Annotated in this window: 59 protein-coding genes (2 of these 59 running past the window's edge); 24 read left to right on the top strand and 35 right to left on the bottom strand. The window is 49.7% G+C overall.

The window, feature by feature from the left end:
- The 4 genes from BM202_RS03615 to BM202_RS03600 all read right to left on the bottom strand — a co-directional run.
- A protein-coding gene (locus BM202_RS03615) for a DUF5686 and carboxypeptidase-like regulatory domain-containing protein (protein ID WP_093823076.1) crosses the window boundary here: on the bottom strand, nt 1-1905 show its 5' portion. Its footprint begins 663 nt before the window's first position; the window shows 1905 of its 2568 coding nt (coding positions 1-1905); its start codon is at nt 1903-1905; its stop codon lies off the left edge, out of view.
- Entirely contained in the window at nt 1902-2279 is a 378-nt protein-coding gene (locus BM202_RS03610; protein WP_093823075.1) for a GtrA family protein, read from the bottom strand. Before BM202_RS03610 ends, BM202_RS03615 begins: the two co-directional genes overlap by 4 nt.
- A 5-nt stretch (nt 2280-2284) precedes the next feature.
- Nucleotides 2285-2746 carry a phosphatidylglycerophosphatase A family protein gene (locus tag BM202_RS03605; RefSeq protein WP_093823074.1) on the bottom strand — a complete coding sequence of 154 codons (462 nt, stop codon included), beginning with the start codon at nt 2744-2746 and terminating at the stop codon, nt 2285-2287.
- A gap of 86 nt (nt 2747-2832) precedes the next feature.
- Nucleotides 2833-3453 (bottom strand): TetR/AcrR family transcriptional regulator, encoded by a 621-nt coding sequence (locus tag BM202_RS03600; RefSeq protein ID WP_093823073.1) that lies wholly within the window; start codon nt 3451-3453, stop codon nt 2833-2835.
- 274 nt (nt 3454-3727) lie between these two features.
- Here BM202_RS03600 and BM202_RS03595 point away from each other — a divergent pair, with 274 nt between their 5' ends.
- Nucleotides 3728-4606 carry a PfkB family carbohydrate kinase gene (locus tag BM202_RS03595; RefSeq protein WP_093823072.1) on the top strand — a complete coding sequence of 293 codons (879 nt, stop codon included), beginning with the start codon at nt 3728-3730 and terminating at the stop codon, nt 4604-4606.
- A 298-nt stretch (nt 4607-4904) separates the two neighbouring features.
- On the opposite strand, the gene BM202_RS03590 is transcribed toward BM202_RS03595, so the two are convergent.
- From BM202_RS03590 to hemN, 7 genes are all read right to left on the bottom strand, one after another.
- On the bottom strand, nt 4905-5912 hold the full coding sequence (locus BM202_RS03590) for a GRP family sugar transporter (RefSeq protein WP_093823071.1): 1008 nt from the start codon (nt 5910-5912) through the stop codon (nt 4905-4907).
- Between the two features lie 49 nt (nt 5913-5961).
- Nucleotides 5962-6273 carry a hypothetical protein gene (locus tag BM202_RS03585; RefSeq protein WP_093823070.1) on the bottom strand — a complete coding sequence of 104 codons (312 nt, stop codon included), beginning with the start codon at nt 6271-6273 and terminating at the stop codon, nt 5962-5964.
- Between the two features lie 268 nt (nt 6274-6541).
- On the bottom strand, nt 6542-6766 hold the full coding sequence (locus tag BM202_RS37085; RefSeq protein ID WP_177236494.1) for a hypothetical protein: 225 nt from the start codon (nt 6764-6766) through the stop codon (nt 6542-6544).
- Nucleotides 6767-7064: 298 nt separating this feature from the next.
- Complete coding sequence (locus BM202_RS03575; protein WP_093823068.1) at nt 7065-7304, bottom strand: hypothetical protein; 240 nt, start codon at nt 7302-7304, stop codon at nt 7065-7067.
- Nucleotides 7305-7680: 376 nt separating this feature from the next.
- A complete protein-coding gene (gene adhP, locus BM202_RS03565; protein WP_093823067.1) occupies nt 7681-8709 on the bottom strand; it encodes an alcohol dehydrogenase AdhP in 1029 nt (342 codons plus the stop codon).
- Between the two features lie 237 nt (nt 8710-8946).
- A complete protein-coding gene (locus tag BM202_RS03560; protein ID WP_093823066.1) occupies nt 8947-9768 on the bottom strand; it encodes a universal stress protein in 822 nt (273 codons plus the stop codon).
- 70 nt (nt 9769-9838) lie between these two features.
- Nucleotides 9839-11203, bottom strand: coding sequence for an oxygen-independent coproporphyrinogen III oxidase (hemN, locus tag BM202_RS03555; RefSeq protein ID WP_093823629.1), 1365 nt, complete (start codon nt 11201-11203; stop codon nt 9839-9841).
- Between the two features lie 154 nt (nt 11204-11357).
- On the opposite strand from hemN, the gene BM202_RS03550 reads away from it, so the two are divergent.
- On the top strand, nt 11358-13814 hold the full coding sequence (locus BM202_RS03550; RefSeq protein WP_093823065.1) for a heavy metal translocating P-type ATPase: 2457 nt from the start codon (nt 11358-11360) through the stop codon (nt 13812-13814).
- A 342-nt stretch (nt 13815-14156) separates the two neighbouring features.
- Here BM202_RS03550 and BM202_RS03545 read toward each other — a convergent pair whose 3' ends face one another.
- From BM202_RS03545 to BM202_RS03535, 3 genes are all read right to left on the bottom strand, one after another.
- Entirely contained in the window at nt 14157-14915 is a 759-nt protein-coding gene (locus tag BM202_RS03545) for an SDR family NAD(P)-dependent oxidoreductase (RefSeq protein ID WP_093823064.1), read from the bottom strand.
- Nucleotides 14916-15027: 112 nt separating this feature from the next.
- Nucleotides 15028-15651 (bottom strand): NADPH-dependent F420 reductase, encoded by a 624-nt coding sequence (locus BM202_RS03540; protein WP_093823063.1) that lies wholly within the window; start codon nt 15649-15651, stop codon nt 15028-15030.
- A gap of 61 nt (nt 15652-15712) precedes the next feature.
- Nucleotides 15713-16465 (bottom strand): glucose 1-dehydrogenase, encoded by a 753-nt coding sequence (locus BM202_RS03535; protein ID WP_093823062.1) that lies wholly within the window; start codon nt 16463-16465, stop codon nt 15713-15715.
- Nucleotides 16466-16569: 104 nt separating this feature from the next.
- Between BM202_RS03535 and BM202_RS03530 the strand changes: the two genes are divergently transcribed.
- Entirely contained in the window at nt 16570-16950 is a 381-nt protein-coding gene (locus BM202_RS03530; RefSeq protein ID WP_093823061.1) for a winged helix-turn-helix transcriptional regulator, read from the top strand.
- Between the two features lie 244 nt (nt 16951-17194).
- Here the strand turns inward: BM202_RS03530 and BM202_RS03525 are convergent, their stop codons facing one another.
- On the bottom strand, nt 17195-17944 hold the full coding sequence (locus tag BM202_RS03525) for an acyl-CoA desaturase (protein ID WP_093823060.1): 750 nt from the start codon (nt 17942-17944) through the stop codon (nt 17195-17197).
- Between the two features lie 222 nt (nt 17945-18166).
- Here BM202_RS03525 and ccoS point away from each other — a divergent pair, with 222 nt between their 5' ends.
- The 7 genes from ccoS to BM202_RS03495 all read left to right on the top strand — a co-directional run bounded on the left by ccoS (nt 18167) and on the right by BM202_RS03495 (nt 24557).
- Nucleotides 18167-18388, top strand: coding sequence for a cbb3-type cytochrome oxidase assembly protein CcoS (gene ccoS / locus BM202_RS38090; protein ID WP_245776505.1), 222 nt, complete (start codon nt 18167-18169; stop codon nt 18386-18388).
- Nucleotides 18385-20595: a cytochrome-c oxidase, cbb3-type subunit I gene (gene ccoN, locus BM202_RS03515; RefSeq protein ID WP_093823059.1), complete on the top strand. Its 2211-nt coding sequence runs from the start codon at nt 18385-18387 to the stop codon at nt 20593-20595. Before ccoS ends, ccoN begins: the two co-directional genes overlap by 4 nt.
- A 102-nt stretch (nt 20596-20697) precedes the next feature.
- A complete protein-coding gene (locus BM202_RS37080; RefSeq protein ID WP_177236493.1) occupies nt 20698-20868 on the top strand; it encodes a hypothetical protein in 171 nt (56 codons plus the stop codon).
- A gap of 15 nt (nt 20869-20883) precedes the next feature.
- Nucleotides 20884-21723, top strand: a complete 840-nt coding sequence (locus BM202_RS03510; protein WP_093823058.1) for a cbb3-type cytochrome c oxidase N-terminal domain-containing protein — start codon at nt 20884-20886, stop codon at nt 21721-21723.
- 161 nt (nt 21724-21884) lie between these two features.
- A complete protein-coding gene (ccoG, locus tag BM202_RS03505) occupies nt 21885-23369 on the top strand; it encodes a cytochrome c oxidase accessory protein CcoG (protein WP_093823057.1) in 1485 nt (494 codons plus the stop codon).
- Between the two features lie 64 nt (nt 23370-23433).
- Nucleotides 23434-23856: a FixH family protein gene (locus BM202_RS03500; RefSeq protein ID WP_093823056.1), complete on the top strand. Its 423-nt coding sequence runs from the start codon at nt 23434-23436 to the stop codon at nt 23854-23856.
- Nucleotides 23853-24557 carry a sulfite exporter TauE/SafE family protein gene (locus BM202_RS03495; protein WP_093823055.1) on the top strand — a complete coding sequence of 235 codons (705 nt, stop codon included), beginning with the start codon at nt 23853-23855 and terminating at the stop codon, nt 24555-24557. Before BM202_RS03500 ends, BM202_RS03495 begins: the two co-directional genes overlap by 4 nt.
- A gap of 55 nt (nt 24558-24612) precedes the next feature.
- On the opposite strand, the gene BM202_RS03490 is transcribed toward BM202_RS03495, so the two are convergent.
- Complete coding sequence (locus BM202_RS03490) at nt 24613-24924, bottom strand: thioredoxin family protein (protein WP_093823054.1); 312 nt, start codon at nt 24922-24924, stop codon at nt 24613-24615.
- 195 nt (nt 24925-25119) lie between these two features.
- On the opposite strand from BM202_RS03490, the gene BM202_RS03485 reads away from it, so the two are divergent.
- The 3 genes from BM202_RS03485 (at nt 25120) to BM202_RS03475 (ending at nt 28257) form a co-directional block, all read left to right on the top strand.
- Nucleotides 25120-26724, top strand: coding sequence for a sensor histidine kinase (locus BM202_RS03485; RefSeq protein ID WP_093823053.1), 1605 nt, complete (start codon nt 25120-25122; stop codon nt 26722-26724).
- On the top strand, nt 26702-27745 hold the full coding sequence (locus BM202_RS03480; RefSeq protein ID WP_093823052.1) for a response regulator: 1044 nt from the start codon (nt 26702-26704) through the stop codon (nt 27743-27745). Before BM202_RS03485 ends, BM202_RS03480 begins: the two co-directional genes overlap by 23 nt.
- Nucleotides 27746-27852: 107 nt before the next feature.
- Nucleotides 27853-28257 (top strand): hypothetical protein, encoded by a 405-nt coding sequence (locus BM202_RS03475; RefSeq protein ID WP_093823051.1) that lies wholly within the window; start codon nt 27853-27855, stop codon nt 28255-28257.
- A 93-nt stretch (nt 28258-28350) separates the two neighbouring features.
- On the opposite strand, the gene BM202_RS03470 is transcribed toward BM202_RS03475, so the two are convergent.
- Nucleotides 28351-28746 carry a hypothetical protein gene (locus BM202_RS03470; RefSeq protein WP_177236492.1) on the bottom strand — a complete coding sequence of 132 codons (396 nt, stop codon included), beginning with the start codon at nt 28744-28746 and terminating at the stop codon, nt 28351-28353.
- A 43-nt stretch (nt 28747-28789) separates the two neighbouring features.
- Nucleotides 28790-29329, bottom strand: a complete 540-nt coding sequence (locus BM202_RS37075; protein WP_177236491.1) for a hypothetical protein — start codon at nt 29327-29329, stop codon at nt 28790-28792.
- A 189-nt stretch (nt 29330-29518) separates the two neighbouring features.
- Between BM202_RS37075 and BM202_RS38085 the strand changes: the two genes are divergently transcribed.
- Nucleotides 29519-29887, top strand: a complete 369-nt coding sequence (locus tag BM202_RS38085) for a universal stress protein (RefSeq protein WP_245776504.1) — start codon at nt 29519-29521, stop codon at nt 29885-29887.
- On the opposite strand, the gene BM202_RS38080 is transcribed toward BM202_RS38085, so the two are convergent.
- Nucleotides 29888-30028: a hypothetical protein gene (locus tag BM202_RS38080; protein ID WP_245776503.1), complete on the bottom strand. Its 141-nt coding sequence runs from the start codon at nt 30026-30028 to the stop codon at nt 29888-29890.
- Nucleotides 30029-30040: 12 nt separating this feature from the next.
- Between BM202_RS38080 and BM202_RS38075 the strand changes: the two genes are divergently transcribed.
- Nucleotides 30041-30346 (top strand): universal stress protein, encoded by a 306-nt coding sequence (locus BM202_RS38075; protein ID WP_245776502.1) that lies wholly within the window; start codon nt 30041-30043, stop codon nt 30344-30346.
- A gap of 47 nt (nt 30347-30393) precedes the next feature.
- Here the strand turns inward: BM202_RS38075 and BM202_RS03460 are convergent, their stop codons facing one another.
- From BM202_RS03460 to BM202_RS37070, 6 genes are all read right to left on the bottom strand, one after another.
- Nucleotides 30394-30729: a LytR/AlgR family response regulator transcription factor gene (locus BM202_RS03460; protein ID WP_093823050.1), complete on the bottom strand. Its 336-nt coding sequence runs from the start codon at nt 30727-30729 to the stop codon at nt 30394-30396.
- A gap of 186 nt (nt 30730-30915) precedes the next feature.
- Complete coding sequence (locus BM202_RS03455; RefSeq protein WP_093823049.1) at nt 30916-32019, bottom strand: phosphopantetheine-binding protein; 1104 nt, start codon at nt 32017-32019, stop codon at nt 30916-30918.
- The gene (locus BM202_RS03450; protein WP_093823048.1) at nt 32016-32426 is read right to left on the bottom strand and encodes a hypothetical protein; all 411 of its coding nucleotides are present in this window, start codon (nt 32424-32426) and stop codon (nt 32016-32018) included. The genes BM202_RS03455 and BM202_RS03450 overlap by 4 nt, the downstream gene beginning before the upstream one ends.
- The gene (locus BM202_RS03445; RefSeq protein ID WP_093823047.1) at nt 32426-32803 is read right to left on the bottom strand and encodes a photoactive yellow protein; all 378 of its coding nucleotides are present in this window, start codon (nt 32801-32803) and stop codon (nt 32426-32428) included. The genes BM202_RS03450 and BM202_RS03445 overlap by 1 nt, the downstream gene beginning before the upstream one ends.
- Before the next feature lie 49 nt (nt 32804-32852).
- Nucleotides 32853-35960 carry a PAS domain-containing protein gene (locus BM202_RS03440; RefSeq protein WP_093823046.1) on the bottom strand — a complete coding sequence of 1036 codons (3108 nt, stop codon included), beginning with the start codon at nt 35958-35960 and terminating at the stop codon, nt 32853-32855.
- 516 nt (nt 35961-36476) lie between these two features.
- Entirely contained in the window at nt 36477-36794 is a 318-nt protein-coding gene (locus BM202_RS37070) for a hypothetical protein (protein ID WP_177236490.1), read from the bottom strand.
- A gap of 54 nt (nt 36795-36848) precedes the next feature.
- Between BM202_RS37070 and BM202_RS37065 the strand changes: the two genes are divergently transcribed.
- Nucleotides 36849-37022: a BON domain-containing protein gene (locus BM202_RS37065; protein WP_177236489.1), complete on the top strand. Its 174-nt coding sequence runs from the start codon at nt 36849-36851 to the stop codon at nt 37020-37022.
- A gap of 161 nt (nt 37023-37183) precedes the next feature.
- Here the strand turns inward: BM202_RS37065 and BM202_RS03430 are convergent, their stop codons facing one another.
- Nucleotides 37184-37663: a pyridoxamine 5'-phosphate oxidase family protein gene (locus BM202_RS03430; RefSeq protein WP_093823044.1), complete on the bottom strand. Its 480-nt coding sequence runs from the start codon at nt 37661-37663 to the stop codon at nt 37184-37186.
- Between the two features lie 642 nt (nt 37664-38305).
- Here BM202_RS03430 and BM202_RS03425 point away from each other — a divergent pair.
- Nucleotides 38306-41875, top strand: a complete 3570-nt coding sequence (locus BM202_RS03425; RefSeq protein ID WP_143100626.1) for a patatin-like phospholipase family protein — start codon at nt 38306-38308, stop codon at nt 41873-41875.
- Nucleotides 41876-41890: 15 nt separating this feature from the next.
- On the opposite strand, the gene BM202_RS38675 is transcribed toward BM202_RS03425, so the two are convergent.
- From BM202_RS38675 to BM202_RS03415, 3 genes are all read right to left on the bottom strand, one after another.
- The gene (locus BM202_RS38675) at nt 41891-42022 is read right to left on the bottom strand and encodes a hypothetical protein (protein WP_262507655.1); all 132 of its coding nucleotides are present in this window, start codon (nt 42020-42022) and stop codon (nt 41891-41893) included.
- 45 nt (nt 42023-42067) lie between these two features.
- Nucleotides 42068-42205: a hypothetical protein gene (locus BM202_RS38070; RefSeq protein ID WP_245776501.1), complete on the bottom strand. Its 138-nt coding sequence runs from the start codon at nt 42203-42205 to the stop codon at nt 42068-42070.
- A 333-nt stretch (nt 42206-42538) separates the two neighbouring features.
- The gene (locus BM202_RS03415) at nt 42539-43963 is read right to left on the bottom strand and encodes a LamG domain-containing protein (RefSeq protein WP_093823043.1); all 1425 of its coding nucleotides are present in this window, start codon (nt 43961-43963) and stop codon (nt 42539-42541) included.
- 113 nt (nt 43964-44076) lie between these two features.
- Between BM202_RS03415 and BM202_RS03410 the strand changes: the two genes are divergently transcribed.
- Entirely contained in the window at nt 44077-44283 is a 207-nt protein-coding gene (locus BM202_RS03410; RefSeq protein ID WP_093823042.1) for a hypothetical protein, read from the top strand.
- A 201-nt stretch (nt 44284-44484) separates the two neighbouring features.
- Here the strand turns inward: BM202_RS03410 and BM202_RS03405 are convergent, their stop codons facing one another.
- Complete coding sequence (locus BM202_RS03405) at nt 44485-45390, bottom strand: helix-turn-helix domain-containing protein (protein WP_093823041.1); 906 nt, start codon at nt 45388-45390, stop codon at nt 44485-44487.
- 15 nt (nt 45391-45405) lie between these two features.
- Nucleotides 45406-46146 carry an SDR family oxidoreductase gene (locus tag BM202_RS03400; protein ID WP_093823040.1) on the bottom strand — a complete coding sequence of 247 codons (741 nt, stop codon included), beginning with the start codon at nt 46144-46146 and terminating at the stop codon, nt 45406-45408.
- 259 nt (nt 46147-46405) lie between these two features.
- Between BM202_RS03400 and BM202_RS03395 the strand changes: the two genes are divergently transcribed.
- The 5 genes from BM202_RS03395 (at nt 46406) to BM202_RS03375 (ending at nt 49965) form a co-directional block, all read left to right on the top strand.
- Complete coding sequence (locus BM202_RS03395; protein WP_093823039.1) at nt 46406-47392, top strand: FAD:protein FMN transferase; 987 nt, start codon at nt 46406-46408, stop codon at nt 47390-47392.
- Between the two features lie 36 nt (nt 47393-47428).
- Nucleotides 47429-48304 carry a helix-turn-helix domain-containing protein gene (locus BM202_RS03390; RefSeq protein WP_093823038.1) on the top strand — a complete coding sequence of 292 codons (876 nt, stop codon included), beginning with the start codon at nt 47429-47431 and terminating at the stop codon, nt 48302-48304.
- A 71-nt stretch (nt 48305-48375) separates the two neighbouring features.
- Nucleotides 48376-48804 carry a luciferase domain-containing protein gene (locus tag BM202_RS03385; RefSeq protein WP_093823037.1) on the top strand — a complete coding sequence of 143 codons (429 nt, stop codon included), beginning with the start codon at nt 48376-48378 and terminating at the stop codon, nt 48802-48804.
- Nucleotides 48801-49424 carry an NAD(P)-dependent oxidoreductase gene (locus BM202_RS03380; protein ID WP_093823036.1) on the top strand — a complete coding sequence of 208 codons (624 nt, stop codon included), beginning with the start codon at nt 48801-48803 and terminating at the stop codon, nt 49422-49424. Before BM202_RS03385 ends, BM202_RS03380 begins: the two co-directional genes overlap by 4 nt.
- 4 nt (nt 49425-49428) lie before the next feature.
- Entirely contained in the window at nt 49429-49965 is a 537-nt protein-coding gene (locus tag BM202_RS03375) for a hypothetical protein (protein WP_093823035.1), read from the top strand.
- A gap of 42 nt (nt 49966-50007) precedes the next feature.
- Here the strand turns inward: BM202_RS03375 and BM202_RS03370 are convergent, their stop codons facing one another.
- The 4 genes from BM202_RS03370 to BM202_RS03355 form a co-directional block, all read right to left on the bottom strand.
- Entirely contained in the window at nt 50008-52203 is a 2196-nt protein-coding gene (locus BM202_RS03370; protein WP_093823034.1) for a PepSY domain-containing protein, read from the bottom strand.
- 56 nt (nt 52204-52259) lie between these two features.
- Nucleotides 52260-52763 carry a DUF2271 domain-containing protein gene (locus tag BM202_RS03365; protein ID WP_093823033.1) on the bottom strand — a complete coding sequence of 168 codons (504 nt, stop codon included), beginning with the start codon at nt 52761-52763 and terminating at the stop codon, nt 52260-52262.
- Between the two features lie 4 nt (nt 52764-52767).
- A complete protein-coding gene (locus tag BM202_RS03360; protein WP_093823032.1) occupies nt 52768-54303 on the bottom strand; it encodes an ankyrin repeat domain-containing protein in 1536 nt (511 codons plus the stop codon).
- A gap of 214 nt (nt 54304-54517) precedes the next feature.
- Nucleotides 54518-56947, bottom strand: coding sequence for a TonB-dependent receptor (locus tag BM202_RS03355; protein ID WP_093823031.1), 2430 nt, complete (start codon nt 56945-56947; stop codon nt 54518-54520).
- A 95-nt stretch (nt 56948-57042) separates the two neighbouring features.
- Between BM202_RS03355 and BM202_RS03350 the strand changes: the two genes are divergently transcribed.
- On the top strand, nt 57043-57194 hold the 5' portion of the coding sequence (locus BM202_RS03350; protein ID WP_093823030.1) for a helix-turn-helix transcriptional regulator. Its footprint extends 835 nt past the window's final position; the window shows 152 of its 987 coding nt (coding positions 1-152); its start codon is at nt 57043-57045; its stop codon lies off the right edge, out of view.

The raw sequence follows: 57194 nt of genomic DNA, 5'->3' as shown, positions 1-57194 counted from the left end.
CGCCCAGCGCGTTTCCACCGAAAACTCAGACGTTATCACCGTAGGCGATGGAGTATTTTCATCGTCGGTGGCTCGCTTAAACTGCAAGGCTCCCGCGGGCGCCTGCTGCCAGTTCTTAAAGCCAAAGCTGTAGGAGAAGTGATTTTCAAACTCATGAACGTAGTCAATGCGCCAGGTGTCATTATAAAGCCACTTGTCGTTGACTCCCCGTTTGAAGGATAGCAAAAAGTTATCTTCCTGCACAAACTGAAGCTCCTGCCCCGGAATTTTCGTGTCGCGCTGGAAGCTCGCCCGAACATAATTTTGCGGAAACTGGTAAATTGACTTGTTGTTGATTGAGTACGTTCCACTCAGAAAATACTTCCAGCGCTCGTCCTTAAAGCCATAAGCTGCATACGTTTCGGCGTAGTAGCGTTTGCTTAATTCAGGTGTGGTACGTCCCCCCAGCCGTAATCGAAACCCCTCGACCGGATTGAAGCTGTAGAACGTATTGGCCGGCCCTACCTCAAAGGCACCGAATGATTTGTAACCAGCCAGTAAGAATGTCAGCGTACTCATCGTGCGCCGGAACGAGGGCATTCGTTTCAAACTGTCAATATTCGCGTATACTTTCGATTCGGCGGCCGAGAGTGTATCATGGCGGCTTTCTCTCCAGAACTGGTCGGGCTTGGCGTCGGCATCGGCCGCTACGACCTGTTGCTGACCATCATAAAATTCATCGGAGTGGGCTTCGTTTGTTTTATAGTTTCGATAGGAGAGGGTTCGCTGACCGAAGATGCCGCCCCCCTTGCCTTTGCTGATCCCGAAGTCGGCCAGTAAATCACTTTTGCTGAGATAATACCGTCCGTCCGTATTCTGCTCAAACTGCTGGTGAATCTGTAAATCGCGTACCCAGTTCAGGTTGATCTTTGGGTTTATCGATAGATTAATTCGCTGCACCGCATAATTGCTGTCCATCGTTACATACATCTTGCCTTCAAACAGCATGTCGGTAGCGTTGCGGGGCACGAAGTTCAATCCGATCAGTTTGGCTTTGCCAACTGTAAGGGTATCCGCCAGATAAAACTGGTAAAATGTGGGCGCGCTGCTGGCAATAGGACTCAGGAACTGGTTGGTCATCAGGAAAATCGAATTCGAATAAATATCGACTTTCGAATACATCCGATTTAAGTAGAGACTGAGTCCGTTATTATCGAAATACTGACCGAAATCAACCCGTTTTTTGCCTTTAACAATGACCTTTTCCTTCTGTGGACTTTTGCGATAATACGTATCGGAAACTTTTTCTTCCAGATAAACCGGCAATAGAGATTTGCCCGGCAACGTGAGGGTATCCCGATTATCGAGCAGGAATTTATATTTCTGGAAGATTTTCCGCTCCGATACTTTTGTCGACAGGCTGCTTAAAGAAAACTGTAATTTGTCGTATTCCTCATACGACGCGAAGTCATAATGGCCAATCTGGTTCTGCTCCCGGTGGCTGATCACATTTCGAATCAGTTCGACCGCCGGGTTGTTTTTATTCCGGTAGCGCTCCCGTTTGCCGCTACGAATAACGACTTCATTCAGGAGTTGAGAGTCTGGTTCCAGCCTCATAATCACTTGCTGGCTTGTGCCGGGGGTGATCGCTTTGGTAACGGATTTATAGCCAATAAATGAAACGGCTACTTTCGTAAAATTTCCAGTAGCTGTTAACGTATAAGCACCTCGTTCGTTACTGGTGGTACCAATGGTAGTGCCCACAAAAACGATATTGGCAAACGACAGGGGCTGGTTTGTAGCCCCGTCGATAATGATTCCAGTAACAGTAGTCACCTGTGCGCGGGTTAAACCAGAACACAAAAACAGTAACCCGCTCAAAAGCAGGACTGTTCGGTAAGACGCGCAACGGAGTAAATAGTTCATGACATGGTGAAGACGAAGTCTTTCTGTAAAAAATAATTGTAGCTGATACCGACCAGAATACCTACGACTGTTTTGGCTACTAGGTATTGGACGCCTAAAAAATGAGTAGTAACAAAAAGTCCGGTAGCATTTGCACCGGCATTTCCGAGCCAGACAAGCACAAATCGACTGAATTGTGAGGCAACGGGCTGACGGCTTTCAGCAAATGTCCATTTTTTTGATACGATAAAACTGACAAGTCCGCCAACAACAGCCCCGGTTACACTGGCCGATAAATACCAGTAATGCCACAGCTGAACACAAAGAACAGTGGTTAAAAAGTCAATGCCGCTAGCTAGAAGAGAAGTGGCCTGAACCTTAAAGAATGTTCGCATACGTTTTATAAAAGTCTCAATATCAAAGCCCCCTGCAAAAGCAGGTTCGCGTACAGGCCAGCCAGCAGATCATCTAGCATAACCCCCCAGCCCCCCGGCAGTTTCTCTAGTTTTCGAATGCCAAAAGGTTTGCCAATGTCGAACAGACGAAATAATACGAGCCCCGCCAGCAGGCTTTTTTCGGTAATCGGAATAAACAGCAGACTAAGGCACATACCGGCTACTTCGTCAATAACGACCCGGTAGCTGTCTTTTCCCCACTGCGCTTCGACCGCATTCGCTGACCAGATCCCAACAATTGTAATCACCAGGGTGATCAGCATCGGCGCAAAAAAAAGATAGCCAACAGGTCGGGCTGTGCTAAGATGAGCTACGTACCAGACAGCGCAACAGGCAACGGAGGCTACTGTTCCGCCCCCTTTGCGGATGTAGCCAATACCCAAACCGGTAGCTATTAATTTATGCATCGATTAACGTATGTATCTAAAACAAGACCTGGTCCGCTATCATCCGACTAAAGACCATTGCCACACAAAGTGAAAAAAGAACAGTCTTACGACGCAGTTTCTGGTATGAATAAAAAATTAATAATCATCTGAGTAATAAGCTGTTTGTGATCTTCTGCATACGTATCGAACGCTTCTTCATCCATTTGCCAGGTACTCATTGTAATGGCTTTGCCCAGAAAAATAAACTGGGTGTTCGACAGCAGCAGGCTCAATACATGCTGCATTTTAACGGGGCGCACGACACCCTTGTCGATAGCTTCCTTAAGCTGCAACTCAAAAAGTAAGGCCGTCTGGGTCTTAGCCGACTGTATAATGTTTATTAATTGGTCTGGGTTTCGGTGTAATTCATTCAGAACAAAAATACATAGGCTCGGGTTGCGCTTAAACGTCTGAAAATCATGGTCTATCAATTCAATTATTTTCTCTTTCAGGCTAATGGGCTTATTGAGCACCGTGATCATTCCCTGAAAGAAAAGATGAAGCATTTCCTCGAAGACCGACGCGAACAGTTTTTCCTTACTGCGGAAATAGTAATTCATCAAGGCGCAGTTCAGGCCAGCTTCCCTGGAAATATCCCGGGTGGTAGCGCCTTCAAAGCCCTTTTGTAGAAATATTTTCCTGGCGGCTTCCTTAATTTTCTCTTCAGTCGAACTAACAGATAGCATCTTTACTGCGGTTTGATGCAGTAAAGATACCGCCGGTTATTTATATTTGTCAAATGTTTTAATCAAATGTTTAAACTATATGATTAAAGCATTTGATTATATTGTATTATTAAGAACATTAGCCAAATGTTAATGTTAAAATAATCGACATACCTCACAGATGGTTTAGAAATAGAAGCGAAATGCTTTTTCAGTAGTGAAGGCATCAACTTTTTACCCCTTAAACGTAGTTATCACAGGAAGTATAGATATCACAGGAAGATAGACACAAAATATGACCGACATCTGCACGATTGGCCACATCTCACTGGATAAAGTTGTTACCCCTCAATCGGTGACATACATGCCGGGCGGAACCTCGTTTTACTTTTCCAAAACGCTTTTGCAAGCTGATATTGAGTATAAATTGGTAACCGCTCTTGCGCTGCAGGATCACCATATAGTTGATGATCTGCGTTCGGAAGGCATCGACGTTTATACCTTACCGAGCGCGCATACTGTTTATTTCCAGAACAGTTATAACGACGATCAGGATTATCGGGAACAACAGGTATTAAGAAAGGCATCTCCTTTCAGCGTTTCGCAGATGCCTGACCTAACCGCTAAAGTGTACCATTTAGGACCACTATTAGCCGATGATATTCCCGTAAAGCTGATTCAGGATTTGTCGAAAAAAGGGCTGGTGTCGTTGGATATACAGGGGTATTTACGACGTGTCTGGCATAAAAAAGTAGTCTATCAGGACTGGGCGGCTAAGAAAAAAATACTGCCCAGCGTGACTATTTTGAAAGCAAATGAGTCTGAAATGGAAATTGTTACCGGTCGCAGGAATGCCAGAGAGGGAGCCCTATACCTGGCTGATCTGGGTGTGCGGGAGGTGATCATAACGCTGGGTAGCAAAGGGTCGCTCATCTATACCGAAGGCACATTTTATCAAATTCCGGCCTTTAAACCAACTGTCGTTGTCGATGCTACGGGCTGTGGTGATACGTATATGGCCGGCTATTTGTGGAAGCGGGTACAAGGTAGTCCTGTGGAGGAGGCTGGAGAATTTGGTGCAGCGCTGGCTACCTTAAAAGTAGGTTCGTCTGGTCCTTTCTCTGGGTCTTCCGAGCTGATTGCAACCTTATTGGAACAGGGTGTTTTGAGTTGACCGAGCATTTTTAACGGTCTGATTCTCTAGACCGTTCACCCAATCTGAGAGTTCAGTTAATGATTTGAATGTGGCCTGAAGCCAAAGTTAAGTAGTTACTGTATAGGCTATTATGAGCTCAATAAGTTGTGTGGAATAGCCCTTTGGTAAATGATCCCAATTGAACAGTATGCGCTTGGTTATAATTTATAATCACAACTTTTAGACAATTCTGACGCCATGTATCCCGTAGCAGCTGACGTGTTCTTTGGATGTTGTAGCTTAATGCCTTCTCAAATTAATAGAATAGAGATGTCAGTCAGGATCTGGCCAGACTAATTAATACTAGGCCAGCCAGGTAAGTGACACCCATCAGCCAGAGGTAGCGGCTGGCTTTTGGTGGAGCACCTTCAAACTCTTTCCAGTAAAATATTCCCCAAAACACCGAAATGATGGTCGCTCCCTGACTAAGGCCATACGACACCGCATCACCTGCCTGTTTGGAGCCGATCAACAGAGCGATCATTCCAATACCCCAGAGCAGCCCGCCCGATAAACCAATAAAGTGCTCACGGGGGCCTGTTTGCTGGTAACTTAACTGGCCATCCTGATCCGGGAAAGCAAACCGTCGGACCAGATACTCAATCAATGGGTTGCTTACCACCAAGCCAACGGCAAACAAGGCACCCCCCGTATAAGGAGTTAAAAAACCAATCTCTGGTTGGCTTAAGTCTTTAGCCAGTGTTGACGAAATAAGCCGGAAAAAGAAGCCTGTAACCAGCCCACCGCCCAGGGCGATCCAGATGCCTTTGTTTCCAGCAGAACCTTCATCCGTGTCAGCGTTATCCTGCTTGGTCTGATAAGCCAGCGCACTAAAACCCATAGCTCCCAGTATGGCTCCGCCACCAATGGCCAGCATGGCTACGCTACCTTTTGGCTCAGCCAGATAATTGATAACCAGCCCGATCGCCAGCGACAGGCCAGTACCTACGGGCATCGCGATAGAAATTCCAGCCATACTAATGCCCACCGTGAGCAGCATATTGCCTAAATTAAACACAATGCCAGCTGCCAGAGCCAGAAGTATATTTTTCAACTCAGCCTGTTGGATGTCGTTTATCACCGAACGGCCCTGATCACCAAAGCTGCCTAAGGTAAAGGCCAGTGCCAGCGATACCAATAAAATGCCATATACATAATCCCGGTAGAAAACGTAAAGTGGCGCTGATTGAGTGACCGATTTCTGGGCATTGGTCCAGGAACCCCAGCAAAGCATGGTGAGTAGACAAAGCCCAAAAGCCAGTGCTGGCTGCTTAATGATGAACATGGTTTTAGGGTAGTTGCACAGCAGGAAAATTTGCTACTTAACGGACGTATTAATCTTCATCGTGGTAGGGCGTACCCGTTGTTACCTTGCCGCCACTTGTCCATAAACCGCCCCCTTGTTTCCCACCATTTTTTGTATTCTCTCCACTGGGGCCATCCTCCTCCGGATTGCGGTCAGGCGCTTGATCGGGATCATAATTATCGGCATGACTACTCACATAGGGAGTTTCGCCAGGACTACTGGTCACGGGACTCTGCTCCGAGCGGGTCTGGGCTAAACTCTCGCTATTTTCCGGATCGTATTTCGACGGTTGACCAGAAGATTCAGTATCAGGACAACGCTGGATGATTGAATTGATCATGCTGGTTGTTGTTTATGCACGTGTACATAACGTATTGAACTCCTCAACAGGCTAGTCGCCAACCCAGTCGTCTTCTTTCACAATTAGTAAGCGAACGGTCCAGCCGGCTGGCAGAGCCCTGATACGGACTTGTTACACCATGGGATACTGGTTGTTCTGGTGGTATTGGCCTGTATAATAAATTTGACCTTTTCGGCCAACGTTCCTAATTCACCAGTCAGTTTCGGCAACATATTGGTACTCAGGCCAAAGATAAAGTTTTGCAAAATTAGCAGGCTAATAACGGTCGCATCACGAAGCCATGTCGAGACCCATTTATAGTAGGGGCGGTGACCAGTACCGAAGCGCCCGATAGGCTGGCACCCGTAATGGCGTTGTCTATTATCTGCTCTCGAATTGATTGAGCTGTTGTGGTGAGTTGGCAGAATACCCAAAGTAAGCTGGATGGTAAGAGCAGCAAACGAAGTAGGCGTTTTTCATAGTCAATTCTCAACGTGAATTTTTCGGACGGTTCGTTTTTCGACGGAGTTTTTCAGTCTATAAAACCGCCATTTTTCACATTCATTGACAACGAATCGGTTAATGTTTGAACTTGCCGCCAACTTTCAGTCGTAGTGCTTCACCTGCTTTCTGGTCTTGGACCCAACGGGACTCTTCAATATCAACGTGACCTGCTCGATCGGCTACTGACCAAACAGCGTATCCAAAACTATGCCCTGGGACAAACTAAGTAGGTGTCCATAAAAAAGGCGTCTTCGAGTGAAGACGCCTTTACTCATAGATGAGTTCGTTTAACTATAAGGGGGCTTGCCAATATCGACTTTCCCATCCGCATTTCGGTTCGGATGAGTTGTGGCGGTGTCGTCATCCTCATCATCCTCCGATGGCGTCGGATCGATACCACTCAGGGGCGTATCGTCGGGTGAGTCATTGCCGGGTAAGGTCGTTGCCTTGTCGGAGCGGTCGCCTAGACCGGCAGGCGAAATAGCCTGTTTAGCCCGAAGGATGTCCTCTTTATCTTCGTCTTCCATGTTAATTTGCGTTTAAAAATTTGCGTTGAGTTCCTTTCCGTTAACAACCTGTCAGGATGAAAGTTTAGGCATTCGCCAGGTAAGTAAGCAAACGAAAGCTTTTTTTAAGTATGGACTCAACCGCATGAAACCACAACAGCGGGGCTATAGGGCGCTGGTTGGCTCCATGAGGACCAATGTACGGGAAGAGGGTAGTTCCGTATACGTAGCGACCAGATCAGCCCTTCAGAGATTTGCCGAAAGCGTTCGAAAGGAAATGAGGATTTTCAGCTGTATCAACGTACGCAAAAACTAAGCTTCGCTGGTATCCGGATAAGAACGTTCGGCAAGTAAATGTGCAATATGAAGTCGTATTTGGGTGATCTCACTAACTGTCCTACTCAATACGCAGCACAACCCGCCCATTCACCTTGCCCGCCGTCATATCAGCGAGTACCACATTGATATTTTCCAGTCGGTCGCTCTGATAATGAACTTTCACCTTTCCCTCAGCGGCAAAAGCCAGGCTCTCGACCAGATCCTGCCGGGTGCCCACAATCGACCCCCGAACGGTTTTTCGAGTTAAGACCAGATCGAAGATGTTCAGGTCAAAATTGCCCGGTGGCAGTCCGACTAGGGCTATCGTGCCATGACGACGCAGCATCCCGACGCCCTGCGCAAAGGCAGATCGGGATACTGCCGTGACCAGTACGCCGTGTGCCCCTTTAATCCGTTGCTGGATCGCAGTAACGGGATCTTCATTGGCTGCGTTAATCACCAACTCGGCGCCTACGCTTTTGGCCAGTTCTAATTTGTCGTCCTGAATATCAACGGCGGCCACACGCATACCCATTGCTTTGGCATACTGAACAGCCATATGCCCCAGGCCACCAATACCTGAAATAACTACCCACTGACCAGGTTTGACTTCAGTTTCTTTCAAACCTTTATAGACTGTAACGCCCGCGCACAAAATAGGCGCAGCCTCCTCAAAGGATAGTGAATCAGGTAAGTGACCCACAAAGTTGGGGTCAGCCAGTACGTATTCCGCATAGCTTCCCTGCACCGAATAGCCCGTATTCTGCTGGCTCTCGCAGAGGGTTTCCCAACCCGTAAAGCAATGTTCGCAGTGACCACAGGCCGTGTACAGCCACGGGATGCCCACCCGATCCCCAAGTTTAACTTGCGTTACCCCCTCACCAATGGCCACTACGGTACCCACCCCCTCATGACCCGGAATCAGCGGTAACGTTGCTTTAACCGGCCAGTCGCCATTGATGGCATGTAGGTCCGTATGGCAAACCCCGCAGGCTGCCACCTTTACTAAAATTTTGCCCGGCGTTACAGGCGGAACAGGAACCATTTCAAGCTGAAGTGGCTGGCCATAGGCTCGGGCAACGGCTGCCTTCATCGTAGTGGGTATCATAAGTTGATTGAGTAAGGGTGACATGAGCTAGCCAGAGCGATCTCGAACTGAGTAAACAAAAGTTGGCTGGCGAATCAGGTAAGGACATGACCACAATCAGGAAACAGGAAAATCCTGGTCAGGCAATCGAACGATAGCTGGCAAAACAATGAATAGGTCGGCAATTAGTAAGGCCAGACTCTGAATTCTCTGGAACGGGTTGGTCATGAGTCGCCGATTTTACATCGCAGTAAGTCGTTACACAATCGCCAGGAGCGGAATGTCCGTCAGACGAGCGGTACGTTCGGTTTCGCCATCCACAAATAGTTGCCGTAGCCAGTTGTGTGGCTGGGGAAGCATCATGATCAAATCAGCCTTATTGGCATGGGCAAAGGTCAGCAGGCTTTCATAGACGTCCTTTCCGGGCAGAATTGTCAGCGTATGAGGTATCTGAATCAATAAGTGACGGATGTGCTCGGCTCTGTGGCGGACCACTGGGTCATTGGGTTTGTCATTGATGCACAGTACGTTGATGATACAACCCAACTGACGGGCAAACCCAATGGCAGTATCCAGAACGACCGCGTCGGGGGGCGTGTCGAGGTCAATGCCCAACACTACGTTCCGGATATCGGCATACTTGGCAGAAGGGGGAATAAGCAGCAGGGGAACATTCGTTTGAGCGACCATTTCGGTGGCCACACTGCCCATTAACTGAGCACTTTGCGGAGCTGTACCCACTGTCGACATAATCAGTAAATCCGCTTTTTTATCCTGCGTAACCTCGCGAATGGCCGGCATCGCATACCCTTCTTTCGTAATGCATTGAATGAGTACGTCAGTCCCATATGTTTCGTGCAGCTCATGCGCCAGATGGTTAAGACTCTTCTGGCTGTCGTCGTGCATGGCGCGGGGACTAAGTGCGAAATTGCCGCCTGTTTCAGCAGGATTCGCTGGCCAGAAATGGAATGCATTCACTAAAATCAACTGGGCATGCTGGGCACGCGCCAACTGCATGGCGAAATGCGTGGCCCGGTTCGCATTGGGTGAAAAATCAGTGGCAGCAACGATGGTTTTCATGAGTATAATGGGTTTGTAAACGTTCGTTTATTGACAATACAGTAAGGTGATAGGAGCGGTACTGAGCGCATCAAACGGTTTGTGAAAACAACCGTTCGGTACGTTGGGCACGGGTCAACTGACGATCGAAGGTCATGCAGATATTTCGTAGGAATGGACGCCCTTCGGGTCGAACCCACAGGCTCGTCTCGTCGTAATCCAGCAGACCGTCCATGCAGAACTCATCGAGCTTCTGGCTCAATACGTCCCATTCGGCATCGCTCCAGTCGTCCACAGCCCAACTGGTTTTGAATTGGCACATGATGTCCAGAATCATCCGGCGAATTCTGCTGTCTTCGTGGGTCAATAAATGGCCTCGCTGGATGGGGAGCTCGCCCATCAGTACGCGGTGTTGATACGTATCAACGTCTTTTTCGTTCTGCATAAAGGCCGTCCCTACATCGCTGATCGCCGACACGCCAAGACCCAGCAAAACGTCGGTTCGGGTAGTTGTGTAGCCCATGAAATTACGGTGTAATCTGCCCGACTGCGTGGCCTTGTACAGTGGATCGTGCGGCAGCGCAAAATGGTCCATACCAATCTCGGTATAGCCACCCGCCTGCAACAAATCACGACCCAGTTCGTATAGTTCGCGTTTGGCTTCGCCGGTTGGCAGGTCTTCATCCCGATAACCGCGTTGACCATTCCCCTTGATCCAGGGGATGTAAGCGTAGGAGTAAAACGAAATCCGGTCGGGACGTAGCGTCAGGGTTTTGGCGATGGTTTTTCGAATCGATTCGGGTCGTTGAAAGGGCAACCCAAACACCAGATCGTGGCTAATGGAGGTATATCCGATCGCCCTCGCCTGTTCGGTAACGCGCTGTACGTTGGCAAACGGCTGATGGCGATGAATGGCAAGCTGTACGGTGGGGTCATAATCCTGCACGCCAAAACTAACCCGCCGAAAGCCAAAGTCATACAACGTTTGCAGGTGTTCCTGCGTCATATTGTTGGGGTGACCTTCCCAGCCAAAATCAGGGTTTTCCGTCGGGTCGGCCCACTGAAACAGACCGGTCAGTAATCGCCGAAGCTGGCCGGGCGAAAAAAAGCTGGGGGTTCCACCACCTAAGTGCAGTTCCGCAATGCGTGGCCGCTCCGGTAACCACTCGCAATACAAGGCCCACTCGGCCAGCAACGTATCGATGTAGGGTTGTTCGACGCCGTGATTTCGGGTAATGCGTTTATTGCAGCCACAAAACGTACAAAGGCTCTCGCAGTAGGGCAGGTGAATATACAGACTGATTCCACTCGCGTAGTTGCTTTCGGCAAAGGCAGTGGTCAGGCGCTGTTGCCAGTCATGCCGATTAAAGGCTTCCGTGTTCCAGAATGGTACGGTCGGGTAGCTGGTGTAGCGGGGTCCAGCTACGTTGTACTTAGCGATCAGCGAGTCAGTCATTGATGCAACCTGACCCATTTGACGTAGGAATCAGGTTGCTCAAAGTTCGCTGCCTACAGTCGATGCGATGCCAATCAGAATCAGGTATTGACCTGATTTATATCAGCCACTGTCCAATTGACTCTTGCCATTTTTGAGGAAAATTCCGGCGTCTATGACCATCGCTCAGCCAACGAAGACCGTCTGCTATCACTGCGGCAGCAACTGCCCATCCGATACGAAACCTATTTTATTCGACGATAAATCCTTTTGCTGCCAGGGTTGCCAGACAGTTTATCAGGTTCTGAGCGAACATCAGCTTTGTCAATACTACGACCTGAATTCATCGCCGGGCAGTTCCATGCCGGGCAAACCAGAATTGAATCGAACGGCTAAACCTGACCATTTAGCTTTTCTGGACAATCCAGACATTGCGGGGCAACTAATCGACTTTCAAAACGACAACGTAGCGCACGTAACGTTTTACATCCCCGCCATCCATTGTTCGTCCTGTTTGTGGCTGCTTGAACACCTGTACCGACTTGAGCCGGGCGTCCAGCAAACCCGCGTCGACTTCCTCAAAAAACAGGTTCATGTGGTGTTCAACCCCGCCCGGATCTCGTTACGTCAGGTCGCCCAACTACTCACTTCGCTGGGTTACGAGCCGCTCATCAGTCTCAACGACGTAGTGAAGCAGCAGCAGAAACCTACGTACCGACCCCTACTGTACCGGCTGGCCGTAGCGGGGTTCTGCGCGGGAAACATCATGCTTTTTAGTTTCCCCGGATACCTGGGCCTGGATGATCCAACGTTCAAACACGTATTTGGCCTGCTCAATTGGCTGCTGGCCACACCCGTTGTCTTTTATTCGGGGTCTGGCTACTTTGCATCGGTCTGGAAAAGCCTGCGTCGGGGCGTTCGTGGTAGGCTTATCAACATCGATTTTCCAATTCTGCTGGGGATTCTGGTCGCCTATTTTCGGGGTACCTATGAAGTCCTGGCCTTGGGCGGAGCCGGGTACTACGACTCAGTCAGTGGGTTGATTTTCTTCCTGTTATGTGGTAAATGGTTTCAGGAACGCACCTACGATTTTCTCTCCTTCGAGCGCGATTATAAATCGTACTTTCCGTTGGCCGTTACTCGTTTAGGGGGTAGGGCAGGGGGCGACGGGCAAAAAGAAAAAGCTGAAAATATTGAATTCGAAACAGCCATACCGATAGCTGACCTGCGCAAGGGCGACCGTATCCGCGTTCGTCATGGCGATTTGATTCCGGCCGATGGGTTGCTGTACCGGGGCGATGGACTCCTCGATTATTCGTTTGTAACGGGTGAATCGGAGCCGGAGCGTAAGGAGCCAGGGGCTTTGCTCTACGCGGGCGGGCGACAGATGGGCGGCAGCATCGACCTCGAAATCGCGCGCGACGTATCGCAAAGCTACCTGACCCAACTCTGGAATAACGATGCGTTTAAAAAAGACCAGTCGAGCAAAACGCGAACTTTCGCCGATGCCGTCGGTACCTATTTTACATTGACGGTCTTAACGCTGGCTACGCTGATTGGCACGTACTGGTATGTCTGGGCTGGTCAACCTGCCACGGCCGTGAATGCGTTTACGGCTGTTTTGATTGTAGCCTGCCCGTGCGTGCTGTCGCTGTCGTATCCGGTTGCGCTGGGACACGGCTTGCGGCTATTGGGTAAACGCGGTTTTTACCTTAAGAACGCGAACGTCATCGAACAGCTTACCCGTTGCGATACGGTCGTTTTCGATAAAACCGGTACGTTGACTACACCGGCCTCGAAGTCGGTAAATGAATGCTTCGAGCAGCCGCTATCCCTTCTTGAGCGGGCCATGCTTCGAGCCGTTGTCAGCCAATCGGCGCACCCGCTTAGCCGCCGATTGAGCCAGTATTTAGCGGATGGATCACCGATGATCGTCGAGAGTTTTACCGAACTACCCGGTCAGGGCATAATTGGGCTCGTGGATGACTACCTAGTGAAAATTGGCAGTGCGGCTTTTGTTGGCGCGGGCTATGAGTCGGGCAGCTCGACTGTTCACGTGCGTATCGACGGTACGTATCGTGGTCATTTTCAGTTTGCCGGACAACTGCGCGACGGGCTGGCTGATATGCTGACGGCTTTACGAAAACAAGGCAAGCAGCTTTATGTATTGTCGGGAGATACGGACGCCACGCGCGCCGATTTGCAGTCCTGGTTTGCTAACGATGCGATGACGTTTAATTGCCAGCCGGAAGACAAACTCGATTTTATTGGGGAACTGCAACGTAGTGGTCGGAAGGTTCTGATGATTGGCGATGGGCTGAACGATGCGGGTGCCCTGAAACAGGCTGATGTTGGTCTGGCCGTAACCGACGATACGCTCCAGTTCACGCCCGCCAGCGACGCCATACTGGAAAGTCGATCACTACGTAATTTGCCCAACTTTCTGAATTATAACCAGTATGCCATGCGGCTCATCCGGTTCAGTTTCGGCGTGTCGCTGCTGTATAATCTGGTCGGGCTGTCGTTTGCTGCCACGGGTCACCTGTCTCCGATCGTGGCTGCAGTGCTTATGCCGCTGAGTTCAGCTACGATGGTTTTTATTGCGACCGTCGGCATGCGCCTACGAGCCTGATTAGAGTAAGTTCACTCCATAAGTTAGGGCTGTGGATGGCGGCTTTTAGCGTGTTCCTAAGTTAATGAGCGCATATAATATAACAGGCCGATCCGAGCAAATGCCTGAAAAAGCATTCTTTTTTTTATCATATATTTCTTGAATTACCTTATAAATGTCTCGTGAAAGGAACATTTTACGAGAACCAGGAAGTAGAGTTCATTAATGCTAAATTGATGTCACCAGCACGGGTTTTGTCATCCGTTTTGTTTGTTAGTTAAACGGGTTATCCGAAAAGCAAAAGCCACGGATAACTGGTGTATCTGTGGCTTTTTGAGCTAAGTAATGGTTATTGCTGCTGATTTAAAAGCCATACATACCACCCGAAACCGAAATTTGCTCTCCCGTAATCCAGGCTGCATCATCCGAAGCCAGAAATACGGCAGCTTTCGCAATATCTTCTGGCTGGCCTCTGCGGCCAAGCGGGGTATTGGCAATAAACATTTTTTCATACTCACTACCGGCAGTTACACCCGCACTGGTTGCCCCTTCGGTTTCCGTAGCACCCGGCAAAATCGAATTGATACGAACGTTTTTTGCTCCCAGTTCTTTCGACAACGAAATCGTTAGGGCATCTAATGCCGCTTTCGTAGCAGAATATAACGACACGCCCGCCATCGGCGATTTGCTGGCACCCGAACTGATATTGATGATCGTGCCGCCGGTATCGCCAAACAGGTTTAAAGCTGCCTGGATGATAAGTACAGGGCCCAACACATTGACGTTGAAATGCTGATGAAAAGCGGCTACTGATGCCTGTTCAACAGGTAGAAATTGCTGAAAGACTGCGTTGTTGACCAAAATATCCAAGGTGCCGAACGCCTTCTTTGTTTTGTCAAACAGCCTGGTTACATCGTCTTCATTCGATACATCAGCTTGTACCGCAATGGCTATGCCTCCCTTATTTGTTATCTCTTTCACCACGTTATCGGCGGCTTCTGTACTGGAGGCATAATTCACAACCACCTTTGCGCCTTCTGCCGCAAAGTGTTTTGCGATCGATGCACCTATTCCTTTTGCAGCACCGGTAACGACCGCTACTTTGTTTTTCAATTTACTCATTACGTTTATTTATTAATGGGTGAGCGACAAACTCAGTTTAGTCGCTTCAAATAACCTGTGGTTCTCTTTGTCCACCAAGCAGGATCGCATTGACAGTTGCGATCACGATTCATCAGCCGAACTTGACCAGGTCCTTAAAGATCAGTTGACCCCAGCTGTTTCCGCGCGCATGCACAAGCAGTCCGCCTTCCGAAAGGCCGCCAAGTTGGACGGGTGAAAAACCAAGGTTTTCCGCGAGTGCACCAATCTCCGCTGCTGCGTCGTCATCGTCGCTCGCCAGGAACACGACACGCCTGCCACCCTGTACAGCCGGATCTTGTCCAAGGACGGCAGCGCCCAAATGGTTGAAACCCTTAACCAGTTTTCCACCCGTGAAGGCCTGTGCGACGACCCTGCCGGAAGGCTGTCCTCCCAGCTTTTCAGGGGGCACGCCGTAGGCATTGGTCACATCGACGATGGTCTTCCCCTGCCAGGTGGGCAGCGCCTTCGCGACATCCGGGTGCGCTTCAAAACGCACCGCCAAAAAGAGGATGTCCGCCTTGACGGCTTCCGCCAGTGTGGTAGGAATGATCGTGGGGCCGATTGCGGCTGCATCGGATGCAAAGCTTTCCGGGTCGCGCGTGGTTGCCACGGATACCTCAATGCCTTTGCGGGCAAACGCCTTGGCCAGGGTCTGGCCGATTTTACCGAAGCCAATTATGGCGTAGCTCCCTTCTTTATTTTCTGATGTAGTCATTTTGAGAATTGTTTTAATTAGGTAATGGCACGAATTTGACCTCGTGCCAGCGTGGGGTCAATTACCTAGCCAAGTAGGTCATACCCCCATCAACAAGTAGTTCAGCGCCCAGCATAAACGAAGAATCATCGGAGGCCAGGAAAACCGCTGTTTTACCAATGTCAGCGGGTTGCCCAATTCTCCCTACCGGCATGACACCCGCATAGTGTTGTTTTACCGCTTCAAGTTGTTCTGCGGGAACAAACTTGTCAAATGCGGGTGTATCCGTTGTACCGGGTGTTATGACATTTGCTCTGATCTTTCTAGCTAAAAGGTCGCTTGAAAATCCTTTTGCTAAATAGATTACTGCTGCTTTGGCAGCCCCATAAAGCGAAAATGAGGAATAGGACCGATGGGCTGCATTTGACCCGATAAGAATAATCGAGCCACCATCATTCATGTAGGGCAGTGCTTTTTGAACTGTGAAGTAGACACTCTTCAGGTTCAGATCCATTGCCTTGTCATAATCGGCTTCGCCGGTATCTGCCACCGTTCCTATTGTTCCACCACCCGCATTGGCTACAACCACGTCTATTTTACCAAATTTCTCCGCTGTTACTTTAAACACTCTTTCCAGGTCGGTAAGGTTGGTTACATCCGCATTGATGGCTATAAACTTATCGCCAAGCTGAGCCGCAGCACTCGCTAACGTTTCCTGATTTCTACCGACAATCACGCCTACAGCCCCTTCATGTTTAAACTCCTGGGCAATGCCCAATCCAATGCCACTATTACCCCCTGTGATCACGGCAACTTTGCTTGTTAACTTACTCATTTTAGCTACTTTTACATTTGTTTCGCAAAGGAACCATCAATAGTTTATTTTTGAAACTACAATAGTATATTCTGGTTACTAGTAGGTAACTACAAATTTTAACGATGAAAGACGACCGGTTTTGCAACTCGAATTGCCCGTTTACGAGAGCTATTGGCACTATTGGTAATAAATGGAAGCCAATCATTATCAATGTACTTGGCACCCGTACCATGCGTTTTGGTCAGTTAGATGCCATCGTACCCCACATTTCAAGGAAAGTATTGTCCGAGCAGTTAAAAGAGTTGGAAGAAGATGGCTTATTGGAACGATTGGCTTATAAGGAACTACCGCCTAGAGTAGACTATAAGTTGTCTGAAAAAGGCTTAGCTTTTTTGCCAATTTTAGAAAACATAAAAGAGTGGAATTTAAAATATGAAGTAGCTACAATCCCCAAAGAGACTGATTATAAATGGAGTAAACTCCCCCAAGATGGCTTATCCTAAAAAGACTGGAACTGGCTCATTAGTAGAATGCTAGTGTGTTTAGTCCGTCTTTAATAACGCCCGTTTCGTGCGACGAGAATACTAACTGATAAAATCAGCTAAATACTGGTTAAAACGATTGTAAGAATTGCGCCTGGGTTTGTGAGACACTACTTGGCTGGTGCCAAATCAACTGACACTACTATTGACGGCCAAGCAGGCTTTCTAGTATTTAGAAAGCCTGCTTGGCTTGGCCATGGGCCTTCTACATATACGCTTCGTCGCGACCTACGCGCAGCTTCACGATTTTCAGCGCATTGAGTATCTTCAGAATTGGATAAGCCGGATCGAACTCGTGCCAGCGGAAGCCGCCGAAGTTGGCCCGGCCACCGTATTTGTGGTGATTATTGTGATACGATTCGCCCATCATTAGGAAATCAAATGGCAACAGATTTTTGGCGGTATCGTCTACCTCGAAATTCGTATAGCCGTAGCGGTGGGCGTACCAGTTAATGATGGCGCCGTGGATGGGTCCCATCAGAAAATGCACCGGTAGCAGCAGAAATAACCAGGGCGACGTAGCAAACTGGATATAAAACAGGGTATAAAGTGTCCCCCACGCTATCCTGACCGGCCAGCGCCCACCGAAACGCTCCATCCATTCCCAGTTCGGCACTCCCTTTTTGAACTTCGCCGGAATCGAGTCCCGGTTGTTCTTGATGTCGCTGTAAAAGAGTCGCGTTTTCCACATCATATCGAACAGGTTTTTAGAATACTGTGGAGAATGTGGATCATCCTCTGTATCGGCATGGGCGTGATGCAATCGGTGCATAATGCCGTAGGCACGCGGACTCAGGAACGACGAACCCTGCCCAACAAACGTCAGTACGTAAAAGAATTTTTCCCACCCCCTGCTCATGGTGAACATCTGATGGGCGGCATAGCGGTGGAGAAATAAGGTCTGCATCAGCACCGACAGGTACCAGTGCGCGAGGAAAAAAGCGAGAATGATCATCAGGAAAGGAGCCCACAGTTGGAGTAGGCCGTTTAACGCATTAACGTGAATTGCGGCAAAAGTAGGTAGTCGGGTTTGCCCCGTTCCTGACTGTCCTCAACGTATCACCTGAGTTTTGTTAATCCGGTTGATAGCCTGATAGAACTCAGCTAATGCCCTGACGAAACTCATTCATCGCCTACCAGATTTCACGCACTTTTGGCCTATCAAACGCCACCAGGAATGTCAATACTCTTTTTTATGATTGGAATCAGCCTGATGATGGCACTTGGATTTCTGGGCGCTTTCATCTGGTCGATGCGTACCGGGCAGCAGGATGATCTTTACACACCCTCGCTCCGAATGCTGCTCGATGACAGTCCGCCCGATGAGTTGCCCAACGTAGTAATACCCTCTGAATCAAGCCGTCGTATCTCTCCGAAAACTTCTACTACTGCCGTATGAACGTTAGCACAAACAAACCAATCATCATTATTTCGCCCGATCGGGCGGCTATCGGGCAACCGCCACCGGGCCAGCAGCCCGTTATCGATCGATTCGCCTACGACAATACCACCGTCCGTAATTTTGCGGTGGCTACCATTATTTGGGGTATCATCGGGATGCTCGTTGGGGTGATTGCCGCTACGCAGTTGTTTGCGCCAGCGGCTAATCTGGGTAACCAATACACGACGTTTGGGCGTATCCGGCCCCTGCACACCAATGCGGTGATTTTCGCCTTTGTGGGCAACGCCATTTTTATGGGCGTCTATTATTCGCTGCAACGGCTCTGCAAAGCCCGGATGTTCTCGGACCTGCTCAGTAAGATTCACTTCTGGGGCTGGCAATTGATTATCCTCTCGGCGGTGGCTACGTTACCACTTGGGCTGACAACCTCGAAAGAATACGCCGAACTCGAATGGCCGATCGACATTGCCATTACGTTGATCTGGGTCGTGTTCGGTATCAATATGTTCGGTACGATTATCAAGCGTCGAGAGCGGCATTTATACGTAGCAATCTGGTTCTACATCGCTACGTTCGTCACCATCGCGGTGCTGCACATCATCAATTCGATGGCCATTCCGGTTACGTTCCTCAAAAGTTATTCGCTGTATGCCGGGGTGCAGGATGCGCTGGTGCAGTGGTGGTATGGCCATAATGCGGTGGCTTTCTTCCTGACAACGCCGTACTTGGGCATGATGTATTACTTCCTGCCCAAGATGGCCAACCGCCCGGTGTACTCCTATAAACTCTCGATTCTGCACTTCTGGGCCTTGATTTTCCTGTACATCTGGGCTGGTCCGCACCATTTGCTCTATAGCTCGCTGCCCGATTGGGCGCAGTCGCTGGGGGTGGTGTTCTCCATTATGCTCATTGCGCCGTCCTGGGGTGGGATGATCAACGGCCTCCTGACGCTACGGGGTGCCTGGGATAAAGTGCGCGAAGACGCCATTCTGAAATTCATGGTCGTCGGCCTGACCGCCTATGGTATGGCGACGTTCGAAGGACCCTTGCTGTCGCTTAAAAACGTAAACGGCATTGCCCACTTTACCGACTGGATCGTTGCGCACGTTCACGTGGGGGCGCTGGGCTGGAACGGATTTCTGACGTTCGCTATGCTGTACTGGCTCATTCCCAGGATGTACCACACGCCTTTGTTCTCGAAGAAACTGCTGAATACGCACTTCTGGCTGGGTACGTTAGGCATTCTGTTCTATGCCGTGCCGATGTACATTTCGGGCTTTACACAGGGAATGATGTGGAAGGAGTTCACGCCGGAAGGCACGCTACGGTACAGTAACTTCCTGGAAACTACGCTACAACTACTACCCATGCACCGGATGCGGGCCATTGGTGGTGTGCTCTACTTACTTGGCGCTATCCTGATGGGGTACAACCTCTTCAAAACGATGGCCGCCGGCACGTTGACCGCTAATGAACCCGCCGAAGCACCCGCCTTGCCCAAAGCCTACGTACCAACAGGCAGTGATACGTATTGGCACCGCTGGTTCGAGCGCAAACCCATCCCGCTACTGGTCGGTTCGTTAGTTGTGATTTTGATCGGTTCGCTGATTGAACTGGTGCCGACGTTCATGGTGGAGAGCAACGTACCAACCATTTCGGCGGTGAAGCCATATACCGCTCTTGAAGTGGAAGGACGGGATCTGTATATCCGGGAGGGTTGCGTGAACTGCCACTCTCAGATGGTACGTCCCTTCCGCTCCGAAACCGAACGGTACGGTGAGTACTCCAAGGCGGGTGAGTTCGTGTATGATCACCCATTTCTGTGGGGCAGCAAACGGACTGGTCCCGATCTCCACCGCGAAGGTGGCAAGTATCCTAATTCTTGGCATTATTATCACATGCAGGACCCCAGTTCAATGTCACCCGGCTCAATTATGCCACCTTATCCCTGGCTGCGGGAACAAAAGCTGGACGTATCCAACACGGCGGATAAGCTGAAAGCGCTTCGCAAAGTCGGTGTTCCGTACGAGGACGTAGCGATCCAGTACGCGAACGTTGACTTGCAAAAACAGGCGGGCGGCATCAGCAGCCAGTTAGCCAAAGACGGCATCAAAGTCCAGCCCGACCGGGAAATCGTAGCCCTTATTGCCTACCTCCAACGACTGGGTACGGATATTAAGAAAATGGAAACGGTTAACAAATGATGAATTATAAATGACGAATGATGAGTACCCATCCATAGCTTATCATCGCACCGGCGACCCGGTCATCATTTATAATTCATCATTCATCATCCCTTTAAAGTCATGTTCAAGCAATTTATCTCCAAAATTCCGGGTGCGGATCTCTACATGGTGGGTTCATTTCTGACCCTCTTCCTCTTTTTTGTGCTGGTTGGTCTGTATTTGTGGCTGGCCGATAAAAACCACATGGGCCAGATGAGCCGCCTGCCGCTCGATGATTCCTCCACCGATTAACCTACGCTATCTCTCATGAATCTGTTTTTAATCTTTTTATCGAGTGATCCAGTCAGATCGATCTGGGCGATTGAGTCGGGTGAGGAGCTAGCACTGCTTTTACTGGCAACACTGCTGCTGGTCGGTATGATCATGGTGGCGTTCGTGGCGGTGTATCTGATGCTCATCCTGCGAAAAGCGCTGGGGCAGGAACCCGCTGCCAAACCCGTCGATCCCCGTACGCTCTGGCAACGTATCGCCGGACTGCATGCGCTCAGTCAGGAGAAAGACCTGACGCTGGAGCACGCTTACGATGGCATTGAGGAACTTGACAACCCGACGCCACCCTGGTTCATGAGTCTGTTTTACAGCACCATTGCGTTCGGAGTCGTTTATCTGTTCGTGTTTCATGTGTTCAAAGTGGGCGATCTGCAAACCGCTGAATACACCCAGGAAGTGGCGATGGCCGATCAGCAACGCGAGATATACATCAAAAAAGTGGCTGGGTCGATCAACGAAAATACGGTTGCTTTCATGAAAGAGCCAAAAGCACTCGATGCCGGAAAGGCTGCGTTTCTGCAAAGCTGCGTCGCCTGTCACGGGCAGCAGGGGCAGGGGGGCGTTGGGCCTAACCTGACGGATGAGTACTGGCTGCATGGTGGTACCATAAAAGCAGTCTTTCATACTATTACCGAAGGGGTTCCCGAAAAGGGCATGATGTCGTGGAAAAAACAACTTAATCCGTTGCAGGTACAACAGGTCGCCAGTTACATTCTGTCGCTACAGGGCACCAAACCCGCCGGAGCCAAAGCCCCGCAGGGTACTAAAGAAGTGCCGAACGTGCCAGCGCAAACCGACAAGGTTGCCGTCCGGTGATGAAAACAAGCACCCCACCCCCGTCCCCTCCCCTTGAAATAAGGGGAGGGGTGAAGCAGGATTAAATAGGGTAGAGAATATGGCTTGATGTTAGCCCCTCCCCTTATTTCAAGGGGAGGGGTTGGGGTGGGGTACAGCCCCCGAAACGATACTAAAAACCTATGAACACCGAACTCAACGTAACAACACCGGCCGATGACTATTTTCGGTCGCACTTGCCGAATCAGAACGAAAACGGGGGGCGGCAGTGGCTGTACCCGCGTGCTACGTCGGGACGATTCACAAAATGGCGGACGGTGGTCGCGGTTGGTCTGCTGGTTGCGTTGTTTGTCGGGCCATTCATCTGGGTAGATGGGCATCCCTTGTTTCTGTTCAACGTACTGGAACGCCGGTTTATCTTTTTCGGCGTAACCTTCTGGCCCCAGGATTTTTACCTGGTCGCCATCGGCCTGATTACGTTCATTGTGTTCATTACGTTGTTTACGGTGGTTTTTGGTCGGGTGTTTTGTGGCTGGGCCTGCCCGCAAACGATCTTTATGGAAATGGTTTTTCGTAAAGTCGAAACCTGGATCGAAGGTGATTATAATGCTCGAAAACGACTTGATGCGGCTCCCTGGACAACCGAAAAAATTCTTAAAAAGACCGCAAAGCATGGGGCATTCTTCCTGGTATCCTTTGCCATCAGCAATACATTTCTGGTTTACATTATTGGACGGGATCAGTGGTCAACATTAATTACAGATAACCCTGCCCAACACCTGGCGGGCCTGACAACTATACTGGTCTTCACCGGCGTTTTCTACGGCGTATTCGCCTATCTACGCGAAATTGTCTGCACGACGATCTGTCCCTATGGGCGGTTACAAAGCGTATTGCTGGATAAAAATTCGCTCATCGTCGCTTACGACTACATCCGGGGTGAACCGCGCGGGAAAAGAGTAAAGAATGAAGAATTAAAAGTGAAAAATAACAGTACTACTCTTCATTCTTCACTATTAACTCATCACCTACCAAAAGGCGATTGCGTGGATTGTAAACTTTGTGTGCATGTCTGCCCGACGGGCATCGATATACGTAACGGAACTCAGATGGAGTGCATCAATTGTACGGCCTGCATGGATGCCTGTGATGAGGTGATGAGCAAGATCGACCGGCCATCGGGCCTGATTCGGATGGATTCGCAGCAGGGAATCGACACCCGGAAGCCCTTTCGATTTACGAAACGAATTATGGCGTATTCAGGTGTGCTGGTTTTGCTGCTGGGCGTGTTGGGTTTCCTGCTCATCAGTCGACCAGCACTCGACGTAACGATATTGCGGGCACCGGGGCAACTGTTTCAGCGCGAAGCCAATGGGCAGGTCGCCAACCTGTATTCGGTGGAGTTGATCAATAAAACCTACCGGGCGTTGCCAGTACGATTCCGGCTCAACCGCCCCGACGCTACGTTGCGATTTGTTCAGCCGCTCAGCCAAACCCAACCCGGCGAACTGACCCAAACCATGTTTTTTATCACACTGCCCGAAAAAGCCATTCATGCCGACAAAACCAGGTTGACAATCGACGTACTGACCGGCGATACCGTGGTCGATCAGGTCGAGACAAGCTTTTTAGGACCAATATCAATGGGCGAAAGAATGAAAGAGTGAATGAGCGAAAGTCAATTCGCGTCCGCTCTTCATTCACACTTTCACTCATTCACTCTTTAAAATTATGAACTGGGGAAAATCAATTGTACTCGTGTTTATTCTGTTTGCCGGATTCATCGGCACGATGGTCTTTTTAATGACTCGCCAGCATATCGACCTGGTGCGGGACGATTATTACCAGGACGAAATCGCTTATCAGCAGCACATCGACCGGCTGGCGCGCACGGCTCGTCTGCCTCAGGCACCTTCGCTACGTATTGATCCCGTCCGACAGGAAATCGACCTGAGTATGCCTGCCGACTGGCAGCAGGGCACCCTAACGTTTTACCGTCCGTCCAACCGCCAGCAGGACCAACGTATTACCCTTTCACCCGGCCAGCAACACGTTTCGACCGCTAAGCTGGGCAAAGGACGTTGGCGAGCCCAGCTCAACTGGTCGGCGGGCGGGCTGTCGTATTTTCATGAACAAACGTTTACCAAATTATGAGTCTCGTCTGGATTGCTGCCGCACTAACAACGGGGCTTGTCGGCAGCCTGCATTGTGTGGGTATGTGCGGGCCGCTGGCGATGGCGCTGCCCATCGGCCGATTGCCGGTCGGGCAACGCTGGCTGGCAATCGGCTTGTATCATCTGGCTCGTCTCATCGCCTACGCCGGGCTGGGCGTCGCCATTGGCAGTGTAGGGCAGGGGTTATTATTGATTGGCTTGCAACGCCCCCTGTCGATTGGCGCTGGGTTGTTTTTACTATGCTGGGTCCTGTTGATTCGAGGTCGGTTTAGTAGCTTAACCTCAGCAAATCCGATACGTTGGGTTGTAGGCCCAATGTCCCGATTTTTGCATCAGCCTTCCTGGCGATCTTTTGGGACGCTGGGATTTCTGAACGGTCTGTTGCCCTGCGGCTTTGTTTACGTCGCATTAGCAGGCGCCGTCGTTACGGGAAGTGCCCTTCATAGTGCGTTATATATGTTTTTATTTGGGATGGGTACGGTACCCGCGTTGTTGGCGATTCGACTCGTTCCAAACTTGTTTCCCGTGAAGTCGCGCCAGCGGTTTGTGAAACTGATGCCCGTTGTTACGGTTCTGTTAGGCATTTTACTCGTGCTTCGGGGTCTGTATCAACTACCGCATACGGGTCGGTCGGACCAACCCATTCCCCTTTGTCACGGGACAACGCTTGTCCTGAAATAAGGCAAGCGGTTTACTGAAGAAGTGAGTTTCCCCGCTAATTGACAGGGGATTTGATTTAACTATTAAGTAGCTGTTGCGACAATTGCGTGAGCATTTCTTCGTTGGGTGTACCTACTTGCCGCCATAATTCGACGCCCTGCTGCACCAGCACAAAAGCCGGGGTTTCGGTGATATCAAAACTGCGCACTACGTCGGGATGATTTGCCTCATCAATGCGCAGTACCCGAAGGCGATTACCCAACTGTTGTTGCAGAGAGTTTGCCAGGGCGACCAGCGACGGGTGTCGCTGTCGATCCAGCGGCATAAAGACCAACAGGACGGCCGACTTGGCGGGAATCAGGATCGGGTAGGAATAGTCGGGCATCATAACGAACGGCCTGGGGTACGTAATTAGTTGCTGAATAAATTATTGAATATGGCTGTAAAAATGGGAATTTGGTAAATAAAACAACCTGACGTTCGTCATGTAGGACACTGATTATTGGCTTGTTACTGAACGTTATGATGTAATTTGCCGAAAGAAATCGCTACCTGGTCATTCACTTCACGAACTACTTATTTCATGCTAACCAGTCTATCTACGAATGCGTTGATGAACCTGATGTTCGAACATGATGCTGATTTTCTGGGGGTATACGATACGCAACAGGATCGGTACATCCGTATCAACCAGGCTGGTATTCGGATGATGGGGTACACCACCGAACAACAATTGCTGGACGTAAACAACCCTTTCTTTCGCAGCCAGCCGCTATCCAGCAACGAACGAATTCAGACAATTGCTCAACTGGTTCAGGCGGGTCATTACGATGAAGAAATGGAGCTGGTTCGAGCCGGTGGTGATACGTTCTGGGGGCGTTTGATGATTATGCCTATCGAAGCGAGTCAACTGTCGTTGGTACGTATCACCAACCTGGACCGGTTGCACCGGACCGAACGCGAACTGGCACACAGCGTTCGTCGCTATGAAGCCATTTTCTCCAACGCGACCATAGGCATCATCGTCTGCGACCAGCGTGGTCGTATCGTGTCGACCAACCAGTTAGCCGATCAGTTGCTGGGCTATGCGACCGGTGAATTGGTGTCGATGACCATTGAGCAACTGGTTCCAACGAGCGTGAGTCATTACCACGAAAAGCTTCGGGAGTCGTTCAATGCTAACCCGCAGGTACGGGCCATGGGACACAATCGGGACTTACAGGCGCAACGGAGAGACGGCTCGGTATTTCCGGTTGAAATCAGCTTAAGTTATTTTCGGCTGGAGGATGAGCTGCACGTGGTCGCCTACATCATCGACATCACCTTTAAAAAAGAATCCGAGCGGGAACTGCTGGCCCGCAACGAGCATATTGAACGGCTTAATGCCGACCTGGAGCAGAAAGTGGCCGACCGCACCCATGCGCTGATGAATACGCTCGATCAGTTAGAACTCTCCAAAGATGAACTCTCGAAAGCATTGGCCGCCGAGCGGCAACTGGGCGAGTTGAAGTCCCGCTTCGTATCGATGGCCTCTCACGAATTTCGCACTCCGTTGACAGCCGTACAGACCTCGGCCACGCTGATTGAAAAATACCCCGGTGGTGATCAGCAGGATAAACGCCAGAAACACATCGACCGTATCCGCTCGTCGGTGAAGCAACTAAACGACATTCTGGAGGAGTTCCTGTCGGTGGGTCGGCTGGAGGAGGGCAAAATTGAGGCTCATCCTGTCGCGGTCTATGTAACTCAGTTGGTTGGGGACGTGGTGGCGGATATGACCGGGGCGCTCAAAGCGGATCAAACCATCCAAACCCAACTGGCCTGTCCGGAACCGGCCTGGCTCGACCCGTCTCTCTTGCGAAAAGTGCTGATCAACCTACTCTCAAACGCCGTAAAATACTCCGGGCCTGGCTCGACCGTGACCGTGACGGGGACATGTGCGAATGGTCAGTTGTTTCTATCCATACAGGATCGGGGCATCGGTATATCTAAAGAAGATAAGGAACACCTGTTTGATCGATTTTTTCGGGCCCATAACGTAGCGAATATTCCCGGTACAGGACTAGGCCTGCATATTGTTGCCCGCTACATCGACTTGATGGGAGGGACCCTTGACCTCCAAAGTGAACTGAATCAGGGGACAACTGTAACTTTAACCTTACCTTATGAAAACTATCCTCCTGATTGAAGATAACGACGATATTCGGGATAATACGGCCGAGATTCTGGAACTGACCGGCTACACCGTCTTGACAGCAGAAAATGGCAAGGTCGGTGTCGAAAAAGCCCTGCAAACACCCCCTGATCTGGTCATCTGCGATATTATGATGCCCGTGCTGGATGGCTATGGGGTACTACACATATTCAATAAAAATCCGCAATTGACGGGTATCCCGTTTATCTTCCTGACGGCGAAAACCGAACGTACTGATTTTCGAAAGGGAATGGAACTGGGGGCCGATGATTACCTGACAAAACCCTTCGACGAAAGTGAATTGCTGAGTGCCATTGAAGGGCGGCTGAACCGGTTCCAGCACTTAAGACCGGACTATGATTTGCAGAACGATGGGCTGAGTCAGTTTCTGTCTGACGCTAAAGAGATCGGAAATTTAGCGAGTCTATCGGTTGACCGGAAAGCGCATCTGGTTCATAAGAAACAATTTATCTACACCGAAGGCGATGAACCCACGCGGCTGTATTTCCTGGTATCGGGAAAGGTCAAGACTGTTCGGGCCAACGCCGACGGGAAAGAGTTGATAACGGGTTTTTACAATTCCGGTGAGTTTTTCGGCTACCTCGCCCTGCTGGAAAATGTTGCCTATACGGACTCGGCTGTCGCGCTGGAATCGTCCGAACTGATTTATATTCCGAACGAGGATTTTAAACACCTGCTGCTGGCCAATAAGGATGTAGGGCAGCAATTTATTAAGCTCCTGGCGGGCCACGTGAGCGAACGCGAAGAGCAACTGGTCGGTATGGCCTACAATTCACTACGACGGCGGGTAGCCGATGCACTCCTGCGCCTGCATGATCAGCAAGCACAAGGATTGATTCAACTCACGCGCGATGACTTGGCGGCCGTAGTGGGTACCGCGACCGAGTCGTTGATCCGCACCCTGAGTGAGTTCAAACAGGATGGCCTCATCGAAGTTAGTGGATCAGGTATTAAAGTGTTGCAGCCTGAAACACTGCGCCGGGCCCGCTGGTAACTAACGGGTGAGCACTGATAACAATCAGGTTGGGAGCTAAGCTGGCTCATCTGCCAGGGCAGGTGGGCCAGCTATTTTTGTGCGTTATGTAACGCCAGATAATAGCGATGAAAACAGCCTTTTATGCTACAGACTGCTCGGTTGACTCTGCCCTTGCGCTACGTCGCTGGCAAACAGCCAATCCTAATGAATCTCTTCGCCTGACGATTTTGCATTCGTACGACCTCGACGATAGTCTGGCGCTTACCAGGGAAACGTATCGGGCTGCCAAACAACAGGCGAAAGCGCGGCTGGACCAATGGCTGGAGATGCTCACCCAATCGTGGGCTGGCGAACTCAACCCAGAAACGCTGCTGGCCTCGCCTGAACTGGCTATAACGATGCATTTGCTACTACGTTCGTATGACTTTCTGTTGCTCGATGAACAGGTCATTTCTGAAACGATCCTACATCAGACGAAAGTAAAGGTCTGTCGGTTAACGGATCATGAACTTTGCCTGCTAACCATCTAGCACAACAATTGCACTGAGGCCTGTTTGCTGCTGCATAAGGGTGAGGAGAGCCGCCAGTTTTTCGTACGTGTTCAACTAAAGCCATACACGTTTCTATCCGCAGGCAGGTAATGGCTCGGCAAGTATTGCTGACTCCTGAGGAAGTGAATACAGCTTTTCGTAATACTCGGTTGCCATCCGGTTAAAATCGAAATAGAGCAAAATATCACCCATACTGGCTCTAAGAATACGGAGCCATTGGTCCGGCTTTTCGTAATACATCGGCAAAATGATTGTTTCCAGCAACGTGAACAAGTTGTCTGCATCGAAGGCGTCCTGCTCGTGAGCAGGCCAGGTAAGATCCGCTTCAGGTAGAACGAAACTATTGATTCCATTCCGGGCAAATTCGGGTATCCAGCCGTCGTTGGTTGAGCAGTTGATCGCTCCGTTCATGGCAGCAGTCATGCCGCTGGTGCCGGAGGCTTCGCGGGTGAGCTTTGGGGTATTCAACCATAGGTCAGCCCCCTGTTTGAAGAGTTTTGATAGATGCCACTCATACCCAACCAGCACCGAACAGTTGACATACTGGCTGGCCAGGTGAACGTACCAATGCTGGCATAATCGAACGGATAAGGTTTGTGGGCTTCCGATTTTGCTGCTGGTAAAGTCGATAAAAAGCCAGGGCAAACAGCAGCGAGGAGGGGAACCCAGATCCTAATCCCAACGGAGCGATGGCGACGCAGAAAACCAGCCCGCCCAGACAGCCCATCCGAAACCAGTCACCTTTTATAAACATGGAGAACGCAATCAGGATCTGACCAACGCCGATACTGAGTACGATTGGTATCGTAAAGTCGTCGAACAGACCAAGAATAAATCGCCGGTAAATGGGTATGGCATAATCGGCATAGCTCTGGTAGACCCAGGGCGTTTCGAGCGCGTTTCGAATGTTAACAAACGCGGCTATACTAAAAAGCAGAAAGAAAAGGACTCGGGTAGTGGCAGGCCAGCGATACGTGCCGATCAGTTGCGTTACTGAAAAGATGTTCACCACTACGTAGGCGATAGTCAGAAGCGTGTCCAGTGTCTCCATGATTAATTGGGGGTTAATCCGCAGTTCAAATCTTTAATCCGGACCAAAACTACACTTGGTCCAGCCAGCATACCCGGAGCCAGGTCAGGTCTGAATGTGATATAAATCAATAGATTACGTAGTAGTCGTCCGGTTGCGGGAGGATACTAGTAAGTTCCTTTGTCCCAGTCATCTAAAATTTGCCTACGTATGAATACGATTGTTGTTCCAACCGATCTGGGTCCTGAAACAGACGTGGCGCTATCGGTAGCCGTTGCTCTTGCCAGAACGAACCGATCTAGGATACTTCTGCTGCATTCCGTGGTTTATCCAATGCCCGTATCTGCTTTCGTGGATGCGACAAGGGTTGCCGCGAACCTGACGGTAGCAGAATGCCAGGAAATAGAACGGGAGGCTAGAACCAAATTAGATCAATTTGCCGCCAATAGCCAGCACCAAGGCGTAACCATTGTTCCCACGTTACTGACCAACGGTCAGGGACTCATTCACCATGTTACGGATGCTCCTGCCGATCTGATTGTGATGACCTCGGAGGGGGCGTCCGGTCTGGAAGAATAGCTATTTGGTTCGAATGCGGAAAGCATTGTTCGGTACGCGCACTGCCCGGTACTCATTATAAAGAATCCCGCTGCTCATTTCCGCCCGGAAACTATTGTCTATGCCGTTGACCTGGATGACCGCCTGAAAGCGGTTCAGCATTATCCATTTCAGATGGGCGAGCGGGGCCTGCATCAGTTTCTGTACGTGCTGACGCCGACTGATAGCCGTGTTCCGGAAGGTATACGCGACTGGGTCAATGAATTTGCGACTGGCAAAGGTATTACGGAGTTTACCTGTACGATACGTCAGGCGAAGAATGTGCCGGATGGTATTATCGACTTTGCTGACGAGGTAGATGCAGATCTGATTGTGTTATTCACGCATGGCTATAAAGGAATACGGCACTTTCTGTCGGGGAGTGTCGCCGAGGATGTGCTGAATCACACAACCAGACCCGTGTTGGTTATGCCTGTGTGAGTAAATAAATAGGAAATCCCTTATTTATATTAATCAAATTCACCTACTCACATGGCTTCCTCGATCGGCCCGTGAGGAAACAAGCTTATGAGGAGAGGAAGATAAGTCCTGGAAACGGCTACAACTTTGCCGTTGACTAGATAAACCCATCCCCATCGACCTTTTGTATACGCTAATCGATGGACGTAGACAGAATTGACAATGGCCGAACGATGTACCCGTACTAAACCGGCGAAGGAGGTAAAGTAATTAAGGGGCTTGGTCACCAGACTAACGCACCCATCAACATGATGGATGCGGGTATAGTTGGCCTCACCTTCCATCCAAAGAATGGAATTAATAAGAACAGGGCTTTCATAGCCTGGTAACCGGATATGAGTCATGGAAAGATTAATGAATGATATACCGACGGACTAAACCCCTAAGCGATTGTAGCGAATTGACTCCGATCAGGCGTTCCTGGCAAACCAGATCATTGAACAGGTAACAAGCCTGACACTGCATAATTCAATTTTTATTCAGGGATGAAGTCGTCTCAAGGGCAACAGGCTTTGCCTTTTAAGTCCGAATTAATACAGGTACACATGTTTAGGCATTTCGGGAGCGCTCAATTGATCCCGAAGCCAGCGCAGGCAGGCATCTCTAGTTGATTCTGTATGAGTTCGCAGCCGAATAGCACTATATAATTCCCGGCTGCCTGATTCCGCCTTGGCATATACGTCGCAGTCAGCGACCAGTGGACAGGCTTCGATGATCCGCCGAATATGAGGTAGATAGACATTGACGCCCGCAATAGATATGGACTCGTCGAAGCGGCCCAAAAGCCGGATGGACCGGTCCGTCACCCGTTCGAGTCGATCAGGGACGTAGTAGCTAACACCGGTGTCGGAACGCACAATGGATGGCGGCTCTCCCGCCAGTAGCGTTACGTAGGGAAATAAAGTAAACGGGTCCTCATAGTGACAACGATAGGCTATGCCACCCGTATCCGACGACCCATAGATTTCCGTCAGGAATACGTCCGCCTGATTGAGTTGATTGAACAGACCGGGTGACATAGAGGCAGTTGAGCTTATACCCTGGCAGGAAACCAGCGTGCCCTGCCCCAGCGATTGATACAGTAACTCCCAGGTGAAGGGCGTACCAATGATCAGGGTATTGGCGCTAATATCCGCCACTGTTACGTCAGCTCGTAACCGCAGGGGCCGCTCCCAGAGCGCGGGCAGCAAAATGGTATAAATGAATCCATAGATGTGACTAGCCGCCACTAAACTGACAACCTGATCGGGCCGGGGAATGAGCTGCACTAGATAGCGAGCTTCAGCCAGCAGAGATATCAGGCTGTGCCGCACGGGAGCCGCTTGTCCGGTGGTACCCGATGTACGGAAGGTCAGCGTGTCATCGATCTCAGTACGTGCCCGCAAAATACAATTCGTCCAGTGGTCCAGTCGGGTGCTGGCCAGCAAATAGTTGTCGGCTGACGTTGCGAAAAGGCCAAAAAATTCATTCAGGTGAGCCGCCAACTCCATCCGTTGCAGGGAATCCATACCCAGATCGCGGTACAGGTCCAACGTGGGCGAAACCCCCGTTGGTCGTCCGGCATGGGGCTGTTGTAGAATTCGGCCCGCCATGTCGAGAACAATCCGTTGCACGTTACCCGAATTCCAGATCATGAGCGTTGGTGAAGAAGATTAACTTTTGTTAATAAATCCGTTAAGTCTTCAAAGAAAATCAGCAGGCTGTCGGACGAGATTTTCTCTACCGTCAGGCTGAACTGCCGCTCAATCAACGTGGAGTCTATCATAAGCCGAATGCGGTAGGGCTCCTGTTCGATGATCATACCGAATTCGGGCTTGAAGTTGGTAACGGCCCGTCCAACCGACGGCAGAAAGCCGGTTAACGTATCCAGCAGGTTGTCGCCGGACAGGCCCAGGTGGGCCACCATCGGCATCATCAACTGAACCGCTTTTGGATTCAGTTGATGAATAAACCCCTGCGCATCGACCCTGGCCATGGCCACCGGCGACCGATGAAAAAGCGGTAATAGCTTCAGGAGCTGCTGTTGCGCGTTCACTTCCATCAGGCAATAGACTTTCGATCCACCAGAAAATATTGATAGCGACTCGCAGGCGATTTTAGCAGCCGTAAGCGGACCTTAACCGGCTCACAGATGTAAGTCAGGATATAGTCTAATTCCTCATCCAGTGACGGTTGGGCATATTTGGCCGCAATCATCCGGTTGTTGGCACAGGGCGCGATCTGGGTGAAATAATATTTGCCCAGGGCATATTCTTTTGTAATGCCAGTGATATGCGACTCCGATTTGCCGTAGGCGACCACCACCCCTTCCCGGCTCATGCGAACCAGCCCAAAAGGAGCCTCTTCCACTTGTTCATTAGTTTGTTGTTCCAGCAATTCGAGCAGGTCCTGATCAGAAAAAGAGAGTGTCCGGTTCACGTTTATTAGGTTAAAAAGAGGAAGGTATGAGAGCAGTATTTACGACTTACTACGTTTGGGGAATGGGGAGATAGACGCTGAAGGTAGCTCCCGCGCCTGGTTGGCTGGTGGCCGTCAGGGCACCCCGGTGGTTTTCGACCACCTTCTGGCAAATCGCCAGACCGATGCCCGTACCGGCATATACATCTTTGCCATGCAAGCGTTGAAAAACCTGAAAAATCCGGTCCAGATACTTTTCATCAAAACCTATTCCGTTGTCGGTTACATTGATTTCCTGAAACAAGGTGGTTTCCCCAGTTTCAATCGTAGGAGTAATGGTATGACGGACCGAAACGGGCAGATGCTTGGCAGTTACTGTACGGCAGTTAATCTGAATCTGGGGAGAAACATCGTGGCGACGGTACTTGAGGGCATTTGACAGCAGGTTGTGAAACAGTTGCACTAACTGCCCTTCGTCACCCTGAATGACCGGCAAATCTCCCCATTCGATACGGGCACCTGACTCCTGCACAACCGTAGAAAGATCGTCCAGCGCATGGTTGAGCAGGTAAATTAGCCGGATGGGTTTTACCTGAACTAGTTGGGTAGACAAGCGGGAGTAGGTGAGTAAATGCTTGATCAACCTGGACATCCGCTGGGCTGCTCCCTGCATCCGGCCAATGATATCCTGAGCCGTTTCATCCAGTACCTGGACGTAATTGGTAGCCAGCATATCGCCTAACGACTGAATCTTACGGAGCGGCTCCTGTAAATCGTGGCTGGCCACGTAGGCAAATTTCTGGAGGTTCTCATTACTCCGGTGCAGGTTTTGATTGGTATGCTCCAGTTCCTGCTGTTGACGTTTGAGTTCGGTTACGTCCAGAAACGTAAAGAGTACCTGATTGCCATGCCGTACCAATGACGACTGAAACCAGCCCCGTATCCCATCACTAAAAAAGGGAAGTAGCCATTCTTTGGGCTGGCCAGTTTCAGCCACGTCAACCAGAAAGGCAAAAAACTCCTGTCCCTGATCACTGGGGAAATACTGCCTGAACCGCTGTCCGATCAATTCGCTGTCTGATCGACCCGTCAGCCGACGTTCGGTTTCATTCACTAGTACGTACGTAAAATCGACTATCGGGCCGGGCTGCCCATCTATTGTTGGCTGCCGAACGGGTTCATACAGGACGATACCAGCCGGTTGGGCATTGATGACCAGATGCATTAAATCGGCCTGGTGCTTTTGGGCAAGTTGCACCTGATGCGCTTCGGTGACGTTGATATAGCTCATCAGTACGCCGTCGCCAACCCGGATGAACTGGGCATCGAACCAGCCATCGCTGGCTTCTACGTAGTCCGTGAACATCATCCGCTGCGTTTGGCCCGTCTCGATAGTTTCCCGAAGGCTTGTTTCCAGCGGTGTTCCGCAGAAACGGGGAAAAAGACGTAGTAGATCCTGACCTAGCAGGGTTTCTGGCGAATGTCCTGTCGTATAGGTATCCATCAGGTTACTCAATCGGTAGCGAAAGTCAATTAATTGGTGCTTATCGTCTCGTACGGCCTCCCAGAACACTAACCCCGCAGGGGTGTTATCGATAATGGTCTGAAGAAGTTCGCTATTGCTTTGTAATTGATGAAGAATCTGCTGTTCGACTGTTTTCTCCTGAATGGTGAGTACCAGGCCATCCCCGTATTTTACGGCTGATAAATCGTACCAACCTAACTTATTGCCGTAGTTAAACTCCGTCTGTGTCCTCAGTGGATAGCCAGTCGTAACGACCTCAACGTAGCGGTCCAGCAACCCTTTTTCCCTAACCTGCGGAAATACGTCCAGCATGGTGCGGCCCAGCGTCTGTTCGTCGGTTCGGCCCGCAAGCTGCCGTTTTGCTTCGTTTTGTAGGACGTAGCGAAAATCGACAATTGTCCCCGTAGAATCCCGTATAGAGTCAAAAGCCAGAATGGCATTTTGGGAACCACTGAGCACCGAATCAAGCAGTTCCGTCTGGTGGTGCTGCGCCTGCTTTAGCGGGGTGATGTTGGTGAAACTAACAATCAGTTGCTCACCGGTAGGAGCCATGGATAACTGATACCAGTGGGCGGAGGAATAGGCAGCCAATTCCAGCTCAATCACCTGTGTTTTGCCACTTTCGAGAGCTGCCAGTCCGCTTTTAAGTAGTTCTTCGGCATTCGTTTTCGACAGAAGCCGGTTGGTAAACTGACCAACTGTTTGGGAGGCTGACAGGCCGATCACTTCTTCAAAAAGGGAATTAACCCGTACCACCTTGAAATACACCTGTCGGTTACCAACACTGTTTTCGTACGTAACGGGTGTGAGAACGGCGATCCCCACCGGTATTCGCTCCAGCAGATCATCGACCAACTGAGCCTGCTGGCGCGCCTGCTCCTCCGATTTTTTCAGGGCTGTAATATCGGTATAGCTCACTAACACGCCCCGCTCGACACGAACGATTTTAACATCCCGCCAAATATCATATTCAGGGTAATAATGTTCCGAGGAAAATAGCACACCCGTTTGCCAAACCTGAACATAGCGATCAAAAAGCCCATTGATTTTGGTGGCCGGGTACATTTCCCAGAGCGTCTTTCCCACTAATTCTTCACCCAGCGAGCCACTCATTGTCCTTCCCGCCTTATTGAGCATGACAAGCCGAAAGTCACTGGGCTGGCCATGGTTGTCCAGGATAACTTCAAAGACGGACAGGCCGTTGGCTGCTTCATTGAAGGCCTGTTGCAATAGCGTAGCGCCAGATTCAGCCGTATCGTCTTCGTCGGACGTTTGGGGCATTTCCGTATACGTTATGAGTAAATTATGAAGTATCGGAACAACCGATACCTCAAAGAGGCTGGGTATAGACTGGCCCGCCCGAACGCTGGTGATCTCGAACTGATCCGGTTGTCCGGTGCTGACAACATCCCAGTAGCGGTCCATGGCTTCACGGCCCGCCAGGTGGGGAAAAAAGTGACCGAGTGACTGCCCCAGCACTTCACGCACTGGACACGTCAAGTCCTCCTGGGCTGCTGCATTAATGGATGTCAGAAACAGGTCGAGTCGTCCGCCTTTAAGGCTAAAAATAGGCTGAAGGACCAATACCCCATTTGGAGAGGCCATCAATACGCTTTGTACTAATACGGATTTGTCTAGGACAGAATTCTCCATGGAAGTTTAAGGGTTTACATAAGGCGCAGTAAATACATCACCCATTTTTTTATTTAGCCTTTGTCGGGAGGTGGATGAGTATGTAGCGGCTGATAAATCAGCTATTCAGCAACCTTTATATATTGAATAATTGCTCAAATAACTCATGAGATAAGGGAAGATTTGGGTTTGAGTTCGTAGGTATAGTTGCCCATATATAGAGAGAGGTAAAAATTAAGTAATTATACTTATAATATCATTACTAGTTAATAAAATATTATTCATTGTAACAGATTGTTATATAGACTATTTATAAATAATTATACTATATATATCTATAAGCAACTAGTTATAATTAACTAATTGGTAAAGTGTTTGTCCGTTGGCCTTTACCCGCAAATTAATGGCGACGCCCTACCAGTATAGCAAAGCCATCCTACACTATTGGACCCAAATCAGAAATTGAAGCAGCACTGTCCTAATCGAGACAGACCATAAAACAAGGTGAGCAATTATCGATCGACTTATTCAACTGCTTCAGTCAGACAGGATATACGTGATCGCCGTTGATAGGCCATTAACCTCCCGCTCAAAAACCAATAAGCCCGTGCCGGGCTGATCAGATAGTCGATCTCCTACATGAGGTAAAACGCCAAACGCATCATAATACTGGTGAATGGAGATCATCCAAAGACCTAACCGCCTGAGCCAATATTGATTGACAGCCTCATCCTCATACCAGTTTTTGCCGGGTGCGTTCCGGTTTATAAGGAGTTGAAGTTTATCATGGAGACTAAAATAGATCTTCCATCCATTTATGAGCCAATCATCCTGCGGAATGAGGTCAATCAGCATATCTCTAGTTCGTGCCTCTGTTCTTTTGACTGGCACAGTCAGGTGCCTCAGTCCATGGTTAAGGTACAACGCGGATGTGTAACGCTTGAGGGCGATGTGGACTGGAATTATCAGTCACAGGCCGCTGAACGAGCGGTCGAAACTATTTCGGATGTTAAGGGTGTATCGAATCTGATTCGGGTTAAACCTCAGGTAATTGCCCAGTTAATAAGTTTAGACTTTCGCTAGGAGCCGTGCCACCGCTGGCGGACCATGGTTATTCCGGCAGTTAAACTGAACCGTGGCACGACGCCAGGCGAAAAGCCTGACGTTATGTAGCGTATAGAGTGAAGACGGCGGTTGACATTGTTTTACTACGTCCCTATCTAAGGACGTAGTGGCTTGTACGATTACGCTGTATGGTCCTCAACAATTTGATGGAAGTCGAGAGAACGCTGGTAACAACGGCCCGTTTTACTTACGATCCGAATCCGATACACAACGGGATATACGACTTTATGCCCAACTGGAGCCTCGACACCCGGATAGCCAAATCGTTCGTCGGCAAAGACCGGGATTTTTCGTTGTCGCAGAAAAAAAAGGGCATCATCCCGGTCGTCACCCAGCAATTCTTCGTAAACCCCCTCAATGACTACGCTCCGCCAACTACCCTGGCCGACTGCCTCGTCGATTTCAAACGCCACGTTCGGATTTTTGTGCAACAGTTGCGTTTTGGTGCCCTGCCGGGTCAGCCCATAAATAAAGTGCCCGTCGTAGTAATACATCACCGGTTCAATCAGAATCCGGTTTTCGGCAGCACAACCAAGCCGACCGAAATACTGATTGACCAGCATCGTCTCGATCACATCGGAGGTTAGTTCGCTTAGCATGACGTCAGGTAGCGGGCTGTTTTATATGGAACCGCTACCCTAAAAGTAGACCTCTGGTGGCCCATAGTGAATGCTGACGGTCAGTCAGACAGCTGATTATCGACAGGCGAACAGGATTCCATTTTTCCGCAGAAACGCTACGTTCTGAAACTTGAAAAAGTACAAAAACTCTACTAGACAAATCTGTATTTAAATTGTAAGGGCGCCACCAGCAAAATATTTTCTAGAACAGGCTATTTTATCTATTGGCATGGCCTTATCACAACGTACAAATCAGCTATCAGGGACGTTTACAAAACAACTTGCTTTCTGGGATCACACACTCAAATACGGGAATTTTCCCATTGCGTTGTTGGAGAGGTTGGATGAAGGTTTGTATTCTTAGTCGGGTCTTGGCCAGCGAGTAAGAGTACATTAATGGTGGCACACCAGATTGATAGGAATTGGGTTTGACCTTATACTTTTTAACCTGACACATCTAGTAATCTACGTAGCAAAAAGACAGGTTTCAGTAAAAGCTAACCCCCGAATGTAACCGCGCACGTAATCTGATTTTAGTTACTCTTCAGACATCCTCATTTTGTTCAACAACCCCAGGTTTAACAACCCGGTTATTTTCCCAACCCTTAACTGCACCCCGCGATGAATGCCATTGTTGACCTAACGGCTCGGGCTGTTTCAGTGATTACCAGTATACAGACATCGCTCTTAAGAGGTTCGATTACCCAAATCGGTAACTATGAAAGGAGAAACTACCCCGTAAAAAACAGCGTGCTGAATATTCCTCCAGAGGAATTTGGTTCAACGTTGAACCAAATTATTCATCTTGAAGAAAACGTACAACTGGGTGAATCCAGAAAATCTAAAGAAGACAGTTTTCGCTTACGGGCGGTGGAACTGGTGTGGATCAGCAAACGGGCGGTGGATGTACCTGTGTGCGTAGCCTATACGACCACGTTGTGCGTATCCCTTCACCAATGGATCTGGAATAACTGGCGAAGGGGCATAAACGATATGTTTGATGAATTTGGGGCCTATCCGACGCCGTTCAACTGGCGTAAAGTCATAAAGGCGATTTTATATGAACACCCTGAAGAACGAGTGCAGTTAGCGTTGGCTTTGCAATACATTCCAATAGAAGTTGTCCTGGCGCTGGGCGGGGGCGGTTATGAGGCACAGGCACAACGGATTTTGCAAATGTGGCATGTGAGCGATTCTGACCAAAAAAGCCTGTTGAGCACCGACGAAATTAAAGTCCTGAGCCGGTATGAACAGCTTGAGGAAGATTCGGCGGTCGATGCGGAAACACTCCTGCAAGTTGACGATAAGCGGATTGAGTACCTGTTGAAAAGACAGGTACCGTTGTCGTTCGAGGAAGTGTTTAAATCGGAGCTGGAAGAAATACAGAAAAACCGCGTTTGGCGCAAAAACGAACTACATATAACGGAGCCTGGCTATGTCTCGACCATAAAGACAAAGGGCAATTCGCCTGTGCAAGACCCTTTTCAGAAGGGCGGGGAGATGGACCTCTATGCATTGGCTTTCTCGGGTGGTGGCATTCGTTCCGCTACGTTTAACCTGGGCGTTTTGCAGGGATTAGCCAACCACAACCTGATCAACAAGTTTGATTATTTATCCACCGTCTCGGGGGGCGGCTATATCGGCAGTTGGCTGGCCGCATGGATAAAAAGAGACGGCTCTGTGGTTAAAGTTACCAACCGGCTCTGCACGGACAAATCGCCCAATCCACTAGGCGAAGAATTGAGGCCTATCCGGTGGCTCAGGATGTTCAGTAACTACCTGGCCCCCAAGTCCAGTATCATGTCTGCCGATGCCTGGACGGTGGGTATAACCTGGTTACGAAATACCCTGATGAACCAGATTGTCATCTTTCTGTTGCTACTTGCGGTGCTGTTCCTGGGCAATTTATTATATGAATTGTGGCTGAACGACTTTTCGTGGCAGAATACATCGTGGCAGTACGTGCTGAGTGCGAGTGCGATTCTGTTGATACCCGTATCGCTGCTGGCCGGTTGGGGTATGCAAATCTATTCAACTGAAGCCATCCGGTTTGTAGGTATTCGAAGAGAGCACACCAATAAACTAAGCAAGTTGATTATATGGATCGGCGCTGTAGTCGCCTACCTACTTAGTGCCTGGTTGTATTCGCGTGCAGATCCTTCGACATTCAGCAAAATAAAGACGTTGTTTCCCGCTACGGTCATAACCTTTATGGCTTTATTCCTCGTTGCCATTTTGGGCAAATACAATCAGGGCATTCGAAGTTTTGGGAATAGCTCTTCGGGAACTTGGGCTATTTTAATTTTGTCCACCTTGATTGCTACCGCAATCGGACTAGCCTGCCTCGTTGCCGCATGGACCATCCTGGAACACATTGAAGCGGCAAAAACCTATTTTGTTGTATCGGACAATGGTGTTGATAAGGTCGTTTATATAGACGATCAGCTTCAATTTATTTTCGGATTGCCGCTGGCACTGGAAGTATTCAGCATCACGGTGGTTGCCCGAATGGCGTTGCTTGGTAAATATTTTCCAGACGAGCGAAGGGAATGGTGGGGCCGGATGGGTGCTTACGTTCACCGTATATCTTTCCTGTGGATTCTAATTGCTACGTCCGCCCTGTTAGGCAAGTTATTTGTCGGTAGTCTGTTTGAAAGTAAGTGGGTGATTGCCGCTACGGGCGGATGGGTGGCTTTGATTGGCTCTACGGTAAAAGCCGCGTTCAGTATTAAAACGTCGAAAGAGACCGGGTCAACGAATACTTTCTCCCAGTTCCTGAATGTACTCAGCTTAGCGGGCCCTTATGTGTTTGCCCTGGGCCTGTTAATATTTCTGCCGGGGTTGATCCCGCCCGCTCTATGGCTGGCCAATAAAGTAATTAACCTGTTAGGCGGGCAAATGCCTGATGACGCTCACGGGTACGTACACCTAAAAAACTTAGCCCTTATGTTGATCTGCTTTCTAGCGGCTTATCTACTGGCCAGGCAGATTGGCGTAAATGAATTTTCAATGTATCATTTTTATCGCAACCGGTTGGTGAGGGCTTACTTGGGGGCTACCCGCCGAAGCACGGACCGCCAACGAACGGCTAACCCCTTCACAGGGTTTGATAATTTAGACGATGAGAAACTGAGTAAGATGCGTAACGAGTATGGTTATTACGGTCCATACCCAGTGCTGAACACGGCCCTTAACGCTTCGCAAGTGACCGATCTGGACCGACAAGACCGGATGGCTGAGTCGTTTATATTCTCACCCTTATTTTGTGGGTTCGACTTTAGTATGATAAAAGCTTCGGCCAATGGAATGACTAAATCATACGATTACGCTTTTCGTCAAACGGAGCACTATGCGTTTAAAGACGGTGGGCCCACTATCGGCACCGCTATGGCCACTTCGGGGGCTGCGGTTAACCCGAACCAGGGTTACCACTCTTCCGCTGCCACCGCTTTTTTATTGACCGTATTTAACGTTCAATTGGGACGATGGATCGGGAATCCTCGAAAAAGCACCTGGCAATCGTCCGATCCAGGATTTGGCCTGGGGTATATCATCAACAACCTTATGGGGAAAACCAATACCCGTAACGATTTCATTGCCTTATCGGATGGCGGTCACTTCGATAACATGGGCTTATACGAAATGGTACGCAGACGATGTGCCTTTATTGTTGTTTGCGATGCAGAACAGGATGATCAGTTCAGTTGCGAAGGAATTGCCAACGCTATTCGACGGTGCCGAATCGATTTTGGGGCAGAGATTGACATCAACCTGCTCCCAATTACGAATAGAACTGACGGAAGGTTTTCGGCCGCTAATTATTCGCTGGGGAATATTTCGTATGCCGGCGATAAAAAACCTACCGGAAAATTGCTGTACATTAAATCGTCAATTATAGATAAGGGCCTGCCCATTGACGTTCGGGAGTACGCAATGAAAAACAAGACATTTCCACATCAATCTACGGGCGATCAATTTTTTAACGAAGAACAATTCGAGAGCTACCGAAAACTGGGCTTTTATATCGCAAGTTGTGCGTTTGATGACAATGAGGTAGTAAAAGCGTTTAACCTGTCGGGTCGGTCCGCTTTGTCACCAAAAACCACTGACTCAACAGGCTTGGTTAGCCTGGTTTTGACAAGGTTGACTAAACGTGCAGGTTTTGCCGTTAAGCGATCCACCGGTAAATAATTCGTCTACCAATAGCTACCCGGTAACTTCCCGCGTGGCGATTACCAGTTGGCCCGGCGCAACTTCTCCGGCTGTATCATCCGAATTCTCCGACGGGGTTATTTCGATTAGGGTACGAATCAGGAACTCGGTGGCCGTGCCGGTCATGGCCGCCAGATCATCGTGCGAGTGCTGGATCAGCGCATCAGGTTGCTAATTGTAAAGGCGAAGCAACGTATTGGCTACTCGACGCCGAAGCGAGTTGTAGGCCCTGCTGAGACGTTGGGCTTCCCGAAAGATTAGTTTTTCGCCAATGCAGTTCTCAATCGTATGGGGATAGCTGATGTTCATGATAACGTTTATTTTGTTAATGGTTATTGGAAAGAGTTTATGACGTCAAAGGTTGACCGTCTCCGACGAGAAATCAACGGAAAATCCGACGAAACGGAAAAAGCATTCGTTCGGTGAAGCGGGTACAAAACACGAAACAGGCCAGCTCATGCAAACGCTGTAAGTGGGGGTAACCGGATAGTTCTTTAATTACTCAGCTTTACCTGGCTCGTTTTCCTGCCCGAACGAGGCTATAGAGTACAATCTTCATACGCTTAGTAATAAGCTTACCTCAGCAGACTACTCCGCTGGGCGTCACACTGGCTAAAGAGACCCCATCTGCCAATTGAATACTCACTCTTTTGTAAATTCTTTAGTGTCAGTTCCCTGGCGTAGGACCACCTTTTGATGGATTGGGTCAAATTCAAACGCAGCACTGGATGGGGCATATAAGAAGGTGTGATGGCCTAACGCCTGCAGATCTAACCCGTCCTGACTCCCTACCTGGACCCGAAGGGCTTTGTCCTTTTTAGAAAAACGCAGTGTAAAGTTTAATTCTGCATTGTAGTACGTTCCTTCGTAAGGCGATACATCCAGCGTGGCCAGTTCATTTGCTAACGAAAGGATACGTGTCACCTGCCCGGTGGCGAGTATATGGTTCGTGCTTTCTAGGCGGGCCATCAGACCCCAGCCATAAAAATCGTTTGCTACGCCAATCAACAGATCATTTTCGCCGGTCTTGAGGTTGAGCGGAACCGTAGCATTCTGGATGGAAATCCGACCATCCGGATATTTGCGCATATTATATTGATATAAGTTCTTGTCGACCAGCACCATCTGATGGTTCAGAAAAACCCATATTTCGTCGCTAAACCCCAGTTGCAGGTTGGTTTTAATCGCTTCCTGTGCGACAAGGTTGGTTCGCAGCCAGACGACTCGTCGCGTCGAACTGGCGCCATATTTACGGGTCAGGTTCAGTAAACCGCGCCGTTCCGCTACGATACTATCAGTGAACTGGTCGGGGATGGGTAACTGACGAACGGATAGTTCATGCCCATCGGGCAACGCCTGGGGGGTGGATACCGCCCAATTTCGCAGATAATTGGGATCATGGTTGGTTAAATCAGGGGTAGCTAGTGAACTCACATCGTCCACTACGTTAGGCCTCACTTGCAAGTTAGCCAGGTACGAAGCCCCCTCAAAGGCAATACTACCCTGACGTGAGTTGGCTTCCAACTTAGGAATGTCGAGTACCGCTTGCGGAGCCTGATTGAGAAAGACCTGTAGCCGACTGCCCGAAATAACCAGCTTGACATGGTTCCATTCCCCCGGCTTCAGCAGCGCCGGGGCCTGGTATTCCGGGTACAAATCCCAAAGGTTGACTCCCCCAACGTAGGGGCTGTACTGGATGCCGTCGTTGGCCAGCGGATTCATCGTACTATTGGTGCGTAGATAAACAATCTCCTGTTCATTTTGATCGAGCCGATGGAAGTATATTGACTGGGCTGACTCAGGTCGAATCGGTTCCAGGTCAAACTCAATCGTTCCGTCCTGGAAGACGACTTCATTGAGGACGACGGCTCCTGCCTGTTGAGCGAGCCGCATGGTCTTTTGACCTTTGTAATCCATAAAATCAACTTTCCCCGCTTGGAATGTCCAGTGCATCGGCGTAAGGGGAATAAAGTAGTCCTGGCGTTTCGATGCCAGGGACGGTTTATTTTTTTGCGCCAGACTTTGGGTTACCAGCAAAATGAGCAGCATCGAGAGTACCTTTTTCATTACTAATTAGTCATCTGAGTTTGGCCAAAGATGGTAATGAGCAAAATAATAACGGGGTTCAAACGGGAGTCAAGTTTGATTCAAGTTGAGTTCACGGCTTAGTTATCGTATTCTTGCTGGATACGTCCCTTTTACCGGTCGCTATCGCTAACCTGAAAGCCCAGGTGTGTTTCCAACTGGGCTGGGGTGCTACCTATGGTTTTGAAACGGTGGTAACGAGTACGTACGGCCAGCGAGTTAATGCTTGTCAGCGGGTTAAAGTCTTGTTAGAGGCCAAGAATGCTATTTCAATTGTGCATCTGATCAATTCGGGAGTATAGGCGATTGCTACGTAGGCGCCTATGGTTATGATGCCTACCGCCGAGCCATCAAGCCGATATGTTGTCAGCCTGGTGAGTGGACTCAACTAAACGTGATCTGTTACTGTCCAACGTTATCCGTAGCCGGCAGAATCCAAAAGGTGGCAAAAGGACAGCAAATAGGCATAAATTTAGTTGGGAGCAGGGGTCTTCGGCCGCTTGTCAATTGAATGATTGTCGGAAGGCGTTGGGGGATGAATTAGTCAATCGTTTAAATAATTTGTTGAAGGACTGGGGGTGTTCGAAGCCCAGCTGATAAGCAATTTCGGCTATGCGCAGACGGCTGGTGCTCAGCATAGTTTTGGCCTTTTCGATCAATTGTTGATGGATGTGTTGCTGCGTAGTTTGGCCGGTTAGTGACCTGAGCATATCGGTCAGGTACCTGGGCGAAACCTGTAAGTGGTCCGCCACTTGCTGCACCGTTGGCAATCCACTCGAATCGTTTTCAAAGTGCCCGGATAAGTACTGATCCAGTTGACTGATTAAATCATGGTGAACTGCCTGGCGGGTGAGGAACTGCCGATTATAAAAACGGTTACTATGGTTAAGTAATAATTCGATTTGTGACACCAGCACATCCTGGCTAAACGCATCAATATTATTTTCCAGTTCGGTGGCTATGCTTTCGAACAGGCTGGCTACAATATTTTTCTCCTTGTCTGACAGAAATAACGCTTCGTTTACCGCGTAATTGAAAAACCCATATCGTTGGATATGCTTACCTAATGAATAATTGCGGATCAGATCAGCATGAAAATAAAGCGTATAACCATCATTGCTCGCTGCCTCACCAGACAGGGTGACTAACTGGTTTGGTGCTAAAAAGGCCAGGCCACCTTCGTCAAAATCATAATAACCCTGGCCGTATTTGACCTGTCCTTTGTACTCTTTTTTGAAAGAGATCTTATAAAAATCTATCAGGAAACTCCGGCCGGCGTGTTCGCGGTTGAGCTTCACGGCGTCGTAACTCACCAGTGCCACCAAAGGATGCCGAGGCTTGGCAATACCCATGCTCCGCGTTAATTCGGAAATACTTCTAAAAACAGTAACTTGACTTATAGCGTCCATGGGATGAAGTTAAGATTAATCCTGCATAGTGGGGCGGATGACGATATCACCTACATCCACATGGGCTGGCTGACTAATGGCGTAAGCCACAGCGCCCGCAATGGAATCGGGTGAGATCGCGATCCTGGCGATTTTTTCCTGGATAGCTGTTTTTGCTGCCTCGTCCTTTATATGATCAGCTAACTCGGTATTGACAAAACCCGGCGAGATTCCGGTGACTCGGTAAGCCCCGCCCGATTCCTGCCGCAAGGCCTCTGTGAGGGTACGAACTGCGTTCTTAGTGCCTGCGTATACTCCTTGCAGGGGAACTATCTTGATGCCGGATGTCGATAGTATATTGATGACATGACCTGAGCCCTGCCTTTTAAAAACCGGCAAAGCAGCGGCAATGCCATACAAAGTTCCTTTGAGATTGACGTCGATCATTTCATCCCACTCCTCCACCTGCAAATCATCCATCCTCGATAGTCGACTGATACCTGCGTTATTGACGATTACATCTAAACGTCCGTAAGTCTGGCAAGCCAAATCAACCAACCGAACCAAATCATTGCGTAGTTTAATGTCAATGACTACGAATACGGCTTCACCACCGGCTGCTTTGATCCGGTCGGTCAATGCTTTCAACCGGTTTGATCGCCTGGCGGCTAATACGACTTTAGCACCTTGTGCGGCAAGCATAACGGCTGTCGCTTCGCCAATTCCGCTGCTGGCACCCGTTATAGCGACTACTTTTCCTTCAATGTTATTTTTCATCCGACAAAGCTCGGCCAACGCGTTAAGCAAAAATTAGCCTAAACCGTATACTATGTAGCCTGAGTTACAAAACAGGGATGTAGTCGCATCGGCGAATAACCAATTCACCCGATTACTCAAGATAGCTTCTTAAGAATGCAACGGAGTTGATCGTTAATACAACAAGGTAAGGACCTGTTAAGTAGACTTTGCGCGATTACACCTGCTTTTTTCACGATCATTCGTCGTTATCAATGCGAATACGTTCGATTTTTGTTGCATGAAAACTACAGTTCTGCTGTTACTTATTTTATCGGGGTTCAGTACTACGGCCCAAGTGTTGCGAAAAAGAACCGTCAAATTAATGGGCAGTCGGTTTGATATCACCATCGTAGCCGCCGATTCACTGACCGCCGAACGAAATATCGACACGGTGATTGCCGAGGTTACGCGGATCGAGAATTTAATCTCTGACTGGAGAGCTGATTCGCAAATTTCGCGGGTCAATAAAAATTCGGGGGTCGGTCCGGTTCGGGTAGACCCCGAAGTGTTTGCCTTAACGGAGCGGGCGCTTCAGTTCTCCAAAATCACAAACGGAGCGTTCGATATAAGTTTTGCTGCGATGGACCGGATCTGGAAATTCGACGGCTCCATGACGGAAATGCCCAGTCCGGAAGCAGTCAGGAAATCGGTGGAGAAGGTGGGGTATCAGCATATCATACTAGATAAGGAGAAATCCACCATTTTTCTGGAGAGAAAAGGCATGAAGATTGGCTTTGGTGCGCTAGGCGAAGGATATGCTGCCGATCGCTGCCGCGATATGATGCTGGCCAGAGGCATCAAAGCTGGTATCGTCAACGGATCGGGCGATATGAGTACCTGGGGCAAACAACCCGACGGGAGTCCCTGGGCCATTGGCATCACCAATCCACTACGTAACGACACCGTTTTCGCCGTTGTCCCATTACGACAGAGTGCCGTAGTGACCTCCGGGAGTTACGAAAAATTCGTGGTATTTAATGGTAAGCGCTACGCCCACATCATCAACCCCAGCACCGGCTATCCAGCCACTGGCGTGAGCAGCGTAACGGTTTTTGGCCCCAGCGCCGAAGTGGCTAACGGGTTCAGTACGTCGCTGATGGTGCTGGGCAAAGAGGCCGGATTGAAACTGATCAAAAAATACCCGCAATACACGTACATCCTGATTACCGACGAGGGGCAGATTTTCTCCTCTCCCCGCCTGGGTCTGAAAATGCATAGTTTGTAATTCTACAAAAACACACCTTTTTTCCAAAACAGATCCTTGGAACCCAAGCTATTTCCTACCTACCACATCCACGATTTTTTAAAGCCGCGGGACCGTGGCGATTTTGACATCAGCCGCTACGAGGAAATGGACGATCCGGAACACCTCGTCTTCCCACATAAGCATGCTTTTTATGAAGTCATGTTTATCACAGACGGTTACTCCCGCCAGAAAATTGACTACGTCGACTACCATATCAAACCCAATAGCCTGTTTTTGATTTCGCCGGGGCAACTGCACCAATGGCAGGAAACGGAAGACATCGCGGGCTTTTCGTTACTGTTCACCGAAGCTTTTTTCCTTCACTATCAGCCCGACAAAAACAAGCTCTTTGAACTGAGTTACCTGGATGATGTGCATTCAAATCCTTACCTGCACCTAACGGGCGAAGAGGCCGGAGAAGTCCAGCTATTACTACAACTATTGCATACGGAGTACCACCGTTACGAGCCGTCGAGAGCCATGCTGGCCTCGTTACTGAATGTTTTCCTACTGACCGTGCAGCGCTACGTCAGCCGGAATAAGTCTACTCCGGCACCCGCCCAGATCGTGCTTTATAAGCGTTTTTATACGTTGCTGGCCGCTGAGCTTGGCAACCATCACACCGTATCGTACTACGCTGATCGCCTGCACGTAACGCCCGACCACCTGAATAAACTAGTGAAGGCCGTTACGGGTATTCCCGCGAGCGCCGTCATCCGGCAGCGCCTGGTGCTTGAGGCTAAACAATTGCTTTCCTTTACCGATACGAGTATTGCTGAAGTTGCCAGTGCGCTGGGCTGGGACGACCCCGCCTACTTCGCCAGGGTCTTTAAGCAAGAGACTAAAGTAACGCCACTGCACTTTCGTCGGCAGATGCAGGATTTGTCCTGAAAAAGGCGGCATTCTTCCTGCAATAGATGGCGGACTATGGGCAGTTTTGCATCATCAAACATCTATTGTTTATGACACTGGAAGAAAAAGGCCCAATTAGTCCGCCACCCCCATTTGCCCTCCCTATACAAACCGTATCTGACGCCCTGCAAACCTGGGGTGGCCTCACCGCAGCTGCCCACTGGGACTTGTACGACACCGCACTAGTAGATGGGGCCGACTTCTACGTGGGTCAGGAGGAGCTTGGACACATTCATTTAAACGGTGATGTGCACCTGGCTACCATCAATGAACTGCGTAAGCCACTCGTAGAAGCAGGACTGGCGCAGCGTTTCCCCTTCGGCGGAGAATACGAAGGCTGGGTGCTTTACCACATCCAGTCGGCCGAAACAGCCCGGCATGCCATCTGGCTCTTTCACCTGAACTACCTGCGGCTAACCGGTACACCCCTGGCCGACATTATCAACCTGATCAGCAATCACAAACACGAAATAAGATGAGCAAAAATATTTTAATTTTCGGCGCTACAGGCCTCCTGGGCAGGCACCTGGTAAAGGCAAGTCTGAAGGCGGGTCATACCGTATCCGTTTACATCCGCCAGGCTGATTACAGCGAACCGACCGTAACCGTGATACAGGGTGAACTGAGCGATGAGCAAAAAATCAGCGATGCCGTACAGGGGGCAGACATTATTATATCATCGGTGGGCAATCGCGATTATGCTGACCCAACAAAGGTGGTAGCTCCGCTAGCTAAGCAACTGGCCAAAGCAGTTCGTGAATCGCAACGGCTGATTCTGATTAGCGGCTCCGGCCTTACCCTGCACAACCACAATACCCTGCGCCGTGACTTACCCGGCCAGCCGGCGTTTCTGAAGCACCAGCGCGAGGATCATTGGGAAGCCTACACCCATGTAGCCCCGCTGGATATAGACTATCTGTTTGTTTGCCCAACCATGATTGTTGACGGCGAAGCCGATGGCGCTTATCTGGCCCAGGAAATCTATTTCCCGGCCTCAACACAAAAGCAAATTACGGCAGGCAACGTAGCGCGGTTTGTCGTGGATGAACTAAGACAGAACCGTTATCATCAGACCCGCGTAGGACTGGCAACTCAATAAGTCTATGCCTACTGCCGACGTACTGGAACTTTTGTTTGCCACCGTGGCGACCATCGTAGCCACACTCACGGGTATCATTGGTGCTTTCTCGACCTTCCGCCTTCAGACGATCAGCAGCGAAATCGGGTTCTTGAAGGGATTTATGCTGGAAAAGAAAGACAGCACTGGCAAGACACTGAATGAGTACATCAAGGGTGATGAGTATCACCTCCTTGAAAAAGTGTATAACCGGACTATGAACGCGGTCGATTTGCTGGCTGAGGTAATTCAGCAGAACCGGCTGCACGAAGCGCTGAATGAATTCCGCTTTGATCTGCAAAACATCCGCACCAATCAGCAACGTTACGACGCAATTAAACGCCTGACTTCATCAGTCTTTATGCGTTCGTTACTGTTTGTGTTCCTGAGTCTATTGTTATTGCTCTTTACGATTGAGATACTGGCGTTGCGGTATGTATGGTTTGTAATCCTGTCCTATTTCCTGCTTACAGGACTGGTGCTTTGGCAGTTTGTCAGGCAGGTGAATCAGCTTATGGACTAAAGAATGATGGTCAACCTTCTACACCTTCTGTTGTAAACCATCCTAATAGCAGTCCATCAGTATCTGGCTGTGCGACTGGTAATGGCTGACGGACTGGCCCAGTTTCGTCTGGCAGATCGTTTCAAGCAGGTCAATAACATCTTTCTGCATCGCCAGCGAACCGCAGATCATCAGTATTCCTTTCATCATCAACGTATTAGTGATGAAATCGGCGTCGTAGGTGAGTAGGTCCGTAACGTATTGTTTCTCGCCTTCCCGCGAATAGGCAATGTGAAGATTCGTAAGTTTTTGAGCCGACTGGCTTTCTTGCAGGAAATCCCGGTAGACGTCGAACGACGTGCTTTGCCGGAAACCACAGTACAAATGACAGGGTATTTGCTGTTTATTCTGGCTGATCATTCCCAGAAACGGAGCGATACCCGTGCCATTGGCAATCATCACGACAACCGGGGCTTTTTTCGGGAAATGGAAATGATCGTTGCTAACGATTCGGGCCCGAATCGTTTCGCCGGGCGTTAACTCGTGTAAAAAACTAGATCCCAGACCGTTTGGGTGCAGCCGCACACTGAGTTGAAGTTCTTTGTTCAATACGCCAATCGAATACAGCCGTTCGCGGTGATCATTGGCCGGATAAATGGCCAGTAAATCGCCTGATGTAACGCCGTTTCTGCGTTTGGTCTGCAAGCGGACAAGAAACGTACCATCGGGTTGTGTAGTGCGGGTGTTATCGGTTACGGTTAGGGTGTCAAGTTTGGGAGCCGGGACTTTTAGCAAGTCCGACGAAACGGGCATCGGTAAATCAGTTTGCTGCGACCAGGCTTCAGCCCACAAACCGAACTCATCTGGCGATCGATCATTGACGGTGTGAATATCGACCAGCGGAACTGCCCAGGGCTGCCGGGAAAGCAACTGATTGGCCTCAAACGCAAACTTGCAAAAATCGGGATAGGCGTGTGATCCGAAGCCAATGACTGAATAGCGTATCGGCTGAGGTTGCGGATATTTTTCCAGCAGGCTGTCAAACCGTTTGGCGTTAGTCGGCGCATCGCCGAGTCCATACGTAGCGGTCAACGCAATCAGATACTCGGCTTTAGGGAAAACGGCGTAGTTGTTAAACTCAGTCAGGAACGATTTTTCGCCCTGTTTGAGTAACTGCTGATGAATAATCTGCGCAAAGCGAAACGTGCTGCCGTTCTCTGATCCAACTAAGATAATAAACTGGCTCTCATCGGCTGAGTACTTGTTTTTGGTGCGGTTAGCCCGTCGTTTTAAGGTAATGGCAAACCCGGAGTAGATGAAAAAGAGGATATTTCCCGAAGCCACAGCCAGAATAATGGCCCATATACTACTTGCCCGGCCGGTGTGCAGATCCAGACTCAGGTTGGTCAGTAGGACGGCGGTGGGGTATCGGTTTTCGCTGAGAATGTCGCCCGTAAGTTGGTTGACCGTTAGTTCGCGGTCTCTGAGTTTCAGCGTGTAGTAGTCTTCGACGTCTTCCGAAAATGGGAATTCGATGCTTTGTACCTCCGCCAGCTTTGTCTGTTTAAAAATCGCAACGTCAGTCAGTTTTCGTTCCGGCTTTGACTGAATCGCATCGAAGTCGATTTTAGGTGTAATTTTCTCCTCACCAACCAGGCCGAAGCGGGCTAATGAAAGATACGTACCCGATAACGCAATAACGAAAATGGGAATCAACGACAGCCGTCCTAGCACGACGTGGTAATATTGAGCAAAGTTGTCACGGACAATTCGGGTAAAGAACCGTTTGACCCCCCGCTGCCGCTGGATGATCAGCATAGTGCCGGAAACCGTAATCAGTAGCAGCAGAAACGCGGTGAGGCCAATGAAGAACCGACCGGCTTCGTGCAGAAAAAGGGACCGGTGCAGGGCGGTGACCCACTGGAAAAATTCATGTTGCGGAGCAGGCGTACCCAGCATTTTGCCCGTCTGCGGGTCGATGTAAGCGGTCAGGTTTTTGCCGTCCGCATCGCTTCCCTTGATCTGTACAAACTGGTTGGCGTCAACGCTCAACTCACTGATTTCAGCGTAGTTTTTTTTGAGAACGGGCAGCGTCTGGGCAAGGGTAAGCTGGCTAAAATTATCGACCCGATAAGGCTGAAGTTTCTGCGATATGGGTTCAAAAGCCAGAATGATCCCCGTTATGGAGGCCAGTGTCAGTAAAAGAAAAGAAGATACAGCCAGGGCTAAGTGGCTGTATCTCCAAACAGAAATGGTCATAAAGCAGACGCCTGTCAAGTAGGACAACGTGGTTGGCACAACGTGGTTAACACAACTCAGTTGCTGGTGTTGGGGCTAAAGCGTACGTAGCGGATGTAGCCTGTACCCTCGCTTTTGGCGGAGAGGGCTTCCGTCGTCAGCGGAATTTCAAGGTCTTTCGCGTGATCTTCCTTGTCCTCCACGGCACTTTCGAACCGTAGTTTGTAATCCTTATTGAGTTTCGAGTTGTCGATTTCCAGCACGATAACGCTACGATCTCCGCCCGCCACCGACGCTCCACTGATGGCGCTGATGTTGGGCGTTTTTTTGCCCAGTGCCTTGTACCATGTTTTTACATCCGGATACCATTTTTTGTCGGAGCCGAGCACATACAGGGTTTTCTCGTAGGCCCCTTTTCCGTTCATGAGTGAAACGGCGATATACGCTTTTTCACCCATGTAGTTGGTCATCTGGATCATGCACTTATACTGAGCGGTGGCTGGTTGTTGAGCCAGCGAAGCGGATGATCCGGCGACGGTCAGGGCCAGGACTAATAAGCCACTTTTAGGCAAAAAAGACATAGTCTTATTTCAGAAAGTTAACGGATATGTTGCTTTTAGACAGCGATTCGTTCTCGCTGGCCAGGTCGAAAGCAGTTTCTTTAAAGCTGGTGGGAATATCTTTTTTAGCCCCGATCGATAGCAGGTATTTCAGCATGGCATCGTCTTTGGACACCATAGCCGCTTTGTGCAGCGCGGTGATTCCCTCTTTGTTACGGGCGTTTACGTCGATCTGGAGGGGCTCCAGCCGTTTCACCAGCGCCAGGTCATTCTTGGCAACCGCCAGGTGATACAACGTATTCCCATTCTTCTGGGGAGCCTTGACATCGAGCCCTTTTTCCTGAAGCAGGTTCAATTTCGCCGTAAAGTCATCGGTTCGTGGGCCACCCTCTGGCCGCTGTCCACCGTCCGGGCGAGGACCGCCTTCGGGTCGGGGACCATTGGGTGCGTTGTTGGCCAACACCAGGTAAGCGGCCAGGTTATCGCCGTTGTTGTCGGTTACCGTAACGTCGGCCCCTTTAGTCAGCAAGTAACTTACTACCTCGGGCGAATTGCCACGTACGGCCATCGCCAGCGCTGTTGCGCCTTTCTGGTTGGCCTGATTGATATTTTTTACCTTCGGCATCAGCATGTCCAGCACCGTAACGTCGCGATTCGATGCGGCTGCGTTCATGAACACCGTATTGCCTTCCTCATCAGCCTGATTGATGTCGACTCCTTTATCCAGAAAATGCTGGATGATTTCATTCTGTTTGGGTCTGCGGACAAGGGCGTGCAGGACGTTTTCTCCAGCCTTGTTGGTCACGGTTGGTTTGATACCCAGACTCTCCAGATACTGGAACACCTCAATGGTATTCGCCCCCCGGCGTCCGCCCTGGCTGGCCATGATCAGCGCATTGCCGTTTACTGGTACTCCACGTTGCTGGAGTGCTTTCAGTACGTCGATATTACCACTTCTGGCGGCATAACTAAAGGCGTTGTTCCCCGCGGCATCTGTACTTTTCAGATCCAGCCCTTTTGAGGTAAAATAATCGGTTAGTTTCAGATCCTTGTCGTTGGCAACTGCAACCAGCAGCGCATTGGCCCCGTCGTGGTTGAGATCTTTCTTGAGGTTAGCCCCATTGGCTAAGCAGAGATCAAAAACTTTCGTATTCGACTGTCCGCCCGCTGCCGCAAAGTTCAGGGGCGTCATACCGTGGCTATCCTCAACCGTTGTTTTGGCCCCTTTGGCAATCAGCGCTTCCATAATCTCCACATTTCCCCGGTTGGCGGCCCAGTGCAGATAGGTACGGCTGTCGTGAGTCACTTTGTTGACGTCGTTTCCGGGTTGCGCCAACAGATACGTGATCGTCTCGGTGGGTGCCTGGGCATTGATCGCCATCACAACGGGATCAAAACTCATTGGATTGAACTGCGACGGGCTGTTCCCTTTCTCGACTTCCGCTTTGACCTGGCTCACCTCCGGCTTAGCTTGCCAGAACGACTGGTCCAGCAGCACGTTTTTCTGGGCCTGAACAGAGAAGCTAATGCCTGCCAGGAGAGCGAAAACTATTTTTTTCATACGGATATACTTAAGTTGAAATGCTGATACAACGTGTCTAGGCACTGAGGGAATTCAAACGGGTTGCAAATTAATAAGATTAAGTCTAAATAAGATGATGCGCTACTGCCAAATTTGAAAGATCCTACAAATCAGTGAACGAGTAATACGTTTAAAACACGTCCTGCCTTCATGTCGACATGAAGGCAGGACGTGTTTTAGCGCTACGGGTTATTTATTTAAACCGGTAGGATACTGTCGCTGTAAACTGCCGGGGCGGAATCGGCATGATGCTGTAGCGGTCGTGAATCAGGAAATTCAACGTATTGGTGATGTTCGACACCTTGGCCAGCAACGAAATCTTCCGGAAACCATACCCGGCCGATACGTCGAATGTCGTGAAACCCGTCAGCGGAATCAGGCGACTAAACTCCGGAGTTTGTCCGTACGTATTGTTGTTACCACCAAACCGATTGCCCGTGTAAAAAGCGGACGCCCCCAACTTTAGGCCCCGCAGTTGCGGTAGATCAAAGGTGTAGAAAATAGTGGCATTCGCGGTATGGGCCGGATTGTTGGTCAGCCGTTCGCCCTCGATGGGGGAGCCCTTCACGAGCGATGCTTTGGTATACCGCATGTAATTGTAGCCGTAACCGGTGATGAAATAGAAGTTCTTCGATAGATTCCCCGTCAGGTCTATTTCCAGTCCGTCGCTGGTGGTCTGACCGGTAAACTCCTTCACGTTCGCGTCGGCGTTGGCCGTGCCGTCGGCTTTAAGCGGAGCCATCTGGGCAAAATTGCTGTTTACAATGTGGTAAACACCAAGGTTGGCCGTAATCCGACCGTTGAACAGTTCATTTTTGACACCCGCTTCAAACTGATCAACAATGGAAGGCTTCAGGAGTTGCCCGTAAATGTCGACCCCCGAGTTGATAGTGAAGTTGTTTGCGTAGCTACCGAAAAACGAGGTGGTTTTGATGGGCTGATACAGCAGCGCCACTTTTGGCGAAAAGGCTGCATCGGTTTTGGTTTCGGCGGCACCCCGTGTTTCGGCCTGGGTCAGCAGATTCAGGACAGTTGTCTGCACGGTTTTTTGCTGCGACCACCGAACACCCGCCAGAATTTTAAACTTATCGGTCAGGCTAATCAAATCCTGGACATAAAAACCAAGCCGTGTCGAGGGTGAAGTTGTCCGGGTCGTTGCGGTGGCATCGGGAATGTCGGTGCGGGCTTCGTAGAGGTTCGGATTCAGGATATTGATTTTATCGTAGGACGTTTTACCCGTTCCGTAATTAACCGTGAAGGCCGTGCTTTTGCTCACGATACCCACTACGTCGCTACCGACCAACAGTTGGTGCCCAATCGAGCCCGTATTAAATCGACCATTCAGATTTACCTGGCCAGTGTAATCGGCCTCGCTGGTCATGGTCCGGCTAAGCGTACGCGTCCAGTCGCCCGTAGCCGACACGTTATTGTTGGGAACGCCTGATCCGTAGGCGCTTACGTCAGTGTCCTGCTCGGAAGCAATGACGGTTAATTTCCAGTTGTTGTTAAACGCATGGTCGATGTTCGTCGACAGAGACGTCTGTTTTACGTTGTTATACGCCCAGGATGTATTGATGAACCGCGACCGGGGCACATTGGGAATAATGGCATCCTGGTTTAAGTTCAACGAACCAACGCCGTTATCGGGCGTGAAATCCGCCTTCAGGTAATCACCCTGCACTAAAATGGTGGTTTTTTGCCCCAGTTTGTAGAGCAGAGACGGATTGACGTAGACCCGGTTCGTTTTCACGACATCCCGGTAACTGTTCGACTGCTCGTAGGTACCCACGACGCGAAACGCCAGATTTTTGGCCAGTGGTCCATACACATCGACAATCGGTTTGTAGAGGCCAAAGCTGCCCACCCGCATCGAGACTTCACCGCCAAAATCGAACTTAGGCTTCTTCGTAACCATGTTGATGATCAGACCACCCGATACGTTGCCATAGAGCAGGGCCGAACTCCCTTTTAACACTTCCACCGACTCCAGCGTACTGGCTTCGGGAAAGCCCATTGTGTTGGACACGACCCCGTTTTTGAAAATATTACCGCCCGCGCCGGCAATACCAATGCTATAGCCGCGGGCCGAAAACGTTTCGGCAACACCACCCCGTTGCTGAGTGAGCGATACGCCACTTACGTTTTTCAGTACGTCGCCCAGGCGGGACGCCTGCTGGTTGGCGATGACCACACTGCTTACCACACCCGTCATCTGGGGAAGATCCAGTGGTGCAATGGCGGCTTTTCCAAGTGTAACCACCTGGTTATTACCCGTTACTTCAACTTCGCTTAACTGAGACGCACTTTCGGCCAATGCAAAGTCGACTGAAGCGGCCTGACCCGCCTGTACGGATACCGTCTTTTCCTGGGTTTGGAGGCCCACAAACGTTATCTGAAGCGTATACGTACCGGGATTTATTCCTTTCAATTGATAGGTTCCCTCTTCAGTGGTCACTGTGCCTTTGCGGGTCTCTTTCAAGCTGACGTTAACAAAGGCGGCTGGATTGCCATCGCTGGTTTTCACGATGCCACGAATGGAGCCCTGAGTTTGAGCGAATAACGATAGACTGGATACAATGACCAGACTAAAGCACAGAACAGAAATAAGATATATGTTTTTCATTTATTTAGATTAATTCTATTTTAGTGCAAATTTGTAGGCTGAATGAGTAGCATAGGTATCGAAAATGGGAGAATTGCTATCGGAATCGGGCTGTTATGGAAATATTTATAAAAGCTAAAGGAACTGACACATTATTACGTCGGGAGGAGTTGGCGGGCACTAATGAGCTACTTGAGCCTTTTCAGGAGAAGCACGTCCGAATTCAGCACGAGTCGATCGGCTGTATCACCGACACGCAGATTACAAC

The sequence above is a fragment of the Spirosoma endophyticum genome (assembly GCF_900112365.1).
In the GTDB taxonomy this organism is placed as follows: Bacteria; Bacteroidota; Bacteroidia; order Cytophagales; family Spirosomataceae; genus Spirosoma; species Spirosoma endophyticum.
The sequence above is the reverse complement of the archived record's forward strand: the minus strand, read 5'-3'. Positions and strand labels throughout refer to the sequence as shown.

Coding starts and splice junctions, on each gene's coding strand:
- BM202_RS03610 (WP_093823075.1), bottom strand. CDS start 2,279: ATGCGAACATTCTTTAAGGTTCAGGCCACTTCTCTTCTAGCTAGCGGC.
- BM202_RS03605 (WP_093823074.1), bottom strand. CDS start 2,746: ATGCATAAATTAATAGCTACCGGTTTGGGTATTGGCTACATCCGCAAA.
- BM202_RS03600 (WP_093823073.1), bottom strand. CDS start 3,453: ATGCTATCTGTTAGTTCGACTGAAGAGAAAATTAAGGAAGCCGCCAGG.
- BM202_RS03595 (WP_093823072.1), top strand. CDS start 3,728: ATGACCGACATCTGCACGATTGGCCACATCTCACTGGATAAAGTTGTT.
- BM202_RS03590 (WP_093823071.1), bottom strand. CDS start 5,912: ATGTTCATCATTAAGCAGCCAGCACTGGCTTTTGGGCTTTGTCTACTC.
- BM202_RS03585 (WP_093823070.1), bottom strand. CDS start 6,273: ATGATCAATTCAATCATCCAGCGTTGTCCTGATACTGAATCTTCTGGT.
- BM202_RS03575 (WP_093823068.1), bottom strand. CDS start 7,304: ATGGAAGACGAAGATAAAGAGGACATCCTTCGGGCTAAACAGGCTATT.
- adhP (WP_093823067.1), bottom strand. CDS start 8,709: ATGATACCCACTACGATGAAGGCAGCCGTTGCCCGAGCCTATGGCCAG.
- BM202_RS03560 (WP_093823066.1), bottom strand. CDS start 9,768: ATGAAAACCATCGTTGCTGCCACTGATTTTTCACCCAATGCGAACCGG.
- hemN (WP_093823629.1), bottom strand. CDS start 11,203: ATGACTGACTCGCTGATCGCTAAGTACAACGTAGCTGGACCCCGCTAC.
- BM202_RS03550 (WP_093823065.1), top strand. CDS start 11,358: ATGACCATCGCTCAGCCAACGAAGACCGTCTGCTATCACTGCGGCAGC.
- BM202_RS03545 (WP_093823064.1), bottom strand. CDS start 14,915: ATGAGTAAATTGAAAAACAAAGTAGCGGTCGTTACCGGTGCTGCAAAA.
- BM202_RS03540 (WP_093823063.1), bottom strand. CDS start 15,651: ATGACTACATCAGAAAATAAAGAAGGGAGCTACGCCATAATTGGCTTC.
- BM202_RS03535 (WP_093823062.1), bottom strand. CDS start 16,465: ATGAGTAAGTTAACAAGCAAAGTTGCCGTGATCACAGGGGGTAATAGT.
- BM202_RS03530 (WP_093823061.1), top strand. CDS start 16,570: ATGAAAGACGACCGGTTTTGCAACTCGAATTGCCCGTTTACGAGAGCT.
- BM202_RS03525 (WP_093823060.1), bottom strand. CDS start 17,944: ATGATCATTCTCGCTTTTTTCCTCGCGCACTGGTACCTGTCGGTGCTG.
- ccoS (WP_245776505.1), top strand. CDS start 18,167: ATGTCAATACTCTTTTTTATGATTGGAATCAGCCTGATGATGGCACTT.
- ccoN (WP_093823059.1), top strand. CDS start 18,385: ATGAACGTTAGCACAAACAAACCAATCATCATTATTTCGCCCGATCGG.
- BM202_RS37080 (WP_177236493.1), top strand. CDS start 20,698: ATGTTCAAGCAATTTATCTCCAAAATTCCGGGTGCGGATCTCTACATG.
- BM202_RS03510 (WP_093823058.1), top strand. CDS start 20,884: ATGAATCTGTTTTTAATCTTTTTATCGAGTGATCCAGTCAGATCGATC.
- ccoG (WP_093823057.1), top strand. CDS start 21,885: ATGAACACCGAACTCAACGTAACAACACCGGCCGATGACTATTTTCGG.
- BM202_RS03500 (WP_093823056.1), top strand. CDS start 23,434: ATGAACTGGGGAAAATCAATTGTACTCGTGTTTATTCTGTTTGCCGGA.
- BM202_RS03495 (WP_093823055.1), top strand. CDS start 23,853: ATGAGTCTCGTCTGGATTGCTGCCGCACTAACAACGGGGCTTGTCGGC.
- BM202_RS03490 (WP_093823054.1), bottom strand. CDS start 24,924: ATGATGCCCGACTATTCCTACCCGATCCTGATTCCCGCCAAGTCGGCC.
- BM202_RS03485 (WP_093823053.1), top strand. CDS start 25,120: ATGCTAACCAGTCTATCTACGAATGCGTTGATGAACCTGATGTTCGAA.
- BM202_RS03480 (WP_093823052.1), top strand. CDS start 26,702: ATGAAAACTATCCTCCTGATTGAAGATAACGACGATATTCGGGATAAT.
- BM202_RS03475 (WP_093823051.1), top strand. CDS start 27,853: ATGAAAACAGCCTTTTATGCTACAGACTGCTCGGTTGACTCTGCCCTT.
- BM202_RS37075 (WP_177236491.1), bottom strand. CDS start 29,329: ATGGAGACACTGGACACGCTTCTGACTATCGCCTACGTAGTGGTGAAC.
- BM202_RS38085 (WP_245776504.1), top strand. CDS start 29,519: ATGAATACGATTGTTGTTCCAACCGATCTGGGTCCTGAAACAGACGTG.
- BM202_RS38080 (WP_245776503.1), bottom strand. CDS start 30,028: ATGCTGAACCGCTTTCAGGCGGTCATCCAGGTCAACGGCATAGACAAT.
- BM202_RS38075 (WP_245776502.1), top strand. CDS start 30,041: ATGGGCGAGCGGGGCCTGCATCAGTTTCTGTACGTGCTGACGCCGACT.
- BM202_RS03460 (WP_093823050.1), bottom strand. CDS start 30,729: ATGACTCATATCCGGTTACCAGGCTATGAAAGCCCTGTTCTTATTAAT.
- BM202_RS03455 (WP_093823049.1), bottom strand. CDS start 32,019: ATGATCTGGAATTCGGGTAACGTGCAACGGATTGTTCTCGACATGGCG.
- BM202_RS03450 (WP_093823048.1), bottom strand. CDS start 32,426: ATGGAAGTGAACGCGCAACAGCAGCTCCTGAAGCTATTACCGCTTTTT.
- BM202_RS03440 (WP_093823046.1), bottom strand. CDS start 35,960: ATGGAGAATTCTGTCCTAGACAAATCCGTATTAGTACAAAGCGTATTG.
- BM202_RS37070 (WP_177236490.1), bottom strand. CDS start 36,794: ATGCTGATTGACCTCATTCCGCAGGATGATTGGCTCATAAATGGATGG.
- BM202_RS37065 (WP_177236489.1), top strand. CDS start 36,849: ATGGTTAAGGTACAACGCGGATGTGTAACGCTTGAGGGCGATGTGGAC.
- BM202_RS03430 (WP_093823044.1), bottom strand. CDS start 37,663: ATGCTAAGCGAACTAACCTCCGATGTGATCGAGACGATGCTGGTCAAT.
- BM202_RS03425 (WP_143100626.1), top strand. CDS start 38,306: ATGAATGCCATTGTTGACCTAACGGCTCGGGCTGTTTCAGTGATTACC.
- BM202_RS38675 (WP_262507655.1), bottom strand. CDS start 42,022: ATGACCGGCACGGCCACCGAGTTCCTGATTCGTACCCTAATCGAAATA.
- BM202_RS38070 (WP_245776501.1), bottom strand. CDS start 42,205: ATGAACATCAGCTATCCCCATACGATTGAGAACTGCATTGGCGAAAAA.
- BM202_RS03415 (WP_093823043.1), bottom strand. CDS start 43,963: ATGAAAAAGGTACTCTCGATGCTGCTCATTTTGCTGGTAACCCAAAGT.
- BM202_RS03405 (WP_093823041.1), bottom strand. CDS start 45,390: ATGGACGCTATAAGTCAAGTTACTGTTTTTAGAAGTATTTCCGAATTA.
- BM202_RS03400 (WP_093823040.1), bottom strand. CDS start 46,146: ATGAAAAATAACATTGAAGGAAAAGTAGTCGCTATAACGGGTGCCAGC.
- BM202_RS03395 (WP_093823039.1), top strand. CDS start 46,406: ATGAAAACTACAGTTCTGCTGTTACTTATTTTATCGGGGTTCAGTACT.
- BM202_RS03385 (WP_093823037.1), top strand. CDS start 48,376: ATGACACTGGAAGAAAAAGGCCCAATTAGTCCGCCACCCCCATTTGCC.
- BM202_RS03380 (WP_093823036.1), top strand. CDS start 48,801: ATGAGCAAAAATATTTTAATTTTCGGCGCTACAGGCCTCCTGGGCAGG.
- BM202_RS03375 (WP_093823035.1), top strand. CDS start 49,429: ATGCCTACTGCCGACGTACTGGAACTTTTGTTTGCCACCGTGGCGACC.
- BM202_RS03370 (WP_093823034.1), bottom strand. CDS start 52,203: ATGACCATTTCTGTTTGGAGATACAGCCACTTAGCCCTGGCTGTATCT.
- BM202_RS03365 (WP_093823033.1), bottom strand. CDS start 52,763: ATGTCTTTTTTGCCTAAAAGTGGCTTATTAGTCCTGGCCCTGACCGTC.
- BM202_RS03360 (WP_093823032.1), bottom strand. CDS start 54,303: ATGAAAAAAATAGTTTTCGCTCTCCTGGCAGGCATTAGCTTCTCTGTT.
- BM202_RS03355 (WP_093823031.1), bottom strand. CDS start 56,947: ATGAAAAACATATATCTTATTTCTGTTCTGTGCTTTAGTCTGGTCATT.